The organism is Klebsiella sp. KTE92, assembly GCF_000398905.1.
GTDB classification, from domain to species: Bacteria; Pseudomonadota; Gammaproteobacteria; order Enterobacterales; family Enterobacteriaceae; genus Klebsiella; species Klebsiella variicola.
The window spans coordinates 5,158,897-5,214,969 of sequence record NZ_KB976100.1; the positions used below are offsets into that span (position 1 = coordinate 5,158,897).

The window sequence follows — 56,073 nt, forward strand, 5'->3', positions numbered from 1 at the left end:
CTCGCGACGCGCTTAGCGGGGCTACGAACGGAGCGGTTTGTATTTTATGTAGGTCGGGTCAGGCGTAAGCCGCCTCCCGGCAAAATAGCCGCATCACCCGGTAGCCCGGATAAGGCGCCAACCGCCATCCGGGAACTCCCCCGCTCGCGCCGCGCTTAGCGGGCTACAAACGGAGCGGTTTGTATTTGATGTAGGCCGGGTCAGGCGTAAGCCGACACCCGGCAAAATTGCCGTATCACCCGGTAGCCCGGATAAGGCGCCAGCCGCCATCCGGGAGCTCCCCGCTCGCGCTACGCTTAGCGGGGGCTAACTATTGCTGCGTAGGCTGGTAAACCACATCTTCAATAGTCGCTCAAAGCCTAAGATGCAGTAGCCAAAAAACGGGTTGCTCCAGTAAATATCATCGTCGAACTTCTGCGGGTCGTGAATAATAAACGCCGTATCCGCAGCCTGCGCCAGCGGGCTTTGGTAATCGCCGGTAAAGCAGACCAGATTAATCTCCTTCCCCTCCAGGGCCTTCACCCAGTTGAGCGCCGAGCTGCTGCGCCCGGATTTAGAAACGATCCAGATGGAGTCGAAGCGGGCGGCGTTTTTCTGTTCGAGGATTTCATAATCCGGCCACAGCGCCAGGCTGGCATTCACGCCGGTGACGAGGAACTTGTTGTAAATATACTGGGCGATTAGCTGCGAAAAGCCGCTGCCGTGGATCAGGATGCGCTGCTGTTTAAGGCTTGCCAGCAGCAGCGTCAGCGCTTCTTCCGGCTGAACGCTCATGTAGTCGATATCGTTGGTGACATCGAGCTTCGGCATGGTGATATTGAACTTGATGAAATAGACCAGCTCCAGCCAGCCGCTGAACTTCAGTTTCTTCGCCAGCCGGACCAGCGAAGAGGGGTTGCTGTAGCACTGTTCGGCCACAGCGCGGACTCCCTGGCGGATACACTGCTCCGGGTCGTTCTGAATAAAGCGCAGCACGGTCATTTCCGTTTTGCTTAGCTTCACGTCACGAAAGATATTTTCTAAGTCCATGGCGGGCTCCTCTCAACGGCAGAATACGCTAACACCGTTCGGCGACAGCGTCTGCGGCCTGAGTCACCACTATGAAATGAACGTTACTTTTTGTACAAAAATGGAATAAAAAAACCCTCTCCGCCGGGCGAAGAGGGCTGCAGCCGTTAAGATGGTGTTTTACAGGGTAATCGTCAGCGTATTGCCCTCGGCGCTCACTACCACACCCCATTCGCTGCCGGCCTGAGTCCCGCCCTGCACGCCCGCGACCTGCGGGATATTACGCAGACACAGCGTCCAGCCGCGGGCCTCGCCATCGCCGCTCACGGCGATGGTGTTGCCCTGGCGCCTGGCCTTCAGGGTGAAAATCGTCGAGCCGTCTGCCGCCGGAACGTCACAACGTGCCTCGCGTCTATCCTCGAGGTGGAACAGCTGGAAGGCGGTGCCCTCATGCCAGGCATAATCCGGCTTCTGGTCATTGTTGCCCAGCGCCAGCAGGGTGTTGTCGCGAACGTAGACCGGCAGGCTCAGCGCATCGTGATGCTGCTTATGCCAGCGGCTACCCGGTAATTCATCGTTATGCCACAGGTGCGTCCAGCGCCCATCCGGCAGATAAAATTGCACCTCGCCCGCTTCGGAGAACACCGGCGCCACCAGGACCGAATCACCGAGCATATACTGGCGGTCAAGATAGTCGCAGGCCGGATCATCCGGGAACTCGAGCATCATCGCACGCAACATCGGCGTGCCGAACTCGTTGGCCAGCGCCGCCTGGCGATAAAGATACGGCATCATGCGGCATTTCAGCTGCGTGAAGTGGCGCACCACATCACTGGACTCTTCGTCGTAGGCCCATGGCACCCGATAGGATTTGCTGCCGTGCAGCCGGCTGTGGCTGGAGAGCAGGCCGAAGGCGCACCAGCGCTTGTAGACGTGGGCCGGCGCGGTGTTTTCGAAACCGCCGATATCGTGACTCCAGAAACCGAAGCCGGACATGCCGATCGACAGCCCGCCGCGCAGGCTTTCCGCCATCGATTCGTAGTTGGCGTAGCAGTCGCCGCCCCAGTGCACCGGGAACTGCTGCGCGCCCACCGAGGCGGAACGGGCGAACAGCACCGCCTCCTGCTCGCCGACGGTCTCTTTCAGCACCTTCCACACCAGCTCGTTATAGATGAAGGCGTAGTGGTTGTGCATTTTCTGCGGATCGGAACCGTCAAACCACTGGACGTCGGTCGGGATACGCTCGCCGAAGTCGGTCTTGAAGCAATCGACCCCTATCGCCACCAGACCTTTTAACTTGTCGGCGTACCACTGGCAGGCTTCCGGTTTGGTGAAGTCATAAATCGCCAGCCCCGGCTGCCACTTATCCCACTGCCACAGCGAACCGTCCGGGCGCTTCAGCAGGTAGCCCTTCTCTTTCAGCTCCTTGAACACCGGCGAGCGCTGGCCGATGTACGGGTTGATCCACACGCAGACTTTCAGCCCTTTCGCCTTCAGGCGTTTGATCATCCCTTCCGGGTCCGGGAAAGTTAGCGGATCCCATTCAAAATCGCACCACTGGAAGGCCTTCATCCAGAAGCAGTCGAAGTGGAAGACGTGCAGCGGCAGATGGCGCTCAGCCATGCCGTCGATAAAACTATTCACTGTCGCTTCGTCATAGTTGGTGGTGAACGAGGTCGTCAGCCACAGACCGAACGACCATGCCGGCGGCAGCGCCGGGCGGCCGGTGAACTGCGTATAGCGGTTAAGCACCGCTTTCGGCGTCGGGCCGTCGATGACGAAGTACTCAAGGTATTCGCCTTCAACGCTGAACTGGACTTTAGAGACTTTCTCCGAGCCCACCTCGAAGGAGACGCGCTGAGGATGATTGACCAACACGCCGTAGCCGCGGTTGGTCAGATAGAAGGGGATATTTTTGTAGGATTGCTCGGTGCTGGTGCCGCCGTCTTCGTTCCAGGTTTCTACCGTCTGGCCGTTGCGCACCAGCGCGGTAAAGCGCTCGCCGAGGCCGTAGACGGTTTCGCCGACGCCGAGGTCGAGGCGCTCAAACATGTAGTTGCGCTGGGTCTTACTATCCTGCACGTAGCCGTTGTTTTTCAACTGGCTACCGGTGATGCGCACGCCGTCGCGCAGAAAATCCAGCGCCCAGAATTCACCTTTAGTGACGCGCACGCTGAGGTTGCCGCTTTTCAGCTCGGCGAACCCGGCCGTATTTTCTATTTCGACATGGATGTCTTTCTGCACGTTCAGCGGATAGTGCGGGCCGTTATCCAGCGCGCCCTGGAAGTGCGCCATGCGCACGCCGATTATCCCTTCCTGAGGCGAGAAAAAGCGCAGGGTGAACAATGGCGTATCCAGCTGCCAGGCACGTTCGCGAACATCGCGCGGCGCGGCATAGACCACCATTTCATTCCCCTGCTGTTCCACCTCGTAAACCTGTACGGGTTGGATCAGGTTGAGCCCTGGTTGAATGAGCCAGTTTCCATCACTGATTTTCATTAAAACGTCCTCTTAGTTTTGCCATTCTTTATCGATCGGGGCTGCGATGAAATCTTGTTCGTTGCGACGCGCGCCCTCGGCCAGCTCGGCCATCATTTTTTTCAGGAACGGCGTTTTCAGCGTGTAGTAGCGTTTGGCGATCACCGCGCTCAACAGGTAGCACACCGCCGGAACGAGGGTGAACAAGGCGATAATGATGGTGAGGGTGGCGCTGTTCTGGGTTTTAGCGGCGGCGTCATAGCCGCCGCCGGCCAGCATCCAGCCGATCAGCGCGCCGCCCAGCGCCAGCCCCAGCTTGAGCACAAACAGGGTGCCGGCGAAGCTAATGCCGGTCAGACGTTTGCCGTTGCACCATTCGCCGTAGTCGACGGTATCGGACATCATCACCCACTGGATTGGCGTCACCAGCTGGTGCAGTACGCCAATGATGAAGATAAAGGTGAACATAGTGATTTCGGCGTCCATCGGTACGAAGAACATCGCCACGCTGAGCACCGCCAGGAGGGCGTTGGTCCACCAGAAGACGCTGACTTTGCATTTCCAGTCGGTCAGCGGTTTCGCCAGCGCCGAGCCAATCAGGTTGCCGACGCAGTAGGTGGTGAGGAAGACGGTGAACAGCGCCGCCGAGCCCATGATCCAGGTGGTGTAGTACATCATCGCGCCGCCGCGAACGCAGACCGCGAGGATATTGAGGATGGTGAGCACGCCAACCACCCGCCACTGGTCATTGCGCCAGATATCGCGCAAGTCTTCACGCATCGAAGTGCTGCTCGGCGGCGCTTCGACACGCTCTTTGGTGGTGAAAAAACAGAAGGCCAGCATCAGGAAGGCAATCACCGACAGCACCGCGATGCCCCCCTGGAAGCCGAGCGCTTTGTCTTCGCCGCCGATAAAGTTGACCAGCGGCATCATCAGCACGGTGGAGAGCATGCCCCCCGCCGTCGCCAGCACGAAGCGCCAGGACTGCAGCGAGATGCGCTGTGTGGGGTTGTCGGTGATCACGCCGCCCAGCGCGCAGTAGGGGATATTCACCACGGTGTAGAGCAGGGTCAGCAGCGTGTAGGTCACGGCGGCGTAGATCAGCTTGCCGTTGTGGCTTAAATCCGGCGAGCTGTAGGCCAGCACGCAGACGAGGCCGAACGGGATGGCGCCGAAGAGGATCCATGGGCGGAACTTACCCCAGCGGCTACGGGTTCGGTCGGCAAGCAAGCCCATGCACGGGTCAGAAATCGCGTCCAGCGCGCGCGCCAGCAGGAACATGGTGCCGACAAAGCCGGCGGGGATACCAAAAATATCAGTGTAGAAAAACATCATGTATAACATGACGTTATCAAAAATGATGTGGCTGGCGGCGTCACCCATGCCGTAGCCAATTTTCTCTTTGACGGACAAAATATGATCTTTCATATGCGCACTATTCCCTTAGCGGCACCGCGGATTGGTACCGGTTACGATTTTTGTAAACCTTTGCCGCAGTAAGATGAATTGCGATATCTCGTTATCAGATTACGTTTCTTGTTTTCTGTGATCGTGGTAGGGAATCAGGGAGTGAAAAAGTGTAACTCACGGATTTTGTGAGGATTTGTCCAGGACTGTTCTGTAAAGTCCAGTTTTAACAGTAAAAAAGTGCGTTTAGGTATGTGGTAAACGGCTGAAAGTAGCTATAATGCGCCCCGCCTCCATGTAGCAATCGAGGCGCGGAAGATCGTCATCTCCGGTGAGGTGGCTGGACTTCAAATCCAGTTGGGGCCGCCAGCGGTCCCGGGCAGGTTCAACTCCTGTGATCTTCCGCCAATTATCATCTCATCATGTCCGAAAAAGTCATTTGAAACCCTAATTTTCAGCACAGGGTGAACAATCGACTGGGCACTCTTCACCATTTGATCACCTCTTAACGCAATGAAATTATTATATAAAAATGAAAGCTGAATAGAGTGAAAAGTAAAAACCAAATAAACGTTTTACCTTCTGTCACCTGACCTGGCGCCTCCCGAGTAAAGAATTTTGGTATTCAAACTTTTTCTACTCCAGCGCTGGGATAAAAGAAAATCACTTCACATCAATGGCCTTCCTCTTGAATCCTCTTCAGATTTATGAGAGCGTTACAGAGCCAAACTTAGCATTTTATGGGTTAATAGCCCATCGGGCCATGAGTCATGGTTTCGCCTAGTATTTTAGCTATGCCCGTCGATCAGTTCGCTGAGCGGCGGCTGGGGGCCACCGATCAGCGAACTGATCGACGTGCTCAAGTAGGTTTGGCTCTTCTAGCCCTCAACCATCTAGGCGCATAAGGATATTCTCGATGCTGACTCAGTTAAAAAAAAATGGTACTGAGGTATCCAGAGCAACCACGTTATTTTCATCATTCGTTGACAAGAACAAAGTAAAATGCCCTGGTAATGTAAAAAAATTCATCTTTCTGTGTGGTGCTAATAAAAAAAATGGAGAGCCATCAGCGAGGCGACTGGAATTAATAAATTTTTCTGAACGGTATTTAAGTAATTGCCATTTTTTTCTTGCTGAACTAGTTTTCAAAGAGTTAAGCACAGATGAGGAATCATTATCTGATAATTTATTAGATATCGAAGCTGATTTATCAAAATTAGCCGACCATATTATCATTGTTTTAGAAAGTTATTCTTCCTTTACGGAACTTGGTGCATTCGCATACAGCAAGCAATTACGCAAGAAATTAATAATAGTTAACAATACAAAATTTATAAATGAGAAATCTTTTATAAACATGGGACCAATAAAAGCTATTACTCAGCAATCTCAACAATCTGGTCATTTCTTGCATTATAAGATGAAAGAAGGGGTTGAAAGCATAGAGCGCTCTGATGGGATTGGTGAAATTTTCGATCCATTATATGATATTCTTTCAAAGAACGACAGAGCAATTTCAAAAACTTTAAAAAAGGAAGAGTTAGATCCCTCCAGTAACTTTAATAAAGACTCAGTACGCTTTATTCATGACGTGATTTTTGTATGTGGTCCTTTGCAACTCAATGAACTTATCGAAATAATCACAAAAATTTTTGGTACAAAAAGCCATTACAAAAAAAATCTTCTAAAGCATCTTGGTATGCTAATGGCAATTAGAATAATATCATGCACAAATGGGATTTATTATTCTTTGTATAAAGAATATTATTTTAAATATGACTTTGACATTGACAACATATCATCAATGTTTAAAGTTTTTTTCCTCAAGAACAAGCCAGAAAGGACGAGGGTATATGAGAATATATAGCCTAATTGACTCACAGACATTGATGACAAAGGGATTTGCTGCTGAAGTAATGCGATCACCTGAGCCACCAAAAAAATGGGATATAGCTAAGAAAAAAGGAGGTATGAGAACAATTTATCACCCATCATCAAAAGTTAAACTAATTCAATATTGGTTAATGAATAATATTTTTTCAAAACTGTCAATGCATAATGCTGCATATGCATTTGTTAAAAACCGTTCAATAAAAAGCAATGCTTTATTACATGCCGCATCAAAAAATAGATACTATGTAAAAATAGATCTCAAAGATTTTTTTCCTTCAATAAAATTTAGTGATTTTGAGTATGCATTCACTCGTTATCGAGATCGCATTGAATTTACACCCGAATATGATAAAGAGTTACTACAACTTATAAAAACAATATGCTTCATATCAGATGGCACCCTCCCTATCGGGTTTCCTACATCTCCAATAATTGCAAACTTTGTGGCAAGAGAACTTGATGAAAAACTTACGCAAAAACTAAATGCAATTGATAAACTTAATGCTACTTATACACGATATGCAGATGATATTATTGTTTCTACAAATATGAAAGGGGCTAGTAAATTAATACTTAATTGTTTTAAAAACACAATAAAAGAGATTAGGCCTGACTTTCAAATAAACATTAAAAAAATTAAGATCTGTAGTGCTTCGGGAGGAAGCATAGTAGTTACCGGCTTAAAAGTTTGCCATGACTTTCATATTACATTACATAAGTCAATGAAAGATAAAATAAGATTGCATCTTTCTCTTTTATCAAAAGGGGTATTAAAAGATGAAGACCACAATAAACTTTCCGGTTATATTGCTTATGCAAAAGATATAGACCCCCATTTTTATACAAAACTGAACAGAAAATACTTTCAAGAAATAAAAATGATTCAAAATATTCACAACAAAGTTGAATAACCCTATTATTTTGGTTGCAACCTAGCAAGAATATGGAATAAAGCGCGAACAACATAGGTTTTCTAGAATGAACTACAATCTTGAGAATGTGTATATATAAACGTATAATTTATTCTCAATCTAAGATAGAATGCGATAAAATCATCCCATTGGCGGAAATTTACCACTCCTAAATCTCCACCAAAATGTTCAACTTCATTCTTATATTAGAGTGTTCGATAAGAGATTATATTTTATGCTGCCGGAATTTTTAAAATATGGGTACCTTGGTCTTTTAGCTATTATAATAGTACTTTCTTATAGAATAATTATAAATGGCAATAATAAAAACCATAAAACATCAAGAGTCATTTATATTTTACTTGCTTTTTCTTTAATTAATTTCTTAAGTGGTTTTATGGGATACATTTGGGCCTCAAAGGAACTCGAGGTTGCGGCAAAAAAAGCGACCACTGCATCAGTTTTAGATACACACATACGTAACATCACTAAAAAACATGAAGACGATATGCTCCCTTTACAGCTTGCTTTAAAAAGTACTGTAGACAATTTAAAAGTCTCGTTACTAGAGAGTACCAGGAGTCAGTATCTCAATGAAATAGAACGAATCAATAAAGTTATTCGTGAAAGAGAAATTATTTTCTCAGAAAACATAAACAATCTTAAAAATAACATATCAAAAGAAGTCGATTAATATTTGACTGCCGAAATTCCTTTTACCTTCAGTTATCCCTTTGGTTCAATGTTTCTTTTTTTGAGACTCCCTCGCCAGTTCCTTTAACCAACTGGCGAGACTTACCCCTCCCTCTGCCGCCACGGTATCAAGTTGTCGCTTTAATGCTGGGTCCATGCGCATTTTGAACTGTGGAGACAGTCCGCCACCTTTTGTTTTTCTCGCGCGATATGGTTGACATGGGGCCATCTAAATGCATCTTGTGCAAGCAACGCTCCGATGTGCGGGAATACAACCGGAGCGTCTAACCTCACCAACAATCAAGGGGTTGATTATGGCTGATTTGCATTCTACCCTAGATATCACCGTTAGCGGAACCGAGCGTCGGTTGCTGGTTGGCTATCGACCCAATGGCCGGGATATCAGTACACCAAGTCTTCCCCTTTCTGGCAAGTGGCTACGCGAAGCGGGATTCGGTACCGGGAAGCCGGTCACGGTTAAGGTGATGGATGGCTGCATTGTGTTGTTACCGCTCAGCGATAAAGAAGAGAAGCTAACAGCCGAATTACGGCATATTCAACAATCTTTGAAAAGCGTCAACAGCACACTGCAACATGCCTGATAGCGCGAACAAGCCCCGGGTGGCGGCTGACGCCTTACCCGGGCTACCGAGCCGCGCAGAAACGTAGCCCTGCTAAGCGCAGCGCGAGCAGGGATATCCACCGGATTGCGGCTGAAGTCTTAATAACTTCACTTTCCGGATCGCCGCCCGCAAACGCGCCAGATTAATCGTTCGTCTAATGAAATTTATGCCCCGCTCCTGACATACTCTACCGTTGTGAACAGGTTGACCCGGAGACCATATGGCAAAGGAAACTATAACGTCGTCCCCAGCAGATGAATTCATTATGTTTGCCAGTAGTGATGGGGAAGTGCGCGTTGAATGCCGCTTTGAGCAAGAAACACTATGGCTCCCTCAGGCAACTATCGCCAGCCTTAATCAAGTCACCCCCCAAGCCGTTACACGGCATATTAAAGCGATCTATGAGGAAGGCGAGCTTGAGCAAAACGCAACCTGTGAGTCTTACTTACAAGTTCAACAAGAAGATAGCCGTCAGGGATCAGTTCCGGCAATTTAACGACCGTGATGTTTTGCAAGGCGCAGGTAAAGTCAGTAAAAAAATGGCCGATGAAACAGCACCTAAAAAGTAGCCAAGGATACCCCACAGCCACTCCCTACCAACCTGAGCACCCCCAAACTCATCATCCCAGCCAATCATTTTCATCCAAACCCTGCGTTATTTTGTCTCTCGCAAACCCGTTACACTGGCGCGGTGGCCGCGTGCCGTTGCCAACCGAAACAGGAGAGCCATAATGACCCCCGAACTCAGACACTGTTTTTCCATTACCATCCAGGTTGATAAACCGATAATTGTCTCCCGCAGCCCGCAGACCGGTAAGCGCCAGCTGATCCCGATTATCGGCGGCAGCGTCTGCGGTCAGCTTCGCGGCCACGTGCTGCCCGGCGGCGTCGACAGCCAGATAATCGAACCCGACGGCACCTGCAGGCTGTCCGCCCGCTATGCCCTGCAGGTGGCGGAAGGCACGGTCTATGTGGAAAACAATGGCATCCGCCGGGTGCCGGCCGAGTATCATGACCAGCTATTCGCCGACGATATGCGCTTTTTTAGCGATATTCCGCCAGAAGCCATCTATTTTCGCACCGTTCCCTCCTTCGAGGTGGATACCCCCGCGCTCAGCTGGCTAACCACCTCGCTGTTTATCTGCGCCGGTGGCCGGACCCAGGATGGGGTAATGCTCGATTTCTATCAGGTGGGCTGATTTTCACTTTCTGCATATAACTGTTATTGCCGTTAGCCCGTTTTTCCCCTCCCGGCAGCGGTCTACTATCGCGTCATCTTTTCATTCACACGAATCACAGACCGGAGCAGTTATGAAAGCTATCGCCATTACTCAAGCCGCCGCTGACGGCAACAACATCCCTTCTTTAACTGAGATCGACCTGCCGGTCCCCACCGCCCACGGGCGTGACCTGCTGGTCGCCGTGAAAGCCATCTCGGTCAATCCGGTAGACACCAAAGTGCGCGCCGGCTTCCAGGGCGACACACCGCGGGTGCTGGGCTGGGACGCCGTTGGCGTGGTGCAGTCCGTCGGTGAGGAGGTGACGTTGTTCGCCCCGGGTGATGAGGTCTGGTACGCCGGCGCGCTGGGCCGGGCCGGCAGCAACAGTGAATATCAGCTGGTGGACGAGCGCCTGGTGGCGCACAAACCGCGCACCCTCGATAACGCCGCTGCCGCCGCGCTGCCGTTGACGGCGATCACCGCCTGGGAGCTGCTGTTTCACCGTCTCGGCGTTAAGGAAGGCGGCAATGCGGGCGACACGCTGCTGATCGTCGGCGCGGCGGGCGGCGTGGGGTCAATCCTGACCCAGTTGGCCAGCAAACTGACCGCCATGACGGTGATCGGCACCGCCTCGCGTCCGGAGAGCCAGCAGTGGGTCCGCGAGGCGGGCGCGCACCATGTGATCGATCACAGCAAGCCGCTCGCCAACGAGCTGGCGCGCATTGGCATCAGCGCGGTGACCCATGTCGCCAGCCTGACCAACACCGAGCAGCACTTCAACGCGCTGATCGACGCCCTCGCCCCGCAGGGCAAGCTGGCGCTGATTGATGACCCGGAGACCCTCGACGTGGTGCCGCTGAAAGCGAAAAGCCTGTCCCTGCACTGGGAATTTATGTTCACCCGTTCAATGTTTGAGACGGATGATATGATCGCCCAGCATCAGTTGCTCACCCGCGTGGCGGCGCTGATCGACAGCCACACGATCAAAACCACCCTCGGCGAACACTACGGCGCCATCACCGCCGCTAATCTGCAGAAAGCGCATCGCCAGCTGGAAACCGGGCGTGCCGTCGGCAAGATTGTGCTCGAGGGGTTTTAAGATGATATCGCTTATCGCCGTGCTCAAGGCGAAACCGGGCCAGACGGACGCCCTGCGCCAGGCCCTGCAGGCGCTGCTCCTGCCGACAAGACAGGAGCCGGGCAATCTCGACTACGCTCTGTTTCAGCTGCGCGACGCGCCGGACACCTTCTACATGCGCGAGGCGTGGCAGGGACAGGACGCCCTCGATGCGCATGTCGCGATGCCCTATTTTCAGGCGTTTATGACGCAGATGGAGTCCCTGCTGGCTGAGCCGCTGCGGCTGGACTACCTGACGGCGATTGAGCCTTAGCAGGTTCGATTCACGAGGGGTGGGAAAATCACGCCCCTCCGCCGCGCGGGTTTAAAAGTGAGCGGGAAGCGGGTGGGCGATGGTCCTCAGCACACCGCGATGGATCGTAATATAGTCACCTTTACGCAGCTCCGACAGAATCGACATGATGCGGCTACGCGACAAGTTGGTACGGCGCTGAATAAAGCTCAGGACGTTGATTTGGCGACGATATGCCTCCGGATAGTCCGCCAGCTCTGTTAGCAGGGTTCGCACCATCAGATAAGAATCCACCCCCATCAGCTCTTGCTCACGTATGCTCAACACCATCAACCGCTGCGCCAGGATATGCGTGACATGGCGCCACAGGTTTTGCTCATTCAGGATATCAACAGCAGCCTGGTGTGATATCCAGCGCCCACGCAAATCCGTCTCGGCAAACAGCACGTAGTGCCGTTTTTGTGGGATATCATCAAATAGCCCATAACCATCCATAAATCCTAATATCGACGGAGAAAAAAGCGGGGTTACCACCATCTGTTTTTCCCCATGACAAATTGAAGCAATCCCCTCTTCAAGCATAATGACCCCAGGCTCGGCCTGATCTGGACGAAAATCATAATTGCTCTCTCGCGCCAGTTCAAAGGGCGCACTAGCGGGACGAAATGCCGTGAATAAGGACTCCAACGCCAATAATGGTTTTGTCTGTCTTCCGTAATAAAAAGACGGTAACGCCTGGTCGGTAGAGAGGCTGGCTGCAGGTATCGACATGGTTTTATGCCATCGGTCAGGTTGAAAAAGTGATTCGTTGAGAATCATAGTATCAACAGGTGAAATAACGAATAAAAGACAAGACGTTACGGGGATAAAAAGAGTGTAAGCATCATTATCTGCAATAACTATTTATCTTTATTCTACAGGAATAAATAATACTATTTGCCGTAAATACCTATAAGGCTTAGCGGCTATAAAGATAAGGCCACCTTATTATTTACTGCGCTGGCTAACGCCGCGCCTGAGGGTTTCTCAACCGCTTTCCCCCTCGCATCTCGGCCAGTCCAGGCTACGCTTATCGATGCCACTGACCACCCGCATTCCCCTCCCGTTCTATTGAGTCCATTCATCAAGAAGAGGTTTCGCTATGCTGATCAATGCTATTGGTACCTACTCCGCCAGCCAGCCGCTGGAATCAATGGCCATCACCCGCCGCGAGCCGGGGCCACAGGATGTACAGATCGCCATCGCTTACTGCGGCGTCTGCCACTCCGATCTCCACCAGGCGCGATCGGAATGGGCGGGAACGCACTATCCCTGCGTGCCGGGGCATGAAATTGTGGGTCGGGTGACCGCGGTCGGCAACGCCGTCTCGCGCTACGCCGTCGGCGATCTGGTGGGCGTCGGCTGCATGGTCGATAGCTGTCAACAGTGCGAAGAGTGCGCTGAGGGGCTGGAAAACTACTGCGACCACATGGTGCTGACCTATAACGGCCCGACCCAGGACGCGCCCGGCCATACTCTGGGCGGCTATTCCCAGCAGATCGTGGTCAAAGAACACTACGTGCTGCGGATAACCCATCCCGAAGCGCAGCTGGCCGCCGTCGCGCCGCTGCTGTGCGCCGGGATCACGACATACTCGCCGCTGCGCCACTGGCACGTCGGGCCGGGTAAAAAAGTCGGCGTCGTCGGCATCGGCGGCCTCGGGCATATGGGGATCAAGTTGGCCCACGCCATGGGGGCCCACGTGGTGGCCTTTACCACCTCGGAATCCAAGCGTAATGCGGCCAGAGCGCTGGGCGCCGATGACGTAGTGGTGTCGCGCAACGACGACGAAATGGCGGCCCACGTCAAAAGCTTCGATTTTATCCTCAACACCGTGGCGGCGCCGCACAATCTCGATGCCTTCACCACGCTGCTGAAACGCGATGGCACCATGACCCTCGTGGGTGCTCCGGCCACGCCGCATCCGTCGCCGGAAGTGTTCAATCTGATCTTCCGCCGTCGGTCGATTGCCGGCTCGATGATCGGCGGTATTCCGGAAACTCAGGAGATGCTCGACTTCTGCGCCGAACACGGCATCGTCGCCGATATCGAGCTGATCCGCGGCGATGAGATCAACGAAGCCTGGGAAAGAATGGTCAAGGGTGACGTGAAATACCGCTTCGTGATCGACAGTGCGACCCTCGCCGGCTAAGCGCCGCGACGAAAGGTGCGCCGCCACTCCGTCGGGCTGACGCCAAAGCGCGCCTTAAACTGCTGGCGCCAGGTGACCGCTGAAAGATAGCCCACCGCCTCCGCCACCTGTTCGACCGGCAGATCGCCCGCCTCAAGCAGAGTCTGGCTGCGGCGCAGACGTTCGGCGGTCAGCCAGTCGGTAATGGTCATCCCGGTCGCCCTGGCGAAGTGGCGGGTCAGGGTACGGCGGCTCATCGCCACCACCCGGGCCAGCGAATCGAGACTGTGCGGCTCGGCAATATGCTGCTGCAGATAATCCAGCAGGCAGTTGATTCGCGCATCGCGGGTGTTTTTCGGCACCGGCTGGGCGATAAACTGCGCCTGGCCGCCTTCGCGGTGCGGCGAAACAATCATCCGCCGGGCGATCTGGTTGGCCGCGAGGCTGCCGAAACGCTGGCGGATGAGGTACAGGCAACAGTCCAGCGCCGCCGCGGTGCCCGCCGAGGTGATCACCCGCTGGTCATCGACATACAGGGCATTGATATCCAGCTGCACCTGCGGAAACCGGCGCTGGAAATCCTGCTCGAACTCCCAGTGGGTCGCCGCTCGCCTGCCGTCCAGCAGCCCGGCGTAGCCGAGGACAAACGCGCCGAGACACAGGCCGACAATCTCCGCGCCGTTATCCCGCGCCCGCACCAGGCTATCAAGCAGTGCCTGCGGCGGACGCCGATCGACCTCGCCCCAGTAAGGCACCACCACGATATCCGCCTGTTCCAGCGCGGCGAAATCGCCGGTGGCGTACAGCGCAAAACCATCGCGGGCGCGAAGCAGCCCCGGCCGCTCGGCGCAAATGTGCAGGTTAAAGCGTTTGATTTCAGAGACCGAGTCGCCAAACAGCATGCAGGGGACGGCATAGTGAAACGGGCTAAAGCCCTCTACAGCGACAATCGCCACGTCGGTGAGTTTCATCGTCCTTTCCCCTTGCGCATGTTAATAAACCACGGTATCCCCATCCTGCGGGATACTCACCACATCGGCAATCTGATTATCCAGCGCATACTGGCGCATCTCTTCCCGGCTCACCAGACAATGGTTGACCGCCTCGAGGTGGATAGCCATGATTTTCGCTTCCGGCAGGGCGAAGTGCACGTTAAGAAGATCTTCCTTGCCCATGATTATCGGGCCAAAGCCGATGACGTGGGCGTAGCCGGCGTTCAACACCACCACGTCCGGGCGCAGCTTCAGCAGATCAGCTTCAATTTCATCACGCCAGATGGTATCCCCCATCAGCCACAGCGTCTTCTCCTGCGGATGGCGAAACACCACGCCGCAGGCTTCTCCCAGGCGCTCAGCCATCGCCGGCACCGCGTAGGTCCGGTCGCTGCCGTGTTGGCCGGAGGTGGTTTTCTGCAGGCGCACGCCGGCAAATTCGCTGTCTGCCGACAGCAGGCGCAGATCCTGAAATCCCTGGCTGCGCAGCAGCGCGGCGTCGGCCTCATGCTGGACGAACACCGGCAGGGTTTTCGGGATCGCGGCGATCGCCGCCGCGTCCCAGTGATCGTCATGGGTATGGGTGACGATCACCGCATCAACATCGATAATTTTATCGCGGGAAAACGGCAGCTCAACCAGCGGATTGCGCAGCTCGCTGCGCGCAGTGCCAGGAAAACCTGGCCAGGCGCCCTTGTCAGCCAGCATCGGGTCGATGAGAAATCTTTTCCCGGCGTAGTCAATCCTCTGGGTCGCATTACGGATGTGGGTGATGTTCATGTTGGTGTTCCTCAGTGGGGTCATCTGACGAACATCGTACTGAGTACTAGCCTGGCTCAACAGGGGCATTTGGACAATGATCGATGAAATCGGGCCAACCTGCGGCAGTTGCCATCCGCCTCCGGCTATGTTGTTCTTAAGGCTCAATTTTTGACAGGAGTGGCACGATGAAAAAGAAACTGACCGCCGCCGATATGCACGACCCGCAGGTCATCGCCGAGACGCCGTGGTTCAGCATGCGTAAGGTGGGGATTGATGTCGCCTCCGGCGAGCGCCGCGACTTTTATTCCATTCATTACCCGCGCCCGGCGGTGGGGATTGTGGCTATCCAGGATGAGAAAGTACTGCTGATTCGCCACTACCGCTATCTGATCGATCAGGTGGTGTGGGCCATTCCCTCTGGCGGCGTCGATGAAGGGGAAGATCCGGCGGTCGCCGCGCTGCGCGAGCTGCGGGAAGAGACCGGCTGGCAGGCGCAACGCGTCGAGGAGATCATTCGCTTCAACCCCTCCTACGGCAGCAGCGATCAGCTGTTTATCACCTGGCTGGCCACCGGTTTACGCTGGGTGGGGATGGATGCAGATCAGGATGAGGTGATGGAGACCGGCTGGTTTACCTTCGACGAGATAAACCAGCTGATCGCCCGCGGCGAAATGCCGGACGGGCTGTCGCTGGTGCCGCTGCTGCAGCTGATGGCGCAGCGGCGAAGCGGCCCGCTTACGGCTTAAGCATCCGCCAGCGGAACCACAGCTGGGCCACCAGGATCAGCACGCCGCCGATAATCTTCTGTAGCGGCAGCTGTTCGCCGTACCACAGCGCGGCGGCAATGACCGTCAGCAGCGGTTCGAGCACCATGATGATCGCGGCGCTGGCCACCGCCGCGTACTTTTGCCCCTTCATCTGCAGACCGAAGCGCAGGCTGGTGGCGATGACAATGCTGGCCACCAGCCAGCCGAGAGTCGGCAGGGTCATCGGCTGGTCCCAGCGTTCAACGGCAGCGGAGATGGTCAACCCGACGATACCGGTGATCGCCAGCTGCACGGTGGTCAGGGGGATCAGCGGTACTTCACGCGCGCAGCGGCTGGTGTAACAGAACCAGATCGACTGCACCAGCGCCGTCAGCAAAAACCAGCCCTGGCTGGGGTGGAAGGCTATCGGCATATGCAGACTGAGCAGCCCCAGGCCTACCACCGCGATCGGCAGGCACTCCCACCAGGCGCGAGGCGGGCGCACCTTTATCATCACCCACGCGGTTAGCGGGACGAACATCATCGACAGGCTCATGATAAACGCCCCTTCGCCGAGCGACGCCGTCGTGGAGACCGAATAGATCCACAGGCAGAGGTTGAGCGCAAACCAGAGTCCGCTGATGATGAGTTTTGGCCAGTGCTGCTTTTGCGGGCGAAAACCGCGGCAGAACGGCAGCAGAAGCAGCGCGGCGAAGAAAAAGCGCAGCCCAAGGAACGCGAATACCGGCATGCCGGCGATCGCCTCGCGGGAAAAAATCCAGCCGCAGGCGGCAATCACCGTCGCGGCAATCAGCAGCAGGTCAGCCTGCCGTTGGCGTACCATACGCGCCTCTCCCTGTGTGTAGGCTTACCAGCCCGGCACCGCGCCGCCGTTGAAGATAGTCTCTGCCGCCTTCGCCACCTCCGGCGACTGGTACGACTGCATAAACTCCTTCACGTTTTCCGCGTCTTTATTGTCTTCCCGGGTCACGATGATGTTCACGTAGGGCGAGTTTTTATCTTCGATAAAGATGCCGTCACGAACCGGCGACAGCCCGGTTTGCTGCAGGTAGGTGGTGCTGATGATAGCCACGTCGACTTTGGGATCGTCGAGTACGCGCGGCAGTTGCGCCCCTTCCAGCTCCATGATCTTCAGGTTATGCGGGTTGTCGGTGATATCCACCGCCGTCGGCAGCAGGCCGGTCCCGGCTTTGAGGGTAATCAACTTCTCTTTTTGCAGCAGCAGCAGCGCCCGCCCGAGATTGGTCGGGTCGTTGGGAATGGCGATCGTCGCGTCGTCTTTCAGTTCGGCGACTGACTTGATCTTGCGCGAATAGCCGGCCATCGGGAAGACGAAGGTATTGCCGACCGCCACCAGATGATAGTTATGCGCTTTGTTGTCCTGCTCAAGGAAAGGCCGATGCTGGAAGACGTTGGCGTCCAGATCGCCGGCATTGGTCGATTCGTTAGGCAGCAGCGAGCCGCTGAATCCCACCAGTTCGACGTCCAGACCGTACTTCTCTTTGGCCACCTTCTTCGCCACTTCCGCCACATCCTGCTCGGCGCCGTTAATCACACCGACCTTAATGTGCTTCGCTTCATTACCCTTTTGGTCGCAGCCGACCAGCGCCAGACCCGCCAGCATCACTGCGGCGGCGGCCCGTAAACGTAATCTCATCCTCTTCACCCTGTCTGTCCTGACTGTCATTGTTTTTTTCGTGCAAAACTATAGCGACTTTCGGGTCGGGTAATAAACAGCAAACCACGCAACTGGAAATAAAATCATCTTCGCGAAACGCGAGGCGCTAGCCCCGTCGCCACTCGCCCGGCGTCACGCCATAGCGCATTTTGAAGCGCTTCGAGAAGGACGCCAGCGACTGAAAGCCGCAGCGTTCGGCAATGACCTCGAGGTTGGTCTGACGCTCCAGGCGCAGCAGCCGGGCGGCCAGCGCCATTCGCAGCTGCGACAGCCACGCCTGCGGCGTCAGGTGATAAACGCGGGCAAAATGACGGGCAAAGGTGGCCCGCGAAAGAAAGGCACGGGCGGCCATGGTTTCCAGCGTCCACGGCTGCTCCGGGGTCGCCATCACCGCCAGCACCGCCGGCATCAGGCGTTCATCGCTCATCAGACGCAGCAGTCCACCGGGCGGCTGTTGCTCACCAAGCAGCATGCGCAGCAGGAGCACCAGCAGCGTATCGCCGAGGCTGCGCACGATAGCGCTGCCGCCGGGACGCTGCGCCAGGCTCTCGCGCACCAGTATATTAAGCAGCGCGTCCAGCTCCGGGCAGTCTTCACGCGCATCGGTATGGAGATGGATCAGCGTCGATGCTTCACTGAACAGCCAGCTGACGTGCGGACCAAAATAGAATTCGCCGCACAGCATCTCCAGCGCCCCTTCCGCCGGGCCGGCGCGCATTTCCGTCACCGTGCCGTTAAACCGGTGCGCTACCGGCAGCACCTGGCCCCACTCCACCAGGCTCTCCATCAGATGCGGCGAACCGTGCGGCAGGAGGACCACATCTCCCGCGCGCAGGTGATGAGTCTGGCCGCCGACGTTGAGCCGCCCCTCACCGCGCAGCACCACGTGCCAGGGCACCACGCCGCTGCGCATTTGCTGGTGCCCGGCCTGCCAGCGGCCGCCGAAGCGACAGTGCAGGTTCACTTCGCAGCGCGGCGCCAGCAGCGCCAGCAGATGACTGAGACTGTCCATGCTTCTCCTGAGACGATAAGACAAAAAGGTGAGACGAAGACCGCCAGTCTAGCATGCGGCAAGCGCCTAAGATGACCCCATTGCCAACACACCCTCGATAACAACAGGAGTTAACCATGAGCCGTTTAGCAGATATCCGTGAACAAGACGCCACCGGCAAAGCCGCCGATATTTTCGCCGGGATCAAAAAAGCGATGGGCAAAGTGCCGAACGCCTATCTCACCATCGGCGGCCACTCGCCGGCGGCGCTGCAGCAGGCGCTGGCGCACAATGCGATGCTCCATAAAGGCAGCCTCAGCGCCCAACAGCTGGAAGCGATTAACCTGTCGGTCAGCGAAGCCACCGGCTGTGACTACTGTCTGGCCGCGCATACCCTGATGGCGAAAAAAGCCGGCTTCAGCAGCGAACAAATCCACGCCCTGCGCCGCGGGGAGTATGCGGAAGAGGCGCAGCTTGATGCGCTGGTGAAATTCGCGCAGACCCTGGTGACCACCACCGGTACGCTGCCGGAAGCCGACGTCGCCGCGCTGCGCAACGCCGGTTTTAGCGACCAGCAGGTGATTGAGATTATCAGCGCCGTCAGCGCCATCCTGTTCACCAACATGGTGAACCGGGTTAACGACACGGTGGTCGACTTCCCGAAAGCCGATTAACCCGTCGTCGCGCGCCTGTTTACAGTCCCAATTCGCTTAGCCCCGGATGATCGTCCGGGCGGCGCCCCTGGGGCCAGTGGAACAGGCGCTCGCTTTCGGCGATCGGCAGATCGTTGATGCAGGCGTAGCGCGTCTGCATCAGCCCGTGCTTATCAAACTCCCAGTTCTCATTGCCATACGAGCGAAACCAGTTGCCGCTGTCGTCGCACCACTCATAGGCGAAGCGCACGGCAATGCGATTCTCCTGCCATGCCCACAGCTCCTTAATCAGCCGGTATTGCTGCTCCTTGCGCCATTTTCGCTGCAGGAACTCAACAATTTGCCCCCTGCCGTGGACAAATTCGCTGCGGTTGCGCCATTCGCTATCGACGGTGTAGGCCAGAGCGACTTTTTCGGCATCGCGACTGTTCCAGCCATCTTCCGCGGCGCGGACCTTCTGGATAGCGCTGTCGCGGGTAAACGGCGGTAACGGGGGACGTTGCTCATTCATCAGGAGTCTCCTTTTGAGGCTAATTGCTGCTGCAGGCGCTGATTCTCCTGCTCCAGGTCATGAATACGTTGCTGCAGGTTCTGGCTGTACTCCGCCACCTGCTGCGCGCTGTAGCGCGGCGTAATGTGCTGCGGGCAGTTCCAGTCAAACGCCTGCAAATGAAAAAGAAACAGACGTTCGATGCGAGCGCGATAGTTTACCGGCGCCACCTGCGCCAGCAGCTGCGGATGGTCCTCTGCCGCCACGACTTCGACGGTGGCGTAGATTTTCAGCCTGGCACGGCGCGGATAATCCATCAAAAACAGGCAGGCCCGGTCGCTGCCACGCAGATTGCCGGTGGTGATGTACTGGCGGTTGCCGCCGAAATCGGCCATCGCCAGGGTGGTGTCATCCAGCAGATGCAGAAACCCCACCGGGCCGCCGCGATGCTGCATGTAGGGCCAGCCGCTCTGCGACACCGTCGCCAGATAAAAGCTGTCGCGGGTGGCGATCATCCCCGCTTCGCTGTCGCCGAAGCGGTCGGCCTGGCGGCGACTGTGCGGCGTTTGCCACAGCGAGTCGCTGCCCATTTCATGCTGCACATCCATCACGTCCGGGGTGATGGCGATATCGAGAAAGGTTGCTGCCATAGCGCCTCCTGTTGTCTGGCGCCATCATGGACTGTACTGTGAAGAATGATAATATGGGTAAAGTGGCAATCATCTTTCCGGAAAACGGGAGAATAATGGATCGATTAAGCGCGATGGCGCTACTGGTGAAAGTGACCGAGCTGGGGAGTATGTCGGCGGCGGCGCGGGCGCTGAATATGCCGTTGACCACCGTCAGCCGCCATATCGGTGAGCTGGAGAGCGCGCTGGGCGTGCGCCTGCTGGCGCGAACCACCCGCAAACTGACGCTCACCGACGCCGGAGTCGATTATGTCGCTGCCGCCCGGCGGATCCTTGAGGAGGTGGAAAACGCCGAACGCCAGGCGACGGGCGAATATCAGGAACCGAAGGGCGAGCTGGTGATCTCCGCGCCAACGATGTTTGGCCGTCAGCACGTTCTCCCGGTGATCGGTGAATTTATCGCCCGCTACCCGCAAATTCGCGTCCGTTTGCTGCTCAGCGATCGCTATGCCGACCTGGTGAGCGACCATGTCGATCTGGCGGTGCGGATTGGCGACCTGGCGGACAGCAGCATGGTGGCCACCCGCCTCGGCACCATGCGGATTGTGGTCTGCGCCCATCCGGCGCTGCTGGCGAAATACGGCGAGCCGCAACGGCCGCGCGATCTGGCGGCGCTGCCGATCATCCGCATTGAATCGCCGATGCCCTATCGCGGCTGGCGCTTTCGCGCCGCTGAGCGCGAGGACCAGCTGATTAACCTGCCGCCGGTGCTATCCGTCACCACGCCAGAGAGCGCCGCCGATGCTGCGCGCCTGGGGGTGGGGGTGGCCCGCTTACTGCATTATCAGGCGCTGGATGGCCTGCGCCACGGGGAGCTCCGTCTGCTGCTGGAAAGCGTCGAGCCCGCCCCCGCGCCGGTCCATTTGCTGTATACCGCACGGGATCTGGCGCCGCTTAAGCTGCGGAAATTTATCGATTTTGCCGCGCCGGCGCTGCGTCAGGCACTGCTGCGCATCGCCGGGGCCGCTTAATGCGTCGCGGTCTTCAGCGGCGCCTCCTTTAACAGCCAGGAGAGGACAAACGCCACCGCCATAATGCCGGCCGCCATCAGGAACGCCGCGTGGATCGCCGCACCGAAGGCGTCGAGGTAGTCGAGGCGGATATCCGCGGGCAGGTGCTGAACCGCCACCGGATTCATTCCCGGCGGCAGCACCGCGCCTTCCGGCAACAGCTTTTGCAGGTTGCTCTGCAGCACGTGCGTGAACACCGCGCCAAACAGCGCCACGCCGATCGAGCCACCAATCGAGCGGAACAGGGTCACGCCGGAGGTGGCGACGCCGTACATCTGCGCTGGCATCGCGTTCTGCACCGCCAGGACCAGCACCTGCATCACCAGCCCCAGACCCGCTCCCAGCACGCCGGTAAACAGGTACAGCTGCCATAGCGGCGAGTGAATGGTGATGCGGGTCAGCAGTACCATGCCGGTCACGCCGAGCAGGGTGCCGAGGATCGGAAACAGGCGATATTTACCGGTACGGCTGATAATCCGCCCGCTGATAATCGAGGTCAGCAGCAGGCCGCCCATCAGGGGGATCAGCTGCAGCCCGGCCTCGGTGGGCGTCGCCTCCTTCACCACCTGCAGATAGAGCGGCAGGAAAGTGACTGACCCGAACAGCGACATGCCGATGACGAAGCCAATCAGGCTGCACAGCAGGAAGCTGCGGTTGCGGAACAGCGCCAGCGGAATAATCGGTTCGATGGCGATCCGCTCTTCGTACATAAAGCCGATGATCCCCACGATGCCGAAGGCCAGAATGCACCACAGCTGCGGGTCATTCCACGCGTGGACGCTGCCCCCTTCAGAGGTAAACAGAATGATGCACAACAGCGCCATGCTGAGGTAAATCGCCCCCAGCCAGTCAATCTGATGCTGGCTGCGTTTATTGCTGCTGTGGAATACCGCGCCGATCACCAGCAGCGCGAACAGGCCGAGCGGCAGGTTGATATAGAAGATCCAGCGCCAGGAGGCGTGCTGCACCAGAAAACCGCCGATCAGCGGGCCGATCACCGTCGCCAGGCCAAAAACACCGCCGAACAGCCCCTGATAGCGGCCGCGGTTGGCGGGTGGGATGACGTCGGCGACCGCCGCCATGCTGATCACCATCAGGCCGCCGCCGCCGAGCCCCTGCAGGCCGCGCATCAGCACCAGCTGGGTCATGTTCTGCGCCAGCCCGCAGAGCACGGAGCCGACGAGAAACAGCCCAATCGCCACCTGCAGCACGATTTTGCGACCGAACAGATCGCCGAATTTCCCGTACAGCGGCACCGCGATGGTGGAGCTGAGAATATAGGCCGTGACCACCCAGGAAAGCTTGTCCAGCCCGCCCAGTTCGCCGACAATCGTCGGCAGCGCGGTGGAGACAATGGTCTGATCCAACGCCGAGAGCAACATCACCAACAGCAATGCGCTGAACAGCAGGCGTATCGACTGCACCGGTGGGTTAGCGACTTCAGAAGTCATTACAACGCTCGCTTGAAATTAATTAAATGCATAATTAATATTTAGTGAAAGAATGAGTCGGGTCAAGAGATCGCCATACCATGACAGCACAAAAGGATCAGGATGCCCCCCGCCGCCCGGGTCGGCCGCGCGGTAAAAAACCGGATACTGCCAATCGCGAACAGCTGATGGACATTGCCCTGATGCTGTTTGCCCGCGACGGGGCGGGCCGCGTATCGTTGAACGCCATCGCCAAAGAGGCCGGGGTGACGCCGGCGATGCTGCATTACTACTTCAGTTCCCGGGATGCGCTGGTGACCCAGCTGATTGAGGAGCGCTTTATGCCGCTGCGCAATCACATCAGCCGCATTTTTGTCGACCATCCGCAGGATCCGGTGCTGGCGCTGACGATGATGGTCGAGACGCTGGCGCATATGGCGGAGAAAAACGCCTGGTTTGCGCCGCTGTGGATGCAGGAGATCATCGGCGAGATGCCGATCCTGCGTCAGCATATGGATGCCCGCTTCGGCGAGGAGCGTTTTCAGGTGATGCTGGAGACGGTGCGTCGCTGGCAGCTGGAGGGCAAGATCAATCCGGCGCTGTCGCCGGAGCTGCTGTTTACCACGGTGATTAGCCTGGTGCTGGTGCCATTTTCACACATTCACAGCGATCCGCGTTTACAGGCGGTCAACCGCCAGACCATCATCAGCCACGCGCTGGCGTTAATGGGCCACGGCGTCGGAGGTTAAGGCGTGGTTTTGACGCTTTTGTAGCCCGGATAAGGCGCCACGCGCCGCCATCCGGGAGTTTCCCTGCTCGCGCTACGCTTAGCAGGGCTACAACTTCTATGTTAATTCCCGGCAGATTGCGCTCCCGGTTGATCTTCTGCGTTATGTCTCTTATGCCGCAGGGAGCGCACAGGGGGCGGCCAGTCGCCGCCGCCCCCTGTACCCCCGGGCTCCGGCCAGCAAAATCGCCGCTTCGTGGTGCCTTCGACTTTTCCCTGCAGGCTTCGGGTCGGGCCGAGGCAGCGTCCGTGCAAAACACGGCCCTCAGCCCGCATCCATGCGGGCTGCCCCGGCCTTCCGGGAACGTCTCAGCGATTTTGAGGCCGCCAGCACCGGCAGTTTCAGTCGCGCAAGTGGGTATATCAATAACAGGCCGCTCGGAACGTAGGCCGGATAAGGCGCCAGCCGCCATCCGGCACAACCACAGGTAGGGTACCTGACCGCCCGGGAATACCAGGATCGTTACAGCGCCTTCGACAAATAGTGGCGCTGCATGCCTGCGTGGGGGAAGTCGGGCAACGACATCTGCAGCTGATAGCCTAATTTCTGATAAAACGGCAGCGCCTGGAAGCTAAAGGTATCCACCAGCAGATGGCTGCAACCTAGCGCCTGCGCCTGCTGTTCCGCCTCCTGCATCAGCTCGCTCCCCAGCCCGCGCCCGCGCGTCGTCTCGCTAACCCACAGATACTCAATGCACAGCCAGTTGCCCTTGCGTTTGGCAATCAGCCCGCCCTGCATCACCCCTTGCGCATCGCGGGAGTAAACCCCCAGATCGCCAAACTGCGCCGCATCGAGATACTGCTGATTATACTGCCGCAGACCGGCAAACAATTCTTGTTGATCGTCGGGATTAATGCTTTTTGTAATGATTAGCGTCATTAACTATCTCCAGTATCGCGATGCCGAATGGTTATTTTCCCTCTCCACTTTCACAAAATATTCTTATTTTCTCCATGATTATTTGCCTTAATTTTTGGCGTTCTAAAAGTAAGCAAAAAAACCTTTCCATTATCGCGGCGGATCGTATAATGGAGAAAATGAGAATGATCATTCTCACCACAAAACCAGAGGAGATGCGCTTTTCACCTCCTGAAGACCGAAGAGGTTGGCTTCAACGGAGACACAATAACAATCACGTTCAGGAACATCTGTGTTCCTTTTTTGTCATTTTCGCTAATCCGAAAATGCCTCAGCGCCCAACCTATTCCCTCGTTTTTTAATAAACGGGGCGGACGTCTTATATCTTGAGAAAATATAATGAAATACATCATAGCTCCCATCGCGACAGCATTATTTCTCCTTAGCGGATGCGATAATGCGCAGACATCTGCCCCGCAGCAACCCACGCCGGAAGTGGGCGTGGTCACCCTGCAAAGCCAGCCGGTGCCGGTAGTCAGCCAGCTCACCGGGCGCACCACCGCCTCGCTCAGCGCCGAAGTTCGCCCCCAGGTGGGCGGCATCATCCAGAAGCGCCTGTTTACCGAAGGCGATATGGTGAAGGCCGGGCAGGCCCTTTACCAGATCGATCCCTCCAGCTATCGCGCGACCTGGAACGAAGCGGCGGCCGCGCTGAAACAAGCCCAGGCGCTGGTGGTCTCCGATTGCCAGAAGGCCCAGCGCTACGCGTCGCTGGTCAGGGATAACGGCGTTTCCCGCCAGGATGCCGACGACGCCGCCTCCACCTGCGCCCAGGACAAGGCCAGCGTGGAATCGAAGAAAGCGGCGCTGGAGAGCGCGCGCATCAACCTGAACTGGACCACCGTCACCGCACCGATAGCCGGGCGCATCGGCATCTCGTCGGTTACGCCGGGGGCGCTGGTCTCCGCCGATCAGGATACCGCGCTGGCGACGATCCGCGGGCTCGACACCATGTATGTCGATCTGACGCGATCCAGCGTCGATCTCCTGCGTTTACGCAAACAAAGCCTGGCCAGCAACAGCGACACCCTCAGCGTGACGTTAACCCTGGAAGATGGCAGTACCTACCAGGAAAAAGGGCGTCTGGCGCTCACCGAAGTCGCCGTCGATGAATCCACCGGCTCGGTGACCCTGCGCGCTATCTTCCCCAACCCGCAGCACGTCCTGCTACCGGGGATGTTCGTCCGCGCGCGCATCGATGAAGGCATCATGAACGACGCGATCCTCGCCCCACAGCAGGGGATCACCCGCGATGCCAAAGGCGACGCCACGGCGCTGGTGGTCGATGCCGCCAACAAAGTTGAGCAGCGTACCGTGGAAACCGGCGACACCTATGGCGATAAATGGCTGGTGCTGAGCGGCCTGAAAGCAGGCGATAAGCTGATTGTCGAAGGCACCAGTAAAGTGGCCCCCGGACAGACAGTGAAGGCCGTTGCCGTCAACAATAACGGAGGCAATGCCTGATGTTCTCCCGTTTCTTCGTGCGTCGCCCGGTCTTTGCCTGGGTGATCGCCATTCTGATTATGCTCGCCGGGGTGCTGGCGATCCGCACCCTGCCGGTAGGCCAGTATCCGGACGTCGCCCCGCCGGCGGTGAAAATCTCCGCCACCTATACCGGGGCGTCCGCCGAAACCCTGGAGAACAGCGTCACCCAGGTGATCGAGCAGCAGCTCACCGGGCTCGACCATCTGCTCTACTTCAGCTCCACAAGCAGCTCCGATGGCTCGGTCAGCATCACCGTCACCTTTGAGCAAGGGACCGACCCGGACACCGCCCAGGTGCAGGTGCAAAACAAAGTCCAGCAGGCGGAATCGCGGCTGCCGAGCGAAGTCCAGCAGTCCGGCGTAACGGTGGAAAAATCGCAGAGCAGCTTCCTGCTGATCCTCGCGGTATATGACAAAACCGACCGCGCCACCAGCTCCGATATCTCCGACTGGCTGGTCAGCAATATGCAGGACCCGCTGGCGCGCGTGGAGGGCGTCGGCAGCCTGCAGGTATTCGGCGCCGAATACGCGATGCGCGTCTGGATGGACCCGACCAAACTCGCCTCCTACTCGCTGATGCCTTCCGACGTTCAGTCGGCGATTGAGGCGCAGAACGTGCAGGTTTCCGCCGGTAAAATCGGCGCGCTACCGTCGTCCAATGCCCAGCAATTGACCGCCACCGTGCGGGCGCAATCCCGGCTGCAAACCCCTGACCAGTTCAAAGCGATCATCGTGAAAAGCCAGGCCGACGGCTCGGTAGTGCGCCTGAGCGATGTCGCGCGGGTGGAGATGGGCAGCGAGGATTACACCGCTACCGCCAATCTGAACGGCCATCCGGCCGCCGGGATCGCGGTGATGATGGCCCCCGGCGCCAACGCGCTGGACACCGCGACCCTGGTGAAAAGCAAAATCGCCGAATTCCAGCGTCAGATGCCGCAGGGCTACGATATCGCCTATCCGAAGGACAGCACCGAGTTCATCAAAATCTCGGTCGAGGACGTGATTCAGACCCTGTTCGAAGCGATCATTCTCGTGGTCTGCGTGATGTATCTGTTCCTGCAGAACTTCCGCGCGACGCTCATTCCGGCGGTGGCGGTGCCGGTGGTGCTGCTTGGCACCTTTGGGGTGCTGGCGCTGTTCGGCTACTCGATTAACACCCTGACGCTGTTCGCCATGGTGCTGGCGATCGGCCTGCTGGTGGATGACGCCATCGTGGTGGTGGAAAACGTCGAGCGCATTATGCGCGACGAAGGGCTGCCCGCCCGCGAAGCCACCGAAAAATCGATGGGCGAAATCTCCGGCGCGCTGGTGGCGATCGCCCTGGTGCTGTCGGCGGTGTTCCTGCCGATGGCCTTCTTCGGCGGATCGACCGGGGTCATCTATCGCCAGTTCTCGGTAACCATTATCTCGGCGATGATGCTGTCGGTGGTGGTGGCGCTGACCCTCACCCCGGCGCTGTGCGGCGCGCTGCTCAGCCACTCCAAACCTCACACCAAAGGGTTCTTCGGCGCCTTTAACCGCCTGTGGGGGCGCACGGAAGCAGGCTACCAGCGCCGGGTGCTCGGCGGCCTGCGCCGGGGCGCAGTGATGATGGGCGCTTACGCGTTGATTTGCGGGGCGATGGCGCTGGCGATGTGGAAGCTGCCGGGCAGCTTCCTGCCGGTGGAGGACCAGGGGGAGATCATGGTCCAGTACACCCTGCCCGCCGGGGCCACCGCGGTGCGTACCGCCGAGGTGCGTCGCCGGGTGACCGACTGGTTCCTCACCAAAGAGAAAGCCAATACTGACGTCATTTTCACCGTCGACGGCTTCAGCTTTAGCGGCAGCGGGCAGAACGCCGGGATGGCCTTCGTATCGCTGAAAAACTGGTCGCAGCGCAAAGGGGACGACAATACCGCCCAGGCCATTGCCCTGCGCGCCACCAAAGAGCTGGGGACGATCCGCGACGCCACCCTGTTCGCCATGACCCCGCCGTCAGTGGACGGTCTCGGGCAGAGCAACGGCTTCACCTTCGAACTGATGGCCAGCGGCGGTACCGACCGCGACAGTCTGATGAAGCTGCGCAGCCAGCTGCTGGCGGCGGCCAACCAGAGCAGCGAGCTGCAGTCGGTGCGCGCTAACGATCTGCCGCAGATGCCGCAGCTGCAGGTGGATATCGATAACAACAAAGCCGTCTCGCTGGGGCTGTCGCTGAGCGACGTGACCGATACGCTCTCCAGCGCCTGGGGCGGTACCTACGTGAATGACTTTATCGATCGCGGCCGGGTGAAAAAGGTCTATATCCAGGGCGAAAGCGACGCGCGCGCGGTGCCGTCGGACCTCGGCAAATGGTTCGTTCGCGGCAGCGATAACAGCATGACGCCGTTCTCCGCCTTCGCCACCACCCACTGGCAATACGGCCCGGAAAGCCTGGTGCGCTACAACGGCTCCGCCGCCTTTGAGATCCAGGGCGAAAACGCCGCCGGCTTCAGCTCCGGCGCGGCGATGGACAAGATGGAAAAGCTGGCCGACAGCCTGCCGGCGGGCTCCACCTGGGCGTGGAGCGGCATTTCGCTGCAGGAAAAGCTCGCCAGCGGCCAGGCGATGAGCCTCTACGCCATCTCGATTCTGGTGGTGTTCCTGTGCCTGGCGGCGCTGTATGAGAGCTGGTCGGTGCCGTTCTCGGTGATCATGGTTATCCCGCTCGGCCTGCTCGGCGCGGCGCTGGCGGCGACGCTGCGCGGTTTAAGCAACGACGTCTACTTCCAGGTGGCGCTGCTGACCACCATCGGCCTGTCGTCGAAAAACGCCATCCTGATCGTGGAGTTCGCTGAATCCGCCGTGGATGAGGGGTATTCGCTCTCCCGGGCGGCGATCCGCGCCGCGCAGACTCGTCTGCGCCCGATTGTCATGACCTCGCTGGCGTTTATCGCCGGGGTACTGCCGCTGGCCATCGCCACCGGCGCCGGAGCCAACAGCCGCGTGGCGATCGGCACCGGCATCATCGGCGGCACCCTGACAGCCACCCTGCTGGCGGTGTTTTTCGTACCGCTGTTCTTCGTGCTGGTGAAACGTCTCTTCACCCGCCAACGTCCTTCTCAGGAGTAAGGTATGTTTCGTTTGAGTTTTATGTTTATCGCGCTCCTGACCGCGGGCTGCGTCTCGCTTGACCCGCATTATGATCGCCCGGCCGCGCCGGTGCCGGCCACCCTGCCCGGGGCGCACAGCGAATCGACGGCGGTGGTCGGCGACTGGCAGAAAGTGGTCAATGACGCGCGGCTGAAAAAAGTGGTCAGCATCGCGCTAAACAGCAACCGCGATGTGCAAAAAGCGCTGGCCGATATCGAGGCCGCGCGCGCCCAGTACGGCGAGACGCGGGCGTCGCTGTTTCCCACTGTCGATGCCGAGCTGAGCCATACCCGCAGCAAAACGGTAGCCAGCGGCCTGAGCTCCGCTTCGCAGGCCGACGGCGCGGTCTCCAGCTTCGAACTGGACTTGTTCGGCAAGAACCAGAGCCTGTCGCGCGCGGCGCGCGAAACCTGGCTTGCCAGCGAATTCACCGCGCAGAATACCCGGCTGACGATGATTGCCGATTTGACCACCGCCTGGGTGACGCTGGCGACGGATAACAGCAATCTGGCGCTGGCGCAGCAGACCATGGACAGCGCAGCAAACTCGCGCAACATCGTCGCCCGCCAGATGGCGGTGGGTACCGCTTCCGCCGGCGATGTAAGCTCGGCGGAAAGCGTCTATCAGCAGGCCCGCGCCAGCGTCGCCAGCTATCGCACGCTGGTGGCGCAGGATAAAAACGCCATTAACCTGCTGGCGGGGGAAACCGTGCCGGAGAGCCTGTTGCCCGGCACCCTCGAGAGTCTCGGGGATAACAGCATCGCGCTGGTGCCGGCGGGCGTGTCGTCGTCGGTGCTGCTGCGCCGGCCGGACATTCAGGAAGCGGAGCACAATCTGAAGAGCGCCAATGCCGATATCGGCGCGGCGCGGGCGAACTTCTTCCCGTCGATTTCCCTGACCGCCAGCGCCGGGGTCGGCAGCGACTCGCTGTCGTCGCTGTTCAGCCACGGGATGCAGGTGTGGTCGTTCGCCCCCTCCATCAGCCTGCCGCTGTTCACCGGCGGCAGCAACCTGGCGCAGCTGCGCTATGCGGAAGCGGAGAAAAAGGGGTTGATTGCCACCTACGAGAAATCGATTCAGAGCGCCTTTAAGGACGTTGCCGATGCGCTGGCGCGCCGGGAAACGCTGAGCGAAGAGCTCGATGCCCAGCGGCAGTACGTCGCCGCCGAGCAGACATCGCTGGATATCGCCATGAAGAGCTATCAGGCCGGAGTCGGCGATTATCTGTCGGTGCTTACGGCCCAGCGCACGCTGTGGTCGGCGAAGACGACGCTGCTGTCCCTGCAGCAGACCGACCTCAATAACCGGATCACCCTCTGGCAGTCGCTGGGCGGCGGCGCCAGTTAATTTCACCCGCCGGGCGGCCGCGCCCGGCTTCTGTAAGGAATCGTTATGCCACGTGTTTCCCTCTCCTGGGCGCTGATCCTCGGCCTGCTGTCGGGTATCGGCCCGCTGTGCACGGATTTTTATCTGCCGGCGTTGCCGGAGATCACTCAGCAGCTGCAGGCCACCAGCACCCAGACCCAGCTGTCGCTGACCGCCGCGCTGATTGGCCTCGGCCTGGGTCAGCTGTTTTTCGGCCCGCTGAGCGATCGCATTGGCCGCCTGAAACCGCTGGCGCTGTCTCTGCTGCTGTTTATCTTTGCTTCGGCGATGTGCGCCCTGACCCGGGATATCAACATGCTGATTGTCTGGCGCTTTTTACAGGGCTTCGCCGGCGCCGGCGGCTCGGTGCTGTCGCGATCCATCGCCCGCGATAAATACCAGGGCACCCTGCTGACCCAATTTTTCGCCCTGCTGATGACCGTGAACGGCATTGCGCCGGTGCTGTCCCCGGTGCTGGGCGGCTACGTTATCACCGCCTTCGACTGGCGAATTCTCTTCTGGACGATGGCCGCCATCGGCGGCGTGCTGCTGGTGATGAGCCTGACGATCCTGCGGGAAACGCGCCCGGCCACAGCAACGCATGCCGCCCGCCAGCAACGCGGCCAGCCGGTGCTGAAAAATCGCCGCTTTCTGCGCTTCTGCCTGATTCAGGCCTTTATGATGGCCGGGCTGTTCTCTTACATCGGCTCCTCTTCCTTCGTGATGCAAAGCGAATACGGCATGAGCGCCATGCAGTTCAGCCTGCTGTTCGGTCTGAACGGTATCGGGCTGATTATCGCGGCGATGATCTTTTCCCGCCTGGCGCGCCGCTTTAGCGCCGAAAGCTTGCTGCGCGGCGGCCTGACGCTGGCGGTGAGCTGTGCGGCGATCATGCTGCTGTTTGCCTGGCTGCAGCTGCCGGTGCTGGCGCTGGTCGGCTTGTTCTTTACCGTGTCGCTGATGAGCGGCATCAGCACCGTCGCTGGCGCGGAGGCGATGAGCGCCGTCGATGCCGCGCAGTCCGGGACCGCGTCCGCGCTGATGGGCACCCTGATGTTTGTCTTCGGCGGCATCGCCGCGCCGCTGGCAGGCCTCGGCGGTGAAACGATGCTGAAAATGAGCCTCGCGATGGCCATCTGCTACCTGCTGGCGCTGCTGCTGGGCCTCAGCAAACCGCGCAGCGCGCGCTAATCTCCTGCTGCGGTAATAAAATATTCCAGATTTATTACCGCACTATTTCCCGCCATACCTACCATTCTCCTATTATTCTCCGCGTACTAATCGTGATACTCTTCACAGGCAAGGAATAAATAATTCCTTATACTGCGCGCCACTGAGAATAACGAGGTTTCTATGAGTATCGACCTGAGCAAACTGCTGACCGAGCGACGCAACGCCAACAGCGCCAACATTGACACCCTCTCCACCCTCGACATGCTGACGGTGATAAACCAGGAAGACCAGCAGGTAGCCCAGGCGATTACGCCCTATCTGCCGCAGATTGCCGAGGTGGTGGATAAGGTCGCGACGGCGCTGCAGGCCGGTGGCCGCTTGATTTATATCGGCGCGGGTACCTCAGGGCGTCTGGGGATCCTCGATGCCAGCGAATGCCCGCCAACCTTCGGCACCCGCCCGGAGCAGGTGGTGGGGATCATCGCCGGCGGACATAAAGCGATTCTCAGCGCCGTGGAAAACGTGGAAGACAACAAAGCGCAGGGGGCGATGGATCTGCAGAACCTGAACTTCAGCCACCGCGATGTGCTGGTGGGACTGGCGGCCAGCGGACGCACGCCGTACGTCATTGGCGCCATGGAATACGCCCATAGTCAGAATGCCTTTGTCGCCATCGTCAGCTGTAACCCGCATGGCGAAATGGCCCAGCTGGCGGATGTGGCGATCACCCCGGTGGTCGGCCCGGAAGTGGTCACTGGCTCTACCCGTCTGAAAGCCGGTACCGCGCAGAAGCTGGTGCTGAACATGATCTCCACCGGGGCGATGATCCGCGTCGGCAAGGTGTACAGCAACCTGATGGTCGACGTCGAAGCGACCAACGCCAAGCTGATTGAGCGCCAGGTCTCTATCGTGATGGAGGCGACCGACTGCGATCGCCCCACTGCCCGGAAGGCGCTGGAGGCCTGCGGCCGCCACTGTAAAACGGCGATCGTGATGGTGCTGGCGGACTTAAGCGCCGCAGAGGCGCAGTCGCTGCTGGCGAAAAACAACGGCTATATCCGCAAGGCGCTCAGCAACACCTGAGCACCGACAGACAGGTAACGGGCAATGGCAAAAATAACGAAAGAGATGATAGCGCGGATCCTCGCCCACGTAGGCGGCGCCGCAAACGTCGCGCAGGCGGGCAACTGCATGACGCGCCTGCGCTTGACCCTGCGCGATGAAAGTCTGGCCGACAGCGCCGCCATCCGCCAGATTGACGGCGTAATGGGGGTGATCGTCAGCGACGAGCAGTTCCAGGTGGTGCTCGGCCCCGGCAAGGCGCAAACCGCCGCCGAGATGATGAACGTCCTGCTGGAGGAGGCGCCCGCCGCGCCGACGCTGGCCGACGTCGCAGCGGAGAAAAAGCAGGCGCTGAAGGGCAAGCAGACCAGCGCGGTGCAGAAGTTTCTCGCCAAATTCGCCACCATCTTTACGCCGCTGATCCCCGGCTTTATCGCCGTCGGGCTGCTGCTGGGCTTTGCTACCCTGGCGGAACAGGTCTTCGTGCTGGAGAACGCCCATCCGAACGCCAGCCTGGTAGCGCTGATTGGCTATATGAAGGTCTTCAGCAAAGGGATGTTCACCTTCCTGAGTATCCTGATTGGCTATAACGCGCAGAAGGCGTTCGGCGGCTCCGGCGTGAACGGCGCGATTATCGCCTCGCTGTTCGTGCTGGGCTACAACCCGGAGGCGACCAGCGGCTTCTACGCCGGCATTTCCACCTTCTTCGGCCACGGCATCGATCCGCGCGGCAATATCATCGGCGTATTGATCGCCGCTATCCTTGGGGCGTGGGTTGAACGCCAGGTGCGGCGGGTAATGCCGGCCAACCTCGATATGATCCTCACTTCGGCGGTGACGCTGCTGATCATGGGCGCGGTGACCTTTACGGTGATCATGCCGATTGGCGGCTGGTTGTTTACCGGCATGTCGTGGCTGTTCCTGCATCTTAACGGCAACCCGTTTGGCTCGGCGGTGCTGTCCGGCCTGTTCCTGCTGGCGGTGATGTTCGGCGTCCATCAGGGGTTTGTCCCGGTCTATTTTGCGCTGGTGGACGCCCAGGGCTTTAACTCGCTGTTCCCGATCCTGGCGATGGCCGGGGCCGGGCAGGTGGGGGCGGCGCTGGCGCTATTCTGGCGGGCGAAGCGCGATTCGCTGCTGCGAACCCAGATTAAAGGGGCGATTATTCCGGGCTTCCTCGGGATTGGCGAGCCGCTGATCTACGGCGTCACCCTGCCGCGGATGAAGCCGTTTGTCACCGCCTGCCTCGGCGGCGCCTGCGGCGGGTTCTTCGTCGGACTGATCGCCTGGCTGGGGCTGCCGGTCGGCCTGAACACGGTGTTCGGCCCATCCGGGCTGGTGGCGCTGCCGCTGATGACCTCCGGCAGCGGAATTTACGCCGGGATGGCGGTCTACGCCGGCGGGCTGGCGGTCTCCTACCTGTGCGGCTTTGTCCTCACCTGGCTATTCGGCAGTAAAAATGTCGATTTAAGCTAGAACGCGACTGTCGGGTAGTGCCCGGTGGCGGCTTCGCCTTACCGGGCCTGCAACATCGTTACGCCGCCGCGCCCGACTACCATTTCCTGCCCCGCCGCCCGGGCTGGCGCATGCTATGATTCCCCTTTGTCATATTTCGCTTGAGGAAAAGATGGGCTCCAGCAAAAAAGGGATGCTGAACGTACTGATTGCCGCCGTGCTGTGGGGCAGTTCCGGGGTGTGTGCGCAGTTTATTATGCAGGAAAGCCAGATGTCGTCGCCGTTTCTGACCATGACGCGTCTGCTGTTCGCCGGGCTGATCCTGTTGATGCTCGGCTTTGTTCACGGCGACCGCATTTTCCGCGTGCTGCAAAACCGCCGCGACGCCCTCAGCCTGCTGTTTTTCTCGCTGTTTGGCGCGTTAACCGTGCAGTTCACCTTTCTGATGACCATTGAAAAATCCAATGCCGCCACGGCCACGGTGCTGCAGTTCCTGTCCCCGACGATCATCGTCGCCTGGTTTGCCCTCGCCCGCAAAGCGCGTCCCACTCCGCTGGTGCTGGGAGCTATCTGCACCTCGCTGGCGGGCACCTTTCTGCTGGTGACCCACGGCAACCCAACGACGCTGTCGATTTCGCCGGCGGCGCTGTTCTGGGGGATCGCCTCGGCGTTTGCCGCCGCGTTTTATACCACCTATCCCTCGACGCTGATTGCCCGCTACGGGACGCTGCCGATCGTCGGCTGGAGTATGCTGTTCGGCGGCGCGATGCTGCTGCCGTTTTACGGCGGCCAGGGCACCGATTTTGTGGTGAACGGTAGCCTGCTGTTAGCCTTTTTCTACCTGGTGGTGATCGGTACTTCGCTGACCTTCAGCCTTTATCTTAACGGCGCGCAGAAAATTGGCGGCGCGAAGGCCGGGATCCTCAGCTGCGCCGAACCGCTGAGCAGCGCCCTGCTGTCGCTCCTGCTGCTGGGGATCACCTTCACGCTGCCGGACTGGCTGGGCACTCTGCTGATCCTCGCGTCGGTGGTGCTGATCGCCATCGACTCGCGGCGGCGGGTGAGAGCCGCCTGAGCAGGCGATAAAAATTGCATTTTCAATAAGTTAAACTGACCACTATTTGCGTGTTTTCGCGCCTGCGCATATAGTTGACGGAAGCGATTACGGAAGGAGAAGCCTGATGAAAGCATGTTGGATGGTATGCCTGGTCACCGCCCTGAGCGCCACGTCGGCGTGGGCCGAATCACCGCTGCAAAGCCTGCAGTTCGAGCAGCAAAAACAGCAGGTGCTCAAAGCGGTGAAGGAAAAATGCGCGCCAGCAAGCCACCTCAGCGATAACGATTTTGCCAATAAAGTGCTGGCGACCGACGGTAACAAGAACGCGGTCCGCGAAGCAACGCTGGCGAAAGAGCGCAATAACCAAAAAAGCTACCAGGCCGCAATCGACAAAATCGTCTGTCCGGCCAAATAGCGGTTATTTCAGCCTGGCGACCAGCGTTTTCCAGTCAAACGGCGTCAGCTGCCTGTAGCTCAGGCTACGGGCGGCCATCTGCTCCGGCAGCTGGCGCTGGCTTTTCGCGATCGCCTCGCTCATTATCCCGGCGCTCCCCACGTCACGCAGGGTTTTCACCACCTCTTCCATCTCTTCGCTGCGCCGAATGCCATGTTCCGCCACCCGGCTGATCAGATAGTCGGGGAACGCTCCTGTCCAGCCCAGAGAGGGGAAACTATGATGCAAGGAACTAAGCACCTCCTCCTCGACGCCATATTCACGGGCCGCGAACAGGCATTCTGTGGTGAGCGCTTCAAGACCTTTGATCATCACGCTACGGCACATTTTTATCGCCGACACCTGGCCCACCTTACTGGCGCCATAGCGGGCATTCAGCCCCAGCCCCTGCAGACGCGGCGCGATCGCCTCCGCCTGCGGCCCGCCGATCAATAACGGTGTCTGCAATCGGGCCGGCGGTACCGGCGCCATCACCGCGACATCGATGTAGGCGCCGGGCAGAAAATGTTCAGCCGCCTGCCGTTTCGTCTCCGGCGCCACGGAGTTGAGATCGAGGAAGTATTGCCCCGGCTGCAGCAGCGCGGCGGCCTGCTGCGCCACCTTTAGCGCCTCACCCGCGGTCACAGTAGAAAAAACCAGCGTGGCGCTCTCCAGCGCCTGCGCCAGCGAACTTCCCACCTGAACGCGCGAGTCACGGGCTTTTTTGCCCATCGCCTCTCGCGCCGGGCCATTGAGCTTGCAATCCCAAATGGTCACCGCATGCTCACGGGCCAGATCCGCCGCCAGAATGCCACCCGCCTCGCCAAAACCAATAAACGCGATCGTCATCATTACTCCTCACGCGGCCAGACGCGGGCCGGAATAAAAACCTCGCCAGCAAACAGCAGTCGCGCCGTGCGTAACAGGCCGCAGCCAGCCAGGGCGCCGTCAGCATCAAGCTGAAGCGTTACGCTAAATTCGCCTGTCGGATGCTCAACGCTGAGCAGCGGCGTATCGCCTGGCGCTACCTGCGCCAGGCCCTGCGCGACAGAGCCGGGGAGCAGACAAGCGCTGGCCACGCTCACCGCGCCAAACACGCCGATTGACGCGTGGCAGCGGTGGGGGATAAAGGTGCGGCTGCTGATGGCGCCGCCGTGTCGCGGTTCGGCGATCAGGGTCATCTTGGGCACCGTGCGCTGGCTGACGTCGCCAAGCTGCATCAGCGGCCCGGCCTGCAGGCGAATCGACTCCAGGCGACGTTTAAGCGCATCGTCATTATCCAGCTGTTCGCGCGTCTCATAGCCGGTGCAACCGAGGTCGGAAGCGCGCAGCAGGATCACCGGCATACCGTTATCGATGCAGGTCACCTCAACGCCGTCAAAACGGTCACGAACCCGGCCGGTCGGCAGCAGCGCCCCGCAGCTGGAGCCCGCCACATCAAGAAAATGGAGCAGGATCGGGCTGGCGCTGCCCGGCACGCCATCGATACGACTCTCGCCGGCGTAGTCGACCCCGTCGGCATCGCAGGGGATCTCTGCCACCGCCAGTTGCCCCGTGTTCTCCATATAAATACGCACCCGAGTGAGCGGCGCATCGTGGCGAACCAGACCACGCTCGATGGCGAAAGGGCCAACGGCGGCGAGAATATTGCCGCAGTTTTGGCCGTAATCCACGGTGGCCGCCGCCACGTTCACCTGGGCAAACAGATAGTCCACATCGGCGTCAGGCCGTGCGGAGCGGCGGATAATCGCCACTTTACTGGTCAGCGGATCGGCGCCGCCGATCCCGTCAATTTGCCGGGGATCAGGCGAGCCCATCACCGCCAGCAGCACCGCATCACGTTGCACCGGATCGGCAGGCAGATCGTCAGCCAGAAAACAGGCTGCCTTCGAGGTGCCGCCGCGCATCCATAGACAGGGGATTCCGCGTTGCGCCATTTATTCCTCCACCTCGTCTGCGCGGTCGTAATACCGCAGCCCCTTTTCCGCCAGACGCGGGCGCATCGCGTAAATATCCAGCCCCAGCTCGCCATGGCGCATCCGCTCACGCTTCGCAAGCTCATTGCTCATACGGGCTTCCGCTTTATCGAGCACATCACGGACCTGCGCGTGAGGCAGCACCACGACGCCATCGTCGTCGGCCACCACGACATCGCCCGGCTGCACAAGCTGGCCTGCGCAAATCACCGGGACGTTAACCGAACCGAGGCTCTCTTTCACCGTTCCCTGGGCATAAACCTGACGGGACCAGACGGCGAATCCCATCTCCCGCAAAGTCTGCGAATCACGAATGCCGATATCGCCCACCAGACCGACCACGCCGCGCGATTGGAGAGACGTCGCCAGCAGATCGCCGAAGAAGCCATCGCCGCACGGCGACGTCGGGGCCACCACCAGAATATCGCCGGCGCGGCACTGCTCGACCGCCACATGAAACATCCAGTTGTCGCCTGGCGTCACCAGCACGGTTACCGCGTTGCCCGCCCGGCTGACGCCCTGCTGAATCGGACGGATTGCCGGCCCCATCAGCCCCTGACGATCCCAGGCTTCATGGAGCGTCGCCACCCCGGCCGCCTCACAGCGGCGCAAAACCGCCTCGTCATGGCGCGGCAGGTGGCGGATCACAAGGCCTTTTTTATTTAACAGGTTCATGCCAGGTTCTCCGTTACGCGGGGGAAGATGCTCTGGAAGGCTTCGCCGTGAACGATATCGCGCGCGGCCGTGATGCCGATATTGCGCTTGGCCTGCACCCCGCGCTGCAGCGCCACGCGGGTGTAGTATTCCCACAGATGCTCCTGACCCTGCATGCACTGAATGGCCTGATACTTTTTCTCCCAGACGGCGGTGATGTCCAGTAACACATCGGGTTTCCAGTTGCACTGCTCCGGCTGGTGCGGTTCGAAACAGTAAACCGGGGGAGCAGCGACAATTTTCTCACCGGGGCGATAGCCCTCTGCCTGGGCGATAATTCGCGCTTCCTGCGCCAGATGGGAGGCCAGGGGGTGATCGTAGTTATAGGGATCGTGCAGGGAGTGCGTCAGGACAAAGTGGGGCTGGATGCGACGATACACATCCGCCAGACGAAATAGCGTCTCTTTATCGGCGCGCAGCGGATAGTCGCCGATATCAAAGAATTCGACGCTGGCGCCCAGGATCTCAGCGGCGGCCTGCGCCTCTTCGCGACGCACCTGCTTCACCGCCTCCTCGGTCATGTTGCCTTTGCGCCACAGTTTGGCGGACTCGCCGCGCTCGCCAAAGGATAAACAGACCACATGGACCTGATAGCCCTGCAGGGCATGCAGCGCTATCGCACCGCCCGCGCGCCAGACGAAATCGGCCGAGTGGGCGCTGACGACAAGGGCACTTTTTTCGCTAACCGGATGAGACATGATGGCTTCCTCTGTTGTTTTTTTCAGCTTGTCATGTCCCGTCGCAGGGAGGTAATTCGTTAACTTGCGAAGGCTATGATTTTTATTTATGTTGTCGACTCACTCACTGTTTCAGGCCTGACGAACCATGCTGAAGAAAAAGCACGATAAAATCATAAATATCATGCAGCTGCGCTTTTTCTGTCAGGTCGCGCTGCGCGGAAGTGTCTCGCGTGCGGCCGATGACTTATTCCGCACGCAGTCAGCGATAACCCGGGCGATCCGCGACCTTGAATCCGCCTTGAACGTCACGCTGTTCGAACGCCATTACAGCGGCATGGTGCCCACCGAGTATGGCAAGTGCATCCTGCCGCGCGCCCGGCGGGCGATTGACGACCTGCAGGCCATTCCGGCGCTGTTGCAGAAACACCATACCCGCACCAGCGGCCCGCTGGCGGACGCCGGCTGGCTGTTCAATACCCGCCGGTTAGCCATATTTATTCAGCTCTATCACGTCAACCATACCCAAACCGTCGCGCAACAGTTGGGGATCACCCAGCCGGCGGTCAGCGCCGCGCTGAAGGTCCTGGAGAAAGGGGCGGATTCGGCGCTATTTCGCCGGACGCCAGAAGGGGTGCGCCCCACGCCCGCCGCGGAGCTACTCTATCCCCCGGTAAGCAGAGCGCTCAACGAGCTGGAAAACATCTGGAGCGATATCGCCGCCCGTCGCGGGGTGCTGGAGGGCACCGTGCGCATTGGCGCCCTGCCGCTGAGCCGGACCCGGCTACTGCCCTCCGCCATCGCCGCCTTTCTGGCTCAGCACCCGGGCATTACCCTCATGACCAATGAAAGCCCGTATGAGTCGCTGGTCGCCGATATGCGGGCAGGTAATATCGATTTTATTATCGGCGCCCTGCGTCAGGATGAAGATCTTCCGGACCTCTGTAGCGAGGCGTTATTTGAAGAGGATATGTTGATTTTACTGCGTAATAACCACCCGCTGCTGCGCCATCCGGATCCGCGCAGCCAGCTGGCGACCGCGCAATGGGTGCTGCCGCGCGCCAACGCGCCGGCGCGCCATTTGCTGGATAAGGCGTTTATCACCCTGGGGCTGCCGCTGCCCCAACCGACGGTGGAGACCGGGGATGCGGCGATGGTGAGAGGATTGCTGCAGGACTCCGACATGCTGGCGGCGGTCTCCGCCAGCCAGATGCGTTTTGAAACTGACAATGGGCTGCTCAGCGTGTTGCCGGTCCCCCTGCCCGATACCACCCGGCGTATCGGGCTGACGTTTCGCGCCGGCAGCCTGCCCTCCCCGGCGACGCAGGCGCTGTTGCGTTTTATCTATCAGCAGGTTCAGGACGGGACCGTTTAACGTTTACCCGCCACCGAATAGGTTACCTGTTGGTTGCGCGTTTGCTGAAACGCCTCCAGCGTCTGCCCGCGCATCGCGGCGTAAATATGCAGGTTGGATACGCCGACCACCGCGCCCATTTTCTCCAGCAGGAAGAAACTGGCGCCATACTGAATCAATCCCCGCCAGTCGCGTGCGTTGAGCAACTGCTGTTCCTCCTCACTCAGTCCGGCTTCGGCATAAAGCGACTGAGGCGACTGCAGAAAACGTTCGCGCCAGGCAGGCTCAATCAGCCGATGCAGGAAACGGTTAAGCCGCAAGCCATTCAGGCTGCGCTCGTGGGTAAAAGGATAGGTTCCCGGCAGTTTCTCCACCCCGGTCAGCTGCTGCGCCATATGCTGGCGATGGCGCGTCAGGGTATCGACGGGGGGCAGGCGCGCATTGTTCTCAAGGATCAGCGTGGCGATACCGGTCATCGACGGCAGGTAATAGTCGCGCCAGGTTTCGGTGACATTGGCTGATAGCGCGCCGCGCATCACCAGCCACATGATCACTTCGGACCCCTCCATCCCCCCCAGCTCAGCATATTCGCCAAGGGTCATTTCGGTGAGCTTTTCCGGGTCATTAACCAGCATGTCAACAAACTGGGCATCCCAGTCGGGATTATTAAATCCGCAGCGCTCGCCATGAACCTGATGCGAGAGCCCGCCGGTCGCGACAATCGCCACATTGATATCTTCCGGGAAGCTTTCAATTGCCCGGCGCAGCGCCTGGCCGAGTTTGTAACAACGGCGCGCGCTCGGTACCGGAAATTGCAGCACGCCGATCTGTAACGGGATCACCGCCGTCGGCCACCCCTGCGCTTCATCCCAGGGCAGCAGCGCCGAAAGCGGCGAGAAAAGGCCGTGGTCGAGCTTTTTATCCATAAAGAACGACATATCAAACTCATCGGCCATCAGGCTGGCGCCAATGTGCCTTGAGAGCGCCGCATTGCCCTGGACCGGCGGCAGACAGCGTGGTCCGCCGCCTTCATCGGCAACGTCATATTGACTGTCGATTCCCAGCGTAAAAGTCGAATAGTGATCGAAGAAAAAGGCGGTCACATGATCATTAAAGATGTACACCAGCGCATCCGGTTTTTTCTCCTCCAGCCAGCGCTGCAGCGGTTCGAAGCTCTGGAAGATCGGCGACCACGCCGGGTCCTGCTGTTTATGATGATCGACCGCGAAGCCGATAGTCGGGGTATGAGAGACGGCGATACCGCCGAGAATGTTAGCCATCAGATAACTCCACTTATCGGTGTTCCAGGGGGGATGACAAAGCGTCCAGTTCTGCCTCTGTGAGTCGAGGCTTAGCGTGATTCATACGGTGCAACAAAATACAGATCCCCGCCAGGCAGGCCGGCAGCGCAAGCACCAAAAAGATCGACGAGTGTCCCGGTACGGCCAGCATCAGCATCCCGCCCAGCGTGGAGCTGAGAATAGCCCCGGTACGGCCGATACCATGCATCCAGCTGACGCCGGTAGCACGGATCTCGGTTTGATAATAGGCTGGCGAATAGGCCTGCAGACCGTTCTGCGCGCCGTTAATGCACATCCCGCTGATAAAAATCAGCACCGACAGCGCCGCCGATCCGAAATCCATCAACCCTTGGGACAACAGGCACAGGCAGCCGAGGAAATAGGTTGCCGCAATCACGGCTTTCGCCGAAGCGCGATCCATCAGCATACCGACAAGGATCCCGCCCAGCGGGCCGCCGAGCTGGAACAAGCCGGTCATCATCGCCGCCTGCTGCAGCGACAGCCCGCCGGAGCGGAGAATGGTTGGCAGCCAGCCGTTCAGCAGATATATCACGAACAGCCCCATAAAATAGGTCAGCCACAGCGCTATCGTGCCGCGGGCATAGCCATGCCGAAACAGCTGCGCCACTTTGCTGCTCCGCGTGATGGGCGGCGCATTCAACTGAAAAACGGTTTCCGCCGTAAACTGGCCCCCAAGCCGGTTAAGCGCCCTGGCGATCTGCTCGCCCGGTAGCCGGCGCGCCACCATGTTCATCGCCGACTCCGGCAACATCACGATCATAAAGGGGAGCACCACGAGCGGCAGCACGCCGCCAAAAATCAGCGCCGAGTGCCAGCTGTAATGCGATAACAAACCGGCGGCGATAAAGCCGCCGAGGCCGGAACCCACGTTAAAACCGCTGTACATCAGGGTGATCATCACCCCTTTACGCCGCTCCGGCATATATTCTGCCACCAGCGTGACGCAGTTGGGCATCACCGCGCCAAGGCCAAGGCCAGTAAGAAAACGCATCAGCGCCAGTTGCGATGGGCTTTGCGCCACGGCGCCGGCCAGGCTGAACAGCGCAAACAGCGCCACCGACCAGAGTAAAATGCGTTTTCGGCCGTAGCGGTCAGAAAGCGGGCCCGCCACCAGGGCGCCAATGGCGACGCCGAACATGGCCGCCCCAAGAATCGGCCCCATTTCAGCCCGGCTGATGCCCCAGTCCTCAATGAGCGCCGGGGCGACAAAGCCCATCACCGCGGCGTCATACCCATCCAGCATAATGATGATGAAACAGAGCAGCAGCACGTTCCATTGAAAGCGCGAGACCGGACGGGCATCTATCCACGCTTTCACATCGACAACGTTCATGTGATTCATAGGGTCACTTCCTTAAGCAGGCGGTACGAATGTTCTGGTTAGTGTTTTTTGAGTGGAACTTTCGTACTCAACTTAAGGCAGGTCACGCAGGCTGTCCGGTTCGAAAACCCGGCGTCAGATATGAGTTTTATTTATAATGTGAGGGATACGACAAAAACCAGCCAGCAAAAAACCCGCAGCCAACGGCGGCGGGTCAGGGCAAGAGCGGTGTTCAATGCTTCGGAATAATTAAATCGCCGCGCAGCGGGCTGCCGCCCGGGTTGTCCGTTTTCTCGGTCAGCCAGTTGACGATCCGCGACGCCATCGCGTCCATGGAATATTCAATGGCCGGAATGGTGGGAATACCGGGCAGCTGTAACGATCCGGCGAGACTAAACACCATCACATTTTGCGGAACGGCACGGTTAAACGCCTGCAGCTGCGGCACCACGCGCTGCGCCTGCTGTTCATCGCTCACCAGCAGCGCGTTAAAGTTCAGCGTCGTGGCGTTATTGACCAGCTCCTGCACCGCCACCGACGGCGAGGTGTTATCCAGAAACACCAGGTTGCGATTAAACGGCAAAAAGTTTTTTTCCAGCGCGTGCTTGTAGCCCAGCAGCACCTGATCGGCAAAGCCGCTGCTCTGCGGATGAATCAGCGCAATCTGCCGTCTCCCCTGACTAATCAGATAATGACAGGCGGTTTCGGCAGCGAAGGCATGATCGAACTGAATGCTGTTGTCGCCCTCGCTGTCGAGGCAGTCCACCAGCACCACGTCCGGGCGGTTAATATTCAGGGGAAAACGCGCGCCGATGATCAGCACGTTATCGCACAACCCGCAGGTCAACTCCTCCAGCGAGCTCATCACGCCGTTGCTGGTGTTGGCGAAGCGCAGCAGCAGGTGCTTCTGGTGCTGGCTGAGCTGTTTTTCCAGGGCGTAGAGATAGCTGGTGGTTTGGTTGATGTTGTCCTGGGCGCAGATGACGCCGATACAGCCGGTGGACTGGCTGAGCAACGACTGGGCTATCATGTTTGGCCGGTAATTGAGCGCTTCCGCCGCCTGCAGCACCGCCTGACGACTGGCTTCCTTCACGCCACGTGAGCCGCTCAACACTCGCGACACCGTGGCTTTGGAAACCCCGGCAAGTCGTGAAACATCATTGATTGTCGACATCATTTTCCCCTGCGCGGGCGCCGCGTCCCGCCAAAATCCTGTAAACCTGAATCGCTTCAATTGTGACCAGCGCAGTATATCCATTTCACCATTTGTTTGGAAACCGATTTTCCATTTCAGCGCAAAACATCGCCAAATCGACAGAATAATGTGAGCGAAATCCAATAAATCCGCCCCATAAGCAGGAGATCTTGACCACTATCACAGTTCTGCTTTTTATGAATGGAAACCGGTTTCCGTCTGATATCAAATCATCCACGCAATAACTTTTTACATTTTGAGGATGGTCGTCGATGTACAAGATTATGCTGTGCTGCTCTGCCGGGATGTCCACCAGTCTGCTGGTCAGAAAGATGGTGGAGGCGGCGAATGAACGTGACCTGCCGGTGCAGATTGATGCCTATGGCGTTTCCGAATTTGACATGCAGTTTCCGCAGTATCAGGTGGTGTTGCTTGGCCCCCAGGTGAAATACATGTTGAAAACCCTGTCTGACAAAGCGGCTTCCCTGAACATTCCCGTTCAGCCCATCGATACGATGGACTACGGTATGCAGCGGGGAGACAACGTCCTGAATTATGCTCTGTCGCTGATCCCAGCGGCGCACTGAGAGGTGTTGAAATGAGTTCTCTGTATCAGTCCATGATTGCCGTGATCGAGCAATCTATTACTCCGCTGGCAGGACGCCTTGGGCAGCAGAAATACGTTATCGCTATCCGCGATGGCTTCACTGCCGCCTTGCCGTTTATGATCATCGGCTCTTTCATGCTGGTATTTATCTTTCCGCCGTTTTCACCCGATACCACCAACGGCTTTGCCCGCGGCTGGCTTGATTTCTCCCAGCACTACCGCGAACAGCTGATGCTGCCGTTTAACCTCAGCATGGGCGTGATGACCTTCTTTATCTCGGTCGGCATTGGCGCCAGCCTCGGTCGTCAGTTTCAGCTCGATCCGGTGATGTCCGGTCTGCTGGCGTTTATGGCCTTCCTGCTGGTCGCCGCGCCCTATGCCGATGGCAAAATTTCCACTCAGTATCTGTCCGGTCAGGGCATTTTCACCGCGCTGATCACCGCCATCTACTCCACCCGCGTTTATGCGTGGCTGAAGCAAAACAACATTACGATTCGTCTGCCGAAAGAGGTCCCCACCGGCGTCGCCCGTTCGTTTGAAATCCTGATCCCGGTGCTGGTGGTCATTGCGACTCTGCATCCGCTGAACCTGTTTATCGAAGCGCAGACCGGGATGATCCTGCCGCAGGCGATCATGCATCTGCTGGAGCCGCTGGTTTCCGCCTCCGACTCGCTGCCGGCGATTTTGCTCTCCGTTCTGATGTGCCAGATTTTCTGGTTCGCCGGGATCCACGGCTCACTGATTGTTACCGGCATTATGAACCCGTTCTGGATGGCCAACCTGTCGGCAAACCAGGCGGCGCTGGCGGCGGGTACGGTGCTGCCGCACGTCTATCTGCAGGGCTTCTGGGATCACTATCTGCTGATTGGCGGTGTCGGTTCGACTCTGCCGCTGGCTTTCCTGCTGCTGCGTAGCCGGGCCACTCATCTGCGCACCATCGGCAAGATGGGCATTGTGCCGAGCTTCTTTAATATCAACGAGCCGATTCTGTTCGGGGCGCCAATCATCATGAACCCGATGATGTTTATCCCCTTCGTCTGCGTGCCGATGGTCAACGCGGTGCTGGCTTACGGCGCGACGCGTCTTGGCTGGCTGAGCCAGGTGGTGTCCCTCACTCCGTGGACCACGCCGGCACCAATTGGCGCGTCATGGGCGGCCAACTGGACCCTGAGTCCGGTGGTGATGTGTCTCATCTGCATGGTGATGTCGGCGGTCATTTACCTGCCGTTCCTGCGCGCCTATGAACGTTCCTTAATGAAAACCGAAGTTGAGAAAGCCAAAAATAGCGTTCCAGTGGCAGAAACCGTTAGCTAATCCCTCTCCTTCCGGAGAGATAATAAGATGACAGCGTAATAATGCAGAAAATGGACTTTCACTGCATTATTAAATAATAAATACCTCAGGAATACACATGATTGAATTAGAAGATGCGGTAATGGAAATTATCGTTAATGCAGGACAGTCACGCTCATTATGTTTTGAAGCGTTGCATGCGGCCCGAACCGGAAATATCGACGAAGCGCGCTTACTCTTAAATGAGGCCGACGGCTACGCCCGCCGGGCGCATCAGATGCAGACCCAGCTCATCGGGCAGGATGCCGGTGAAGCGCGTCAGCCTATGACGCTGATTATGGTACATGCCCAGGATCATCTGATGAATTCGCTGCTGGCCCGCGAGTTCTCAGAAGAATTAATCCATCTGTACCAGCGTTAATTAATATGGAATAACGTCAGCGAGAATATTATTCTCCGGCGTCGCTGTACCCTAAAAAACAAATCAGCTTATTTTGGTTATTTATTTTAGCCAGAATGGGATGGTTATTATCTGAAATATATTAATTATTAAAGCGAGATAACCATGAATACTGTGAAAAAACTGCCTTTAGCCATGGCGGTTGTCGCCGCGCTGTGCCCAATTTCTGTCATGGCGCAAGAATTTACGCAGGAACAGATCGACGCCATCGTTGCCAAAGCCGTTGATAAAGCGCTGGCCGACCGCCAGGCGAAAATCGACGCCGCGGCCAACAAAAAGGTCGACGTGATCACCAACCCGCAGACCACCGCCGCCTCGCCGGATATGGCCATTCCGTTCGGCCTCAAGTTCAGCGGCTATGCCCGCTATGGCGCCCACTTCCAGACCGGCGACCAGAAATATGTCGGCGTCGACGGCTCCTATAACGGCGCCTCGGCGATCGGCCGTCTCGGCAACGAAAGCAACGGCGGCGAATTCCAGATCAGCAAGGCCTTCAAAAGCGCGCAGGGGGCTATCTGGGATCTCAACGTGATGTTCGACCACTGGAGCGACGAAGTTAACCTGAAGAAGGCCTACGTCGGCGTCACCAACGTCCTCGACTCCAACCCCAACGCCTATCTCTGGGCCGGCCGCGACTTCCACCAGCGTCCGCAACAGGGGATCAACGACTACTTCTGGATGAACCACGACGGCCAGGGCGCCGGGGTGAAGAACTTTGATATCGGCGGCGTGCAGTTTGACGTGGCGACGGTGTCGCAGGTGAAATCCTGTAGTCCGGAAGTGATGGCAGACGAGACCAACCCGTCGCGCATCACCTGTACCGGCAGCTCCGACACCGGCGACAACGGCCACTACGCGCTGACCACCAAAACCCACAACATCAAGGCCGGGCCGATCGACGTCGAGGTGTACGCCAACTACGGCTTTGACTCGAAGGCGGTGGACAGCGACGCGCGCCTCGAAGCCTGGCAGGGCGGCCTGGTGCTGAGCCACACCAACGACAGCGGGGTGAACAAGGTGATCCTGCGCTACTCCGACAACTCGGATAACAGCGTCTACAACAAAACCGACGACCTGACCACGGTCTACGCCAGCTTCGAGGGCAGCCATAAGTTCACCCAGCAGGCGCAGATCGAATACCTGCTGGCTTTCCATGACTACGACAACGGCAAGGACAACACCGACAACCGTAAAAACTACGGCGCCATCGTCCGGCCGATGTACTTCTGGAACGACGTGCACTCCACCTGGCTGGAAGCGGGCTACCAGCGCGTGGATTACGACCAGGGCGGGGATAACCACGGCTGGAAGCTGACGCTGTCGCAGAACATCGCCATCGGCATGGGGCCGGAGTTCCGCCCGATGCTGCGCTTCTATGTGACCGGCGGTCAGGTGGACAACGAGCATACCGCGAAGGTTAACGGCACCCAGGACCAGCAGCTGGATTCGCTGAACGTCGGTGGGATGTTTGAGGCGTGGTTCTGATGCGATAGCGTTGTCGAAGGAGCGTTCCCGGCTGGCGCTACGCTTAGCCGGGCTACGACTGAGGAGGCCTGCGGGATCCCGCCGTAGGCCCGGCAAGCGCAGCGCCGCCGGGCGGTCAGGCGCCGTACCCGCGGTAGTGCCGGCTGGCAAAAGGCGAGCGGCCTTAAGCGGGTGGATTCACCTTCACTTTGGTCGCCACCAGCAACCCGGTAAACAGCATTAATATTCCTGACAACACCAGCGGCGACAGCAGCCCTAAGTGGTCGAGCGCCACGCCGCCGACCGCGGCGCCGCAGGTGTTGGCCAGCTGGATCACCGCCACCTGAATCGACCCGGCTTTTTCCGCCTGATCGGAGAGCGAACGGGTGATCCACGTTGACCACCCCACCGGGATCAGCGCAAACGCGAAGCCCCAGATAATCGCCACCGTCGAGGCGACGATTTTGCTTTCTCCCCACAGCACCAGCGCCACCGCGCAGGCGGTCAGCACCAGCGGCGAGATCGCCAGCGCCGCTTTTACCGAACGCTTGAGAAGCACCGAGGAGAGCGAGGTGCCGATAAAGCTGGCGATACCAAAGCTCAACAGCACCAGCGTCAGGCCGTCGACGTCAAAACCGGCGAGGGTCATGTAAACCGGGCGAATATAGGTAAAGAAGGCGAACTGCCCGGCAAAGGCCATGAAAATGGCGCACATCCCGGCCATCACCCCCGGACGCTTCAGCAGACCAAACATATTTTGCTGCTGAGAAGCCGATTCACCGGGCAGCGACGGCAGCGCTTTCAGCACCCAGAGCGTACACAGCACGCCCATCACCGCCGCGCCGTTAAAGACGTTGCGCCAGCCGATAAGCCCGCCAAGGAAACTGCCCAATGGGGCGGCGATCACCAGCGCGATTGATACCGCGCCGAAGATAATCGATAGCGCTTTCGGCACCACGCGCATCAGCACCAGCCGCATGGTCAGCGAGGCCGACATCGCCCAGAAACCGCCGAGCGCCAGGCCCAGACAGGCTCGTCCCAGCAGCAGCAGGGTGAAGCTATCGGCAAACGATACCAGCAGGCAGGAAAGGGTCAGCAGCAGCGAAAACAGGATCACCACGTAGCGGCGATCGGTTTTGCCAATGATGGAGGTGATAAACAGGCTGGAGAACATCGCTACGAATGCCGTCGTCGTCACCGACTGCCCGGCCATCCCTTCGGAGATGCCTAAATCCAGCGCCATCGGCGTCAGCAGACTGACCGGTAGAAATTCGACGGTAATCAGGCAGGCAACGCAGAAAGCAACCGCGAAAACCGCCGACCAGTTTGGTCGCGCCAGCTCGCGTGCATGGGGTTTGGCTTCATTTGAATGACTCATGAGTGACCTGCGAAGAAAGTGGCTGAAAGCCGCGCAGTGTAACATTTTGTTTGTGACGAATTTAACGTTTTCGCAACTCTTCTCGCTTTTCACGGCATGATACAAAGGGATAGCCTGAGAATATAGCCTTCGCCATTCTGCCGGATGGCGCTTACGCTTATCCGGCCTACAAGGGACGAGTGCGTAAACCGTAGGCCGGATAAGGCGCAGCCGCCATCCGGCACTCGGATTTACTCGCCGCGAGCCGATTTTACCAGCCCGCAGATCCATTCCTGGTGACCGTTAATCATCGGATTGGGCAAGGTACGCGCCAACTCCTGCGCCGGAACGCCTTTTTGCGACTCCTGGGTGAGGATACGTACGCGCCCGCCGGGCAAATCTTCAAATAGCCACGCGTGGATCACATCAAGACGCGTCGTTGCATCCCCTTCCGCCCAGCCGTGCCAGGCTACGCGCGCCGCCTGCCCGGCAGCGGGAGGTACATACTCTGTAATCTGCGCCTCAATCGGGAAGCCGAAGGTGCTGAAGCGGAAACGGGCGTTGGCGCTGAGGGTCGGGCCGCTGCCGTCATGGAAATGGATATCGGCAACGTTGCTGTAATAGCCCGGCCACAGCGTGGTGTCATCGAGCTGCGCCCATATCTGAGCTGCCGTCAGGCCGCTGACGATAATTTCATTAGAGGCAAAATTGTCGGTCGTGCCTGGCAGATACTCTTCCGGCCAGACGATGGCGCTTTGCAGCAGGGGCTGTTTCATGATTAACCTCGTGAACGATTGTTTTAACGAGGTTAATCATGCGTCGGTGAGTGATATAAATCGAATCACCATCCTTGATAATACACATAAGCAATTATGATATCAGTGCAGCCAGTGCACGCCGTCTTCCGGCAGAAACAGCGCGTTATAACGCTGCTGTAGGTTATGCAAATCGCTTGCATCCGGATCCAGCTCGCGCAGAAACCCTTGCGCAAGACGAATTTGCGCGTCGGTAATCGGCGCCGCTAAACGCGCTTTTTGCATCAGGCGATACCAGTAATGCAGGTTTTTTTCGCTGGCATCGACGATAGCGGTCTGCCAGATCAGCAGTACCTGTGCGGCGTTCTGCAGATGCGCTTCATTCGGCCGCTCCAGGTAGCGCAAATACTCATTACCGGCGGTTTTTCCCAACTGATCGATCATCGATTCCAGCGGAACAGGCGTTATGCCAAGGCGTTCGCTCAGGCGACGAATCGCGCGGCGTGAATCAGAGGTAAGCACCCGAAATCCCACAACAAATACCACTACCAGGGTGGCCAGTCCTATCCAGATCATGCATCCTCTCATCCAATCGCAGCCTCACTATCATAATGGGAATTTGCCTGCTGTCGACTACCGGGCATACCATAATGTGACTTATCGCGTTTGCGGATAGCTATCATGAAATCTGATATCAGAAACCTCGATCTCAACCTGCTGAAAGCCCTGGATGCGCTGCTCGATGAGCGCAGCGTCACCCGGGCGGCAGCGCGGCTGGCGCTCACCCAGCCGGCGGTCAGCGGCATGCTCACCCGCCTGCGCGACGCCTTTAATGACCCGCTGTTTATCCGCGCCCCGCACGGTATGGTGCCGACGCTGCGCGCTCAGGCGCTGGCGGCTCCGGTAAAGCAGCTGCTGATCGATGCTGAAACCCTGCTGCAACCCGCCATCTTCGAGCCGCTGGAAGCCAATTTTACCTGGACCATCGCCGCGACGGATTATGCGTTGAAAGCAGTGATCGTGCCATTTATCGCCGCGCTGAAGCCACTGGCGCCGGGTATCCGCGTGCGCATCATTCCCGAATCACCGGCCACGCTGCTGACACAGTCCGAACGTGGTGAAGTGGATATTGCGCTATTGACGCCCCACGATACGCCGCCGGCGCTGCACAGCCGGGCGCTGTATCAGGAAGACTATGTCTGTCTGATGCGCGAAGACCATCCGCAGGCCAGCCAGCCGCTGACGCTCGACCGCTTCTGTGCGCTGGAACATGTGCTGGTTTCATGGCAGGGCGATAGCTTTCGCGGCGTGACCGACGACGCGCTGGCGGCGCTTGGTCGAACCCGGCGGGTGGGATTGTCGGTGAGCAGTTTCCTGGTGTTGCCGGAAATACTGGCGGTGAGCGACATGATCGCCGTGGTACCGCGCCGACTGGCGAAAAGAGCCAGCGGCATGAAAATAGCCCCACCGCCGCTGACGATCCCGGGTTTCACCAAAAGCATGGCCTGGCACGAGCGTAACCATCATGACCCGGCGCAGCAGTGGCTGCGGGAGCTACTCCTGCAATCCAGCCAGCAAGAACAATAAAAAAGCCCGGCGCACTGGCCGGGCAAGGTTACCAAATACCTGGTGAATCAGGCAGTCTGCAAAATACGGTTCTTTTTCTCGCGGCGAATTTTACGCTCTTCGAAGATAGCCACGATGGCCATCAGGCAAATACAGCCGATGGCGGCGGCGTCCAGCGCCGCAAAGGTGCCGGCCCAGCCGGTCAGGCCGAAGACCGGCGTGCCGTCGGCGATCATCCCGAGACCCAGCTTGGCGAAGCTATCGCCAATCAGATAGGCGAAAGTGCCCTTGATCCCATCGGCGGCGCCGATCGCTTTTTTCGGCACAAAGCCGACAGCGGCGACGCCGATCAACAGCTGCGGACCAAACACCAGGAAGCCCAGCGCAAACAACGAGGCCAGATAGACGTACTGGTTGCTGGCATGTTGGTAAACCCCGAGGGTGGCGATAATCAGCGCCAGCGCGATGCAAGCCACCAGCGCGCGGCGGCCGTTGGCCAGATCCGACAACCAGCCCCACAGCAGCGTGCCGACCAGCGCGCCGACCTCAAACAGGGTAAAGCCCTGAATCGCCACCTCTTTAGACAGCTTCAGCTCCTGGAAGGCATACACGGTGGACCACTGATCGATACCGATACGCACCACGTAGAGGAAGATGTTGGAGAAGCACAGCAGCCAGATCACTTTGTTTTTCAGCACGTACTCAACAAAGATCTGCCACTTGGTCATCGCATTTTCTTCGGTCTCTTTGTCCTCTTCGCTGATCGCTTCGCCAAACAGCTCTTCCGCCGTACCGAGGCCATAGGATTCCGGCGAGTCGCTACCGTAGCGCAGGCCAATAAAGCCGACGATCAGCGCAATAATCGACGGGAAGATAAACATGCCGATCACATGGCCGTCGAACAGATAGTTGGCGCCAAACAGCGCCACGCCCGCCGCGCCCGCGCCGCCGAGGTTGTGGGAGATATTCCAGAAGCCGAGGAAGGTGCCGCGTTTGCGTCTGGGCGTCCACTTGGTGATGGTGGAATAGCTGCACGAGCCGCCGGTGCTCTGGAAGAAGCCGCTCAGCGCATAGAAGGCGATCATCAGGAACAGGCTGGTTGAACCCGCCCCCATGCTGGCGCTAAAGCCCAGCATACAGATGGCGGAGAGGATCAGCATAAACGGCAGGAACTGCTTGGTGTTTTTACCGTCGGCATAATAAGACACGAGCGTCTTGCCCACGCCGTAGGTGATGGAGAAGCCCAGGCCAATCATCCCCAGCTGCGTCATGCTCAACCCATAGGTGGAGATCATGTCATTCTGCGCGATGTTAAAGTTCTTGCGGATCAGGTACATGGTCAGGTAGCCGATGAAGACCACCAGATAGGACTGCATGAAAGGTTTGAACCACATTTTGCGCCGCACATCGAGCGGCAGATCCAGGGTCGGCTTGCGCACCTGATTCAGAAAGGCCAGCATGGGTATCTCCTGAGCTGATTTTTTATGCCTGCGTAATAACCAGGCATTGTAAAAACCCGCGCGCCGTCTGGCCTGAGACGGCTTCCAGGTAAAACCGGGAAAATTTCTTAGTTTTGCCCCGTTCGCGGCGAAAGGGTGAGCTACATCACGCTTCGCTGGCGGTACGCGGCGCCTGCGCGTTTAAAAACGGCAGCAGCAGCAGCGCGGAAATGCCGGCGGCAATCGCAATCACCACGAAGAATCCGGTCCAGTGCCAGATATCCATCACCTGCGCCAGCGGCCAGCCGGAAAGCGAGGCGCCAAGATAAGCGAACAGGCCGACAAACCCGGTGGCCGCCCCAGCGGCTTCTTTATGCGAACATTCCGCCGCCGCCATGCCAATTAGCATTTGCGGGCCGAAAACGAAGAACCCGGTGGTGAAGAAGCATGCCGCCTGCATGACGTAGCTGGCAAACGGCATCAGCCACAGCCCGCCAACCGACAACAAAATTCCGGCGGCGAAGATCAGATTCATCGGCCCGCGATTGCCGTTAAACAGCTTATCCGAGCCCCATCCCGCCACCAGCGCGCCGATAAAACCGCCCAGCTCAAACATGGTCACCGCCGAGTTAGCGGTCACCAGATCGACGCCAAGCGTCTCCGACATATACAGATTGCCCCAGTCGTTAATCGCCGCCCGCACCACGTACACCAGCACATAGCACAGCGACAGCAGCCAGATATAGGGATTGGCCAGCACGTAGCGGGTCAGGATCGCTTTGCGCGTCAGCCCTGCGCCTTCCTGCTGCTGGGCGATTTCCAGCGCATCGTGACGCCAGTCGCCTACGGCGGGTAACCCCACCGCCTGCGGGCGATCGCGCAGCCGCCAGCACAGATACAGTCCAGCAAGGATCGCCAGACAGCCGGCAATCGTCATCCCCATTCGCCAGCCGTAATGCAGCGCCGCCGCGCCCACCACCATTGGGATCAGCGCGCCGCCGACGTTATGCGCGGTATTCCATAGCGCCCACCAGCCGCCGCGTTCGGTCCGCGAATACCAGGCCGTCAGCAGCCGGGCGCAGACCGGAGAGCCCCAGCCCTGGAAGAAGGCATTCAGCGCCCACAGCAGCGCGAAAGCCCACAGCGAGGTGGAAAAACCGAACAGAATATTCACCACCCCGGTAGCGATAAGCCCCAGGCCCATGAAATAGCGGGCGTCGGAGCGGTCGCTGACGATACCGGAGAAAAATTTCGACAGCCCGTAAGTGATGTAAAACAGCGTGGCCAGCAGGCCAATATCGCTGCGGGTCAGCACATTGCTGGCAAGAATTTCAGGCACCGCGGCATTAAAGCTTTTGCGGGTGAAATAAAACAGCGCGTAGCCAAGCCAGATAGTGAGCAGAATATGTCGGCGCCAGTAACGATAACGCTCGTCCAGCTCGCGTTTATCGCTAACTGGCGCGGCGTCCGGCGGCGCTTTTAAAAAGGCAAACATCGGCGCTCCTCTCAGGCGTAACGCAGCGGTAGATTGACGCACACGCGGGTACCGTGTGTGCAGGAGATAGTTAACGTACCGCCCAGCGCGGTCACACGTTCGCGCATGCCGGTCAGGCCGAACCCCTGCAGATTCGACCCCGGCGGCAGGCCGCAACCGTCATCTTCCAGCACCAGCATTAGTCGCTCATCCTGCTGCCAGCCCTGCAGGGTAACAGCGCTGGCGCTGGCGTGCTTGACGATATTATTCAGCCCCTCCTGGCAAACGCGAAACAGCGTCACACGCTGGTTCTCGCTCAGTCCCGCCTCGTTAATCCGCCAGTCGAGATGGCTGACAATGCCGCGGTCCTCTAGCTCCATCTCGCGCATCAACGAACGTACTGCCTGCTCCAGCGGCAGGTCGTCGAGCTGACGCGGACGCAGACGGCCTAGCAGTCTACGCACCGAGTCGTAAACTCCCAGCGACAGCTGTTCTATCAGCTGGCCGCTCTGGCGCACGCTGGCGTTATTCGGCGCCAGCCGTTGCACGATCCCCGCCTGGGTGCGAATTGCCGTGATAGTCTGGCCAATATCATCATGGAGCTCGCGCGCCACGTCGCGCCGCACGCTCTCTTCGGTCTCCAGCAGACGTTCCGCCAGCCGCCGATTTCGCGCCAGCTCGTTCTGTAGCGACAGGTTAAGCTCGCGCAATCGCTGGATCCCCGCGCCCAGCAGCAGCCCGGTGAGGCTCTGCGCCAGCAGCGAAAGCAATAGATCGACCGGGTGATCGTGCCAGGTCTGGCTGGCAATCAGCGCAATCGCGTTCATCAGGGTGGCGATCAGCGCCCCCTGCCAGCCGTAGTGCCAGGCGAGGGCAATAATCGGCAGCGCGAGGCAAAATGGGGTAAAGCGGGAGAGCTCGGCGGGCAGCCCAAGCTGCAGCCACAGGCTAATGGTGAATAACAGCAGGTACCAGATCAGATGCCGACCGCGCCAGTTAATCGGCTGGGAGACCAGCGCGG

General features: G+C 58.4%; 53 protein-coding genes, 1 tRNA gene and 2 pseudogenes (1 of these 56 only partly in view). 29 read left to right on the forward strand and 27 right to left on the reverse strand.

Going from position 1 to position 56,073, the window contains the following annotated elements; all coding sequences use genetic code 11:
• Positions 1 to 306: 306 nt before the first annotated feature.
• The 3 genes from A1WC_RS01405 to A1WC_RS01395 form a co-directional block, all read right to left on the reverse strand.
• Complete coding sequence (locus tag A1WC_RS01405; RefSeq protein ID WP_016161976.1) at positions 307 to 1,029, reverse strand: MurR/RpiR family transcriptional regulator; 723 nt, start codon at positions 1,027 to 1,029, stop codon at positions 307 to 309.
• 159 nt (positions 1,030 to 1,188) lie between these two features.
• Entirely contained in the window at positions 1,189 to 3,507 is a 2,319-nt protein-coding gene (gene yicI, locus A1WC_RS01400; RefSeq protein ID WP_016161977.1) for an alpha-xylosidase, read from the reverse strand.
• A 12-nt stretch (positions 3,508 to 3,519) separates the two neighbouring features.
• Positions 3,520 to 4,914: a glycoside-pentoside-hexuronide family transporter gene (locus A1WC_RS01395; protein ID WP_016161978.1), complete on the reverse strand. Its 1,395-nt coding sequence runs from the start codon at positions 4,912 to 4,914 to the stop codon at positions 3,520 to 3,522.
• Between the two features lie 292 nt (positions 4,915 to 5,206).
• On the opposite strand from A1WC_RS01395, the gene A1WC_RS01390 reads away from it, so the two are divergent.
• The 9 genes and pseudogenes from A1WC_RS01390 (at position 5,207) to A1WC_RS01355 (ending at position 11,624) form a co-directional block, all read left to right on the forward strand.
• A tRNA-Sec gene (locus A1WC_RS01390) sits at positions 5,207 to 5,301 on the forward strand.
• A gap of 508 nt (positions 5,302 to 5,809) precedes the next feature.
• Positions 5,810 to 6,760, forward strand: a complete 951-nt coding sequence (locus A1WC_RS01385; RefSeq protein ID WP_016161979.1) for a retron St85 family effector protein — start codon at positions 5,810 to 5,812, stop codon at positions 6,758 to 6,760.
• Positions 6,747 to 7,697, forward strand: coding sequence for a retron St85 family RNA-directed DNA polymerase (locus A1WC_RS01380; RefSeq protein WP_016161980.1), 951 nt, complete (start codon positions 6,747 to 6,749; stop codon positions 7,695 to 7,697). Before A1WC_RS01385 ends, A1WC_RS01380 begins: the two co-directional genes overlap by 14 nt.
• A gap of 235 nt (positions 7,698 to 7,932) precedes the next feature.
• Positions 7,933 to 8,391 carry a hypothetical protein gene (locus A1WC_RS01375; RefSeq protein ID WP_016161981.1) on the forward strand — a complete coding sequence of 153 codons (459 nt, stop codon included), beginning with the start codon at positions 7,933 to 7,935 and terminating at the stop codon, positions 8,389 to 8,391.
• A 313-nt stretch (positions 8,392 to 8,704) separates the two neighbouring features.
• On the forward strand, positions 8,705 to 8,992 hold the full coding sequence (locus A1WC_RS01370; protein ID WP_016161982.1) for a SymE family type I addiction module toxin: 288 nt from the start codon (positions 8,705 to 8,707) through the stop codon (positions 8,990 to 8,992).
• A 241-nt stretch (positions 8,993 to 9,233) separates the two neighbouring features.
• Positions 9,234 to 9,494, forward strand: a pseudogene (locus tag A1WC_RS0125415) (DNA-binding protein); the annotation flags it as partial.
• A gap of 250 nt (positions 9,495 to 9,744) precedes the next feature.
• Positions 9,745 to 10,212: a DUF3237 domain-containing protein gene (locus A1WC_RS01365; RefSeq protein WP_016161984.1), complete on the forward strand. Its 468-nt coding sequence runs from the start codon at positions 9,745 to 9,747 to the stop codon at positions 10,210 to 10,212.
• Positions 10,213 to 10,324: 112 nt separating this feature from the next.
• A complete protein-coding gene (locus tag A1WC_RS01360) occupies positions 10,325 to 11,332 on the forward strand; it encodes a zinc-binding alcohol dehydrogenase family protein (RefSeq protein ID WP_008806800.1) in 1,008 nt (335 codons plus the stop codon).
• Between the two features lies 1 nt (position 11,333).
• Entirely contained in the window at positions 11,334 to 11,624 is a 291-nt protein-coding gene (locus A1WC_RS01355) for a putative quinol monooxygenase (RefSeq protein ID WP_008806799.1), read from the forward strand.
• 51 nt (positions 11,625 to 11,675) lie between these two features.
• Here the strand turns inward: A1WC_RS01355 and A1WC_RS0125420 are convergent, their stop codons facing one another.
• On the reverse strand, positions 11,676 to 12,374 hold the full coding sequence (locus A1WC_RS0125420; protein ID WP_032691295.1) for a winged helix-turn-helix transcriptional regulator: 699 nt from the start codon (positions 12,372 to 12,374) through the stop codon (positions 11,676 to 11,678).
• 370 nt (positions 12,375 to 12,744) lie between these two features.
• Here A1WC_RS0125420 and A1WC_RS01350 point away from each other — a divergent pair, with 370 nt between their 5' ends.
• Positions 12,745 to 13,794: an NAD(P)-dependent alcohol dehydrogenase gene (locus A1WC_RS01350; protein ID WP_016161986.1), complete on the forward strand. Its 1,050-nt coding sequence runs from the start codon at positions 12,745 to 12,747 to the stop codon at positions 13,792 to 13,794.
• Here the strand turns inward: A1WC_RS01350 and A1WC_RS01345 are convergent.
• Together A1WC_RS01345 and A1WC_RS01340 are read right to left on the reverse strand one after the other, a co-directional pair.
• Positions 13,791 to 14,744, reverse strand: coding sequence for a GlxA family transcriptional regulator (locus A1WC_RS01345; RefSeq protein WP_016161987.1), 954 nt, complete (start codon positions 14,742 to 14,744; stop codon positions 13,791 to 13,793). The genes A1WC_RS01350 and A1WC_RS01345 overlap by 4 nt on opposite strands.
• 21 nt (positions 14,745 to 14,765) lie before the next feature.
• Positions 14,766 to 15,545, reverse strand: coding sequence for an MBL fold metallo-hydrolase (locus A1WC_RS01340; RefSeq protein ID WP_016161988.1), 780 nt, complete (start codon positions 15,543 to 15,545; stop codon positions 14,766 to 14,768).
• Positions 15,546 to 15,712: 167 nt separating this feature from the next.
• Between A1WC_RS01340 and A1WC_RS01335 the strand changes: the two genes are divergently transcribed.
• Positions 15,713 to 16,273, forward strand: coding sequence for an NUDIX domain-containing protein (locus A1WC_RS01335; protein ID WP_016161989.1), 561 nt, complete (start codon positions 15,713 to 15,715; stop codon positions 16,271 to 16,273).
• Here A1WC_RS01335 and A1WC_RS01330 read toward each other — a convergent pair.
• The 3 genes from A1WC_RS01330 to A1WC_RS01320 form a co-directional block, all read right to left on the reverse strand.
• Complete coding sequence (locus tag A1WC_RS01330; protein ID WP_016161990.1) at positions 16,263 to 17,117, reverse strand: DMT family transporter; 855 nt, start codon at positions 17,115 to 17,117, stop codon at positions 16,263 to 16,265. The two genes, A1WC_RS01335 and A1WC_RS01330, sit on opposite strands and share 11 nt — an antisense overlap.
• A 24-nt stretch (positions 17,118 to 17,141) precedes the next feature.
• Positions 17,142 to 17,951, reverse strand: a complete 810-nt coding sequence (gene nlpA / locus A1WC_RS01325; RefSeq protein WP_016161991.1) for a lipoprotein NlpA — start codon at positions 17,949 to 17,951, stop codon at positions 17,142 to 17,144.
• A 127-nt stretch (positions 17,952 to 18,078) separates the two neighbouring features.
• Positions 18,079 to 18,984 (reverse strand): AraC family transcriptional regulator, encoded by a 906-nt coding sequence (locus tag A1WC_RS01320; protein WP_008806791.1) that lies wholly within the window; start codon positions 18,982 to 18,984, stop codon positions 18,079 to 18,081.
• A gap of 116 nt (positions 18,985 to 19,100) precedes the next feature.
• On the opposite strand from A1WC_RS01320, the gene A1WC_RS01315 reads away from it, so the two are divergent.
• Positions 19,101 to 19,637, forward strand: a complete 537-nt coding sequence (locus A1WC_RS01315) for a carboxymuconolactone decarboxylase family protein (protein ID WP_008806790.1) — start codon at positions 19,101 to 19,103, stop codon at positions 19,635 to 19,637.
• Positions 19,638 to 19,656: 19 nt separating this feature from the next.
• Here the strand turns inward: A1WC_RS01315 and A1WC_RS01310 are convergent, their stop codons facing one another.
• Complete coding sequence (locus tag A1WC_RS01310; RefSeq protein WP_016161992.1) at positions 19,657 to 20,127, reverse strand: DUF1348 family protein; 471 nt, start codon at positions 20,125 to 20,127, stop codon at positions 19,657 to 19,659.
• Complete coding sequence (locus A1WC_RS01305) at positions 20,127 to 20,756, reverse strand: pyridoxamine 5'-phosphate oxidase family protein (protein ID WP_016161993.1); 630 nt, start codon at positions 20,754 to 20,756, stop codon at positions 20,127 to 20,129. Before A1WC_RS01305 ends, A1WC_RS01310 begins: the two co-directional genes overlap by 1 nt.
• A 38-nt stretch (positions 20,757 to 20,794) precedes the next feature.
• On the opposite strand from A1WC_RS01305, the gene A1WC_RS01300 reads away from it, so the two are divergent.
• A complete protein-coding gene (locus A1WC_RS01300; RefSeq protein WP_168434623.1) occupies positions 20,795 to 21,766 on the forward strand; it encodes a LysR family transcriptional regulator in 972 nt (323 codons plus the stop codon).
• On the opposite strand, the gene A1WC_RS01295 is transcribed toward A1WC_RS01300, so the two are convergent.
• Positions 21,763 to 23,256, reverse strand: coding sequence for an MDR family MFS transporter (locus A1WC_RS01295; protein ID WP_016161995.1), 1,494 nt, complete (start codon positions 23,254 to 23,256; stop codon positions 21,763 to 21,765). The genes A1WC_RS01300 and A1WC_RS01295 overlap by 4 nt on opposite strands.
• An 80-nt stretch (positions 23,257 to 23,336) precedes the next feature.
• Between A1WC_RS01295 and A1WC_RS01290 the strand changes: the two genes are divergently transcribed.
• Complete coding sequence (locus A1WC_RS01290; RefSeq protein WP_016161996.1) at positions 23,337 to 23,984, forward strand: TetR/AcrR family transcriptional regulator; 648 nt, start codon at positions 23,337 to 23,339, stop codon at positions 23,982 to 23,984.
• Between the two features lie 501 nt (positions 23,985 to 24,485).
• Here the strand turns inward: A1WC_RS01290 and A1WC_RS01285 are convergent.
• Complete coding sequence (locus tag A1WC_RS01285; RefSeq protein ID WP_016161997.1) at positions 24,486 to 24,902, reverse strand: GNAT family N-acetyltransferase; 417 nt, start codon at positions 24,900 to 24,902, stop codon at positions 24,486 to 24,488.
• On the opposite strand from A1WC_RS01285, the gene A1WC_RS28120 reads away from it, so the two are divergent.
• The gene (locus A1WC_RS28120; RefSeq protein WP_012540280.1) at positions 24,877 to 24,993 is read left to right on the forward strand and encodes a hypothetical protein; all 117 of its coding nucleotides are present in this window, start codon (positions 24,877 to 24,879) and stop codon (positions 24,991 to 24,993) included. The two genes, A1WC_RS01285 and A1WC_RS28120, sit on opposite strands and share 26 nt — an antisense overlap.
• On the opposite strand, the pseudogene A1WC_RS28125 reads toward A1WC_RS28120, so the two are convergent.
• A pseudogene (locus A1WC_RS28125) lies at positions 24,953 to 25,074 on the reverse strand (hypothetical protein). The gene A1WC_RS28120 and the pseudogene A1WC_RS28125 sit on opposite strands and share 41 nt — an antisense overlap.
• A 206-nt stretch (positions 25,075 to 25,280) precedes the next feature.
• Between A1WC_RS28125 and eefA the strand changes: the two are divergent.
• The 8 genes from eefA to A1WC_RS01245 all read left to right on the forward strand — a co-directional run bounded on the left by eefA (position 25,281) and on the right by A1WC_RS01245 (position 36,060).
• Positions 25,281 to 26,405: a multidrug efflux RND transporter periplasmic adaptor subunit EefA gene (eefA, locus tag A1WC_RS01280; protein WP_012967027.1), complete on the forward strand. Its 1,125-nt coding sequence runs from the start codon at positions 25,281 to 25,283 to the stop codon at positions 26,403 to 26,405.
• Positions 26,405 to 29,512 (forward strand): multidrug efflux RND transporter permease subunit EefB, encoded by a 3,108-nt coding sequence (gene eefB / locus A1WC_RS01275; RefSeq protein ID WP_016161998.1) that lies wholly within the window; start codon positions 26,405 to 26,407, stop codon positions 29,510 to 29,512. Before eefA ends, eefB begins: the two co-directional genes overlap by 1 nt.
• A gap of 3 nt (positions 29,513 to 29,515) precedes the next feature.
• Complete coding sequence (eefC, locus tag A1WC_RS01270; RefSeq protein ID WP_016161999.1) at positions 29,516 to 30,880, forward strand: multidrug efflux RND transporter outer membrane subunit EefC; 1,365 nt, start codon at positions 29,516 to 29,518, stop codon at positions 30,878 to 30,880.
• A gap of 45 nt (positions 30,881 to 30,925) precedes the next feature.
• A complete protein-coding gene (locus tag A1WC_RS01265) occupies positions 30,926 to 32,089 on the forward strand; it encodes a multidrug effflux MFS transporter (RefSeq protein WP_016162000.1) in 1,164 nt (387 codons plus the stop codon).
• Between the two features lie 162 nt (positions 32,090 to 32,251).
• Positions 32,252 to 33,154 carry an N-acetylmuramic acid 6-phosphate etherase gene (gene murQ, locus A1WC_RS01260; RefSeq protein ID WP_016162001.1) on the forward strand — a complete coding sequence of 301 codons (903 nt, stop codon included), beginning with the start codon at positions 32,252 to 32,254 and terminating at the stop codon, positions 33,152 to 33,154.
• Between the two features lie 24 nt (positions 33,155 to 33,178).
• A complete protein-coding gene (murP, locus tag A1WC_RS01255) occupies positions 33,179 to 34,609 on the forward strand; it encodes a PTS N-acetylmuramic acid transporter subunit IIBC (protein WP_016162002.1) in 1,431 nt (476 codons plus the stop codon).
• A gap of 151 nt (positions 34,610 to 34,760) precedes the next feature.
• Positions 34,761 to 35,663 carry a DMT family transporter gene (locus tag A1WC_RS01250; protein WP_002923118.1) on the forward strand — a complete coding sequence of 301 codons (903 nt, stop codon included), beginning with the start codon at positions 34,761 to 34,763 and terminating at the stop codon, positions 35,661 to 35,663.
• A gap of 106 nt (positions 35,664 to 35,769) precedes the next feature.
• Positions 35,770 to 36,060, forward strand: coding sequence for a YicS family protein (locus A1WC_RS01245; RefSeq protein ID WP_002923120.1), 291 nt, complete (start codon positions 35,770 to 35,772; stop codon positions 36,058 to 36,060).
• Positions 36,061 to 36,063: 3 nt separating this feature from the next.
• On the opposite strand, the gene A1WC_RS01240 is transcribed toward A1WC_RS01245, so the two are convergent.
• From A1WC_RS01240 to galB, 4 genes are read right to left on the reverse strand one after another with little or no spacing between them, the layout of a single operon-like run.
• The gene (locus tag A1WC_RS01240; RefSeq protein ID WP_016162003.1) at positions 36,064 to 36,927 is read right to left on the reverse strand and encodes an NAD(P)-dependent oxidoreductase; all 864 of its coding nucleotides are present in this window, start codon (positions 36,925 to 36,927) and stop codon (positions 36,064 to 36,066) included.
• 2 nt (positions 36,928 to 36,929) lie between these two features.
• Positions 36,930 to 38,015 carry a 4-oxalomesaconate tautomerase gene (locus A1WC_RS01235; RefSeq protein ID WP_016162004.1) on the reverse strand — a complete coding sequence of 362 codons (1,086 nt, stop codon included), beginning with the start codon at positions 38,013 to 38,015 and terminating at the stop codon, positions 36,930 to 36,932.
• The gene (locus A1WC_RS01230; RefSeq protein WP_008806775.1) at positions 38,016 to 38,729 is read right to left on the reverse strand and encodes a 4-carboxy-4-hydroxy-2-oxoadipate aldolase/oxaloacetate decarboxylase; all 714 of its coding nucleotides are present in this window, start codon (positions 38,727 to 38,729) and stop codon (positions 38,016 to 38,018) included.
• Positions 38,726 to 39,466, reverse strand: coding sequence for a 4-oxalmesaconate hydratase (gene galB, locus A1WC_RS01225; protein WP_008806774.1), 741 nt, complete (start codon positions 39,464 to 39,466; stop codon positions 38,726 to 38,728). Before galB ends, A1WC_RS01230 begins: the two co-directional genes overlap by 4 nt.
• Positions 39,467 to 39,593: 127 nt before the next feature.
• Here galB and A1WC_RS01220 point away from each other — a divergent pair, with 127 nt between their 5' ends.
• Positions 39,594 to 40,820: a LysR family transcriptional regulator gene (locus tag A1WC_RS01220; RefSeq protein WP_016162005.1), complete on the forward strand. Its 1,227-nt coding sequence runs from the start codon at positions 39,594 to 39,596 to the stop codon at positions 40,818 to 40,820.
• Here the strand turns inward: A1WC_RS01220 and A1WC_RS01215 are convergent.
• From A1WC_RS01215 to A1WC_RS01205, 3 genes are all read right to left on the reverse strand, one after another.
• Positions 40,817 to 42,079: a gallate dioxygenase gene (locus A1WC_RS01215; protein ID WP_016162006.1), complete on the reverse strand. Its 1,263-nt coding sequence runs from the start codon at positions 42,077 to 42,079 to the stop codon at positions 40,817 to 40,819. The genes A1WC_RS01220 and A1WC_RS01215 overlap by 4 nt on opposite strands.
• Before the next feature lie 13 nt (positions 42,080 to 42,092).
• Positions 42,093 to 43,463: an MFS transporter gene (locus A1WC_RS01210; protein ID WP_012540273.1), complete on the reverse strand. Its 1,371-nt coding sequence runs from the start codon at positions 43,461 to 43,463 to the stop codon at positions 42,093 to 42,095.
• 211 nt (positions 43,464 to 43,674) lie between these two features.
• Positions 43,675 to 44,616, reverse strand: a complete 942-nt coding sequence (locus A1WC_RS01205; RefSeq protein ID WP_032691298.1) for a LacI family DNA-binding transcriptional regulator — start codon at positions 44,614 to 44,616, stop codon at positions 43,675 to 43,677.
• A 293-nt stretch (positions 44,617 to 44,909) separates the two neighbouring features.
• Here A1WC_RS01205 and A1WC_RS01200 point away from each other — a divergent pair, with 293 nt between their 5' ends.
• From A1WC_RS01200 to A1WC_RS01185, 4 genes are all read left to right on the forward strand, one after another.
• Complete coding sequence (locus A1WC_RS01200; RefSeq protein ID WP_004145041.1) at positions 44,910 to 45,224, forward strand: PTS sugar transporter subunit IIB; 315 nt, start codon at positions 44,910 to 44,912, stop codon at positions 45,222 to 45,224.
• Positions 45,225 to 45,235: 11 nt separating this feature from the next.
• Complete coding sequence (locus A1WC_RS01195; protein ID WP_002923156.1) at positions 45,236 to 46,558, forward strand: PTS cellobiose transporter subunit IIC; 1,323 nt, start codon at positions 45,236 to 45,238, stop codon at positions 46,556 to 46,558.
• Between the two features lie 97 nt (positions 46,559 to 46,655).
• Complete coding sequence (locus A1WC_RS01190; RefSeq protein ID WP_002923158.1) at positions 46,656 to 46,958, forward strand: PTS lactose/cellobiose transporter subunit IIA; 303 nt, start codon at positions 46,656 to 46,658, stop codon at positions 46,956 to 46,958.
• Positions 46,959 to 47,102: 144 nt separating this feature from the next.
• Positions 47,103 to 48,482 (forward strand): carbohydrate porin, encoded by a 1,380-nt coding sequence (locus A1WC_RS01185; protein WP_016162007.1) that lies wholly within the window; start codon positions 47,103 to 47,105, stop codon positions 48,480 to 48,482.
• Between the two features lie 163 nt (positions 48,483 to 48,645).
• On the opposite strand, the gene nepI is transcribed toward A1WC_RS01185, so the two are convergent.
• The 3 genes from nepI to A1WC_RS01170 form a co-directional block, all read right to left on the reverse strand.
• On the reverse strand, positions 48,646 to 49,839 hold the full coding sequence (gene nepI, locus A1WC_RS01180) for a purine ribonucleoside efflux pump NepI (protein WP_016162008.1): 1,194 nt from the start codon (positions 49,837 to 49,839) through the stop codon (positions 48,646 to 48,648).
• A 230-nt stretch (positions 49,840 to 50,069) separates the two neighbouring features.
• Positions 50,070 to 50,594, reverse strand: coding sequence for a hypothetical protein (locus tag A1WC_RS01175; RefSeq protein ID WP_016162009.1), 525 nt, complete (start codon positions 50,592 to 50,594; stop codon positions 50,070 to 50,072).
• A gap of 102 nt (positions 50,595 to 50,696) precedes the next feature.
• Complete coding sequence (locus A1WC_RS01170) at positions 50,697 to 51,149, reverse strand: DUF1198 domain-containing protein (RefSeq protein WP_032691299.1); 453 nt, start codon at positions 51,147 to 51,149, stop codon at positions 50,697 to 50,699.
• 105 nt (positions 51,150 to 51,254) lie between these two features.
• Between A1WC_RS01170 and A1WC_RS01165 the strand changes: the two genes are divergently transcribed.
• The gene (locus A1WC_RS01165; RefSeq protein WP_016162011.1) at positions 51,255 to 52,160 is read left to right on the forward strand and encodes a LysR family transcriptional regulator; all 906 of its coding nucleotides are present in this window, start codon (positions 51,255 to 51,257) and stop codon (positions 52,158 to 52,160) included.
• A 47-nt stretch (positions 52,161 to 52,207) separates the two neighbouring features.
• On the opposite strand, the gene uhpT is transcribed toward A1WC_RS01165, so the two are convergent.
• The 3 genes from uhpT to uhpB form a co-directional block, all read right to left on the reverse strand.
• Positions 52,208 to 53,599, reverse strand: a complete 1,392-nt coding sequence (gene uhpT / locus A1WC_RS01160) for a hexose-6-phosphate:phosphate antiporter (RefSeq protein ID WP_004202242.1) — start codon at positions 53,597 to 53,599, stop codon at positions 52,208 to 52,210.
• Between the two features lie 145 nt (positions 53,600 to 53,744).
• Positions 53,745 to 55,073 carry an MFS transporter gene (locus A1WC_RS01155; RefSeq protein ID WP_016162012.1) on the reverse strand — a complete coding sequence of 443 codons (1,329 nt, stop codon included), beginning with the start codon at positions 55,071 to 55,073 and terminating at the stop codon, positions 53,745 to 53,747.
• Positions 55,074 to 55,084: 11 nt separating this feature from the next.
• On the reverse strand, positions 55,085 to 56,073 hold the 3' portion of the coding sequence (gene uhpB, locus A1WC_RS01150; protein ID WP_162493297.1) for a signal transduction histidine-protein kinase/phosphatase UhpB. The gene runs 496 nt beyond the window's last position; the window shows 989 of its 1,485 coding nt (coding positions 497-1,485); its start codon lies beyond the right edge, outside the window — the gene reads right to left on this strand; the stop codon is at positions 55,085 to 55,087.

Coding starts and splice junctions, on each gene's coding strand:
- A1WC_RS01405 (WP_016161976.1), bottom strand. CDS start 1,029: ATGGACTTAGAAAATATCTTTCGTGACGTGAAGCTAAGCAAAACGGAA.
- yicI (WP_016161977.1), bottom strand. CDS start 3,507: ATGAAAATCAGTGATGGAAACTGGCTCATTCAACCAGGGCTCAACCTG.
- A1WC_RS01395 (WP_016161978.1), bottom strand. CDS start 4,914: ATGAAAGATCATATTTTGTCCGTCAAAGAGAAAATTGGCTACGGCATG.
- A1WC_RS01385 (WP_016161979.1), top strand. CDS start 5,810: ATGCTGACTCAGTTAAAAAAAAATGGTACTGAGGTATCCAGAGCAACC.
- A1WC_RS01380 (WP_016161980.1), top strand. CDS start 6,747: ATGAGAATATATAGCCTAATTGACTCACAGACATTGATGACAAAGGGA.
- A1WC_RS01375 (WP_016161981.1), top strand. CDS start 7,933: ATGCTGCCGGAATTTTTAAAATATGGGTACCTTGGTCTTTTAGCTATT.
- A1WC_RS01370 (WP_016161982.1), top strand. CDS start 8,705: ATGGCTGATTTGCATTCTACCCTAGATATCACCGTTAGCGGAACCGAG.
- A1WC_RS01365 (WP_016161984.1), top strand. CDS start 9,745: ATGACCCCCGAACTCAGACACTGTTTTTCCATTACCATCCAGGTTGAT.
- A1WC_RS01360 (WP_008806800.1), top strand. CDS start 10,325: ATGAAAGCTATCGCCATTACTCAAGCCGCCGCTGACGGCAACAACATC.
- A1WC_RS01355 (WP_008806799.1), top strand. CDS start 11,334: ATGATATCGCTTATCGCCGTGCTCAAGGCGAAACCGGGCCAGACGGAC.
- A1WC_RS0125420 (WP_032691295.1), bottom strand. CDS start 12,374: ATGTCGATACCTGCAGCCAGCCTCTCTACCGACCAGGCGTTACCGTCT.
- A1WC_RS01350 (WP_016161986.1), top strand. CDS start 12,745: ATGCTGATCAATGCTATTGGTACCTACTCCGCCAGCCAGCCGCTGGAA.
- A1WC_RS01345 (WP_016161987.1), bottom strand. CDS start 14,744: ATGAAACTCACCGACGTGGCGATTGTCGCTGTAGAGGGCTTTAGCCCG.
- A1WC_RS01340 (WP_016161988.1), bottom strand. CDS start 15,545: ATGAACATCACCCACATCCGTAATGCGACCCAGAGGATTGACTACGCC.
- A1WC_RS01335 (WP_016161989.1), top strand. CDS start 15,713: ATGAAAAAGAAACTGACCGCCGCCGATATGCACGACCCGCAGGTCATC.
- A1WC_RS01330 (WP_016161990.1), bottom strand. CDS start 17,117: ATGGTACGCCAACGGCAGGCTGACCTGCTGCTGATTGCCGCGACGGTG.
- nlpA (WP_016161991.1), bottom strand. CDS start 17,951: ATGAGATTACGTTTACGGGCCGCCGCCGCAGTGATGCTGGCGGGTCTG.
- A1WC_RS01320 (WP_008806791.1), bottom strand. CDS start 18,984: ATGGACAGTCTCAGTCATCTGCTGGCGCTGCTGGCGCCGCGCTGCGAA.
- A1WC_RS01315 (WP_008806790.1), top strand. CDS start 19,101: ATGAGCCGTTTAGCAGATATCCGTGAACAAGACGCCACCGGCAAAGCC.
- A1WC_RS01310 (WP_016161992.1), bottom strand. CDS start 20,127: ATGAATGAGCAACGTCCCCCGTTACCGCCGTTTACCCGCGACAGCGCT.
- A1WC_RS01305 (WP_016161993.1), bottom strand. CDS start 20,756: ATGGCAGCAACCTTTCTCGATATCGCCATCACCCCGGACGTGATGGAT.
- A1WC_RS01295 (WP_016161995.1), bottom strand. CDS start 23,256: ATGACTTCTGAAGTCGCTAACCCACCGGTGCAGTCGATACGCCTGCTG.
- A1WC_RS01290 (WP_016161996.1), top strand. CDS start 23,337: ATGACAGCACAAAAGGATCAGGATGCCCCCCGCCGCCCGGGTCGGCCG.
- A1WC_RS28120 (WP_012540280.1), top strand. CDS start 24,877: ATGCTTTTTGTAATGATTAGCGTCATTAACTATCTCCAGTATCGCGAT.
- A1WC_RS01285 (WP_016161997.1), bottom strand. CDS start 24,902: ATGACGCTAATCATTACAAAAAGCATTAATCCCGACGATCAACAAGAA.
- eefA (WP_012967027.1), top strand. CDS start 25,281: ATGAAATACATCATAGCTCCCATCGCGACAGCATTATTTCTCCTTAGC.
- eefB (WP_016161998.1), top strand. CDS start 26,405: ATGTTCTCCCGTTTCTTCGTGCGTCGCCCGGTCTTTGCCTGGGTGATC.
- eefC (WP_016161999.1), top strand. CDS start 29,516: ATGTTTCGTTTGAGTTTTATGTTTATCGCGCTCCTGACCGCGGGCTGC.
- A1WC_RS01265 (WP_016162000.1), top strand. CDS start 30,926: ATGCCACGTGTTTCCCTCTCCTGGGCGCTGATCCTCGGCCTGCTGTCG.
- murQ (WP_016162001.1), top strand. CDS start 32,252: ATGAGTATCGACCTGAGCAAACTGCTGACCGAGCGACGCAACGCCAAC.
- murP (WP_016162002.1), top strand. CDS start 33,179: ATGGCAAAAATAACGAAAGAGATGATAGCGCGGATCCTCGCCCACGTA.
- A1WC_RS01250 (WP_002923118.1), top strand. CDS start 34,761: ATGGGCTCCAGCAAAAAAGGGATGCTGAACGTACTGATTGCCGCCGTG.
- A1WC_RS01245 (WP_002923120.1), top strand. CDS start 35,770: ATGAAAGCATGTTGGATGGTATGCCTGGTCACCGCCCTGAGCGCCACG.
- A1WC_RS01240 (WP_016162003.1), bottom strand. CDS start 36,927: ATGACGATCGCGTTTATTGGTTTTGGCGAGGCGGGTGGCATTCTGGCG.
- A1WC_RS01235 (WP_016162004.1), bottom strand. CDS start 38,015: ATGGCGCAACGCGGAATCCCCTGTCTATGGATGCGCGGCGGCACCTCG.
- A1WC_RS01230 (WP_008806775.1), bottom strand. CDS start 38,729: ATGAACCTGTTAAATAAAAAAGGCCTTGTGATCCGCCACCTGCCGCGC.
- galB (WP_008806774.1), bottom strand. CDS start 39,466: ATGTCTCATCCGGTTAGCGAAAAAAGTGCCCTTGTCGTCAGCGCCCAC.
- A1WC_RS01220 (WP_016162005.1), top strand. CDS start 39,594: ATGCTGAAGAAAAAGCACGATAAAATCATAAATATCATGCAGCTGCGC.
- A1WC_RS01215 (WP_016162006.1), bottom strand. CDS start 42,079: ATGGCTAACATTCTCGGCGGTATCGCCGTCTCTCATACCCCGACTATC.
- A1WC_RS01210 (WP_012540273.1), bottom strand. CDS start 43,463: ATGAATCACATGAACGTTGTCGATGTGAAAGCGTGGATAGATGCCCGT.
- A1WC_RS01205 (WP_032691298.1), bottom strand. CDS start 44,616: ATGTCGACAATCAATGATGTTTCACGACTTGCCGGGGTTTCCAAAGCC.
- A1WC_RS01200 (WP_004145041.1), top strand. CDS start 44,910: ATGTACAAGATTATGCTGTGCTGCTCTGCCGGGATGTCCACCAGTCTG.
- A1WC_RS01195 (WP_002923156.1), top strand. CDS start 45,236: ATGAGTTCTCTGTATCAGTCCATGATTGCCGTGATCGAGCAATCTATT.
- A1WC_RS01190 (WP_002923158.1), top strand. CDS start 46,656: ATGATTGAATTAGAAGATGCGGTAATGGAAATTATCGTTAATGCAGGA.
- A1WC_RS01185 (WP_016162007.1), top strand. CDS start 47,103: ATGAATACTGTGAAAAAACTGCCTTTAGCCATGGCGGTTGTCGCCGCG.
- nepI (WP_016162008.1), bottom strand. CDS start 49,839: ATGAGTCATTCAAATGAAGCCAAACCCCATGCACGCGAGCTGGCGCGA.
- A1WC_RS01175 (WP_016162009.1), bottom strand. CDS start 50,594: ATGAAACAGCCCCTGCTGCAAAGCGCCATCGTCTGGCCGGAAGAGTAT.
- A1WC_RS01170 (WP_032691299.1), bottom strand. CDS start 51,149: ATGATCTGGATAGGACTGGCCACCCTGGTAGTGGTATTTGTTGTGGGA.
- A1WC_RS01165 (WP_016162011.1), top strand. CDS start 51,255: ATGAAATCTGATATCAGAAACCTCGATCTCAACCTGCTGAAAGCCCTG.
- uhpT (WP_004202242.1), bottom strand. CDS start 53,599: ATGCTGGCCTTTCTGAATCAGGTGCGCAAGCCGACCCTGGATCTGCCG.
- A1WC_RS01155 (WP_016162012.1), bottom strand. CDS start 55,073: ATGTTTGCCTTTTTAAAAGCGCCGCCGGACGCCGCGCCAGTTAGCGAT.